This is a genomic window from Symplocastrum torsivum (genome assembly GCF_059505465.1).
In genome coordinates, this window is record NZ_JCACKQ010000129.1 from 1 (window position 1) to 56,748 (window position 56,748).

59 protein-coding genes and 1 pseudogene are annotated in these 56,748 nt (G+C 44.8%); 34 read left to right on the top strand and 26 right to left on the bottom strand.

What is annotated here, in order from left to right; translation table 11 throughout:
- Both AC5JL3_RS32180 and AC5JL3_RS32185 read left to right on the top strand, forming a co-directional pair.
- The coding region (locus tag AC5JL3_RS32180; RefSeq protein WP_496078331.1) for a hypothetical protein at positions 1-219 on the top strand (219 nt) is incomplete at its 5' end.
- A 195-nt stretch (positions 220-414) separates the two neighbouring features.
- The gene (locus tag AC5JL3_RS32185; protein ID WP_496078332.1) at positions 415-657 is read left to right on the top strand and encodes a type II toxin-antitoxin system HicB family antitoxin; all 243 of its coding nucleotides are present in this window, start codon (positions 415-417) and stop codon (positions 655-657) included.
- A 15-nt stretch (positions 658-672) separates the two neighbouring features.
- On the opposite strand, the gene AC5JL3_RS32190 is transcribed toward AC5JL3_RS32185, so the two are convergent.
- Complete coding sequence (locus tag AC5JL3_RS32190; protein WP_496078333.1) at positions 673-1,398, bottom strand: Uma2 family endonuclease; 726 nt, start codon at positions 1,396-1,398, stop codon at positions 673-675.
- Positions 1,399-1,475: 77 nt separating this feature from the next.
- The gene (gene prfC, locus AC5JL3_RS32195; RefSeq protein WP_496078334.1) at positions 1,476-3,104 is read right to left on the bottom strand and encodes a peptide chain release factor 3; all 1,629 of its coding nucleotides are present in this window, start codon (positions 3,102-3,104) and stop codon (positions 1,476-1,478) included.
- Between the two features lie 237 nt (positions 3,105-3,341).
- Here prfC and AC5JL3_RS32200 point away from each other — a divergent pair, with 237 nt between their 5' ends.
- From AC5JL3_RS32200 to AC5JL3_RS32220, 5 genes are all read left to right on the top strand, one after another.
- Positions 3,342-3,689, top strand: a complete 348-nt coding sequence (locus AC5JL3_RS32200; RefSeq protein ID WP_496078335.1) for a DUF4870 domain-containing protein — start codon at positions 3,342-3,344, stop codon at positions 3,687-3,689.
- 704 nt (positions 3,690-4,393) lie between these two features.
- Complete coding sequence (locus AC5JL3_RS32205; protein ID WP_496078336.1) at positions 4,394-4,537, top strand: hypothetical protein; 144 nt, start codon at positions 4,394-4,396, stop codon at positions 4,535-4,537.
- Between the two features lie 29 nt (positions 4,538-4,566).
- Complete coding sequence (locus AC5JL3_RS32210; RefSeq protein ID WP_496073779.1) at positions 4,567-4,755, top strand: hypothetical protein; 189 nt, start codon at positions 4,567-4,569, stop codon at positions 4,753-4,755.
- Positions 4,756-4,858: 103 nt separating this feature from the next.
- Positions 4,859-5,149: a transposase gene (locus AC5JL3_RS32215; RefSeq protein WP_496078337.1), complete on the top strand. Its 291-nt coding sequence runs from the start codon at positions 4,859-4,861 to the stop codon at positions 5,147-5,149.
- Positions 5,121-5,372, top strand: a complete 252-nt coding sequence (locus tag AC5JL3_RS32220; RefSeq protein ID WP_496073122.1) for a transposase — start codon at positions 5,121-5,123, stop codon at positions 5,370-5,372. The genes AC5JL3_RS32215 and AC5JL3_RS32220 overlap by 29 nt, the downstream gene beginning before the upstream one ends.
- Here the strand turns inward: AC5JL3_RS32220 and AC5JL3_RS32225 are convergent.
- From AC5JL3_RS32225 to AC5JL3_RS32235, 3 genes and pseudogenes are all read right to left on the bottom strand, one after another.
- The gene (locus AC5JL3_RS32225; RefSeq protein ID WP_496078338.1) at positions 5,369-6,040 is read right to left on the bottom strand and encodes a class I SAM-dependent methyltransferase; all 672 of its coding nucleotides are present in this window, start codon (positions 6,038-6,040) and stop codon (positions 5,369-5,371) included. The genes AC5JL3_RS32220 and AC5JL3_RS32225 overlap by 4 nt on opposite strands.
- Before the next feature lie 27 nt (positions 6,041-6,067).
- Entirely contained in the window at positions 6,068-7,399 is a 1,332-nt protein-coding gene (gene gntT / locus AC5JL3_RS32230; protein WP_496078339.1) for a guanitoxin biosynthesis MATE family efflux transporter GntT, read from the bottom strand.
- Between the two features lie 53 nt (positions 7,400-7,452).
- Positions 7,453-8,472: pseudogene (locus tag AC5JL3_RS32235) on the bottom strand (transposase).
- 255 nt (positions 8,473-8,727) lie between these two features.
- On the opposite strand from AC5JL3_RS32235, the gene hisC reads away from it, so the two are divergent.
- The 15 genes from hisC (at position 8,728) to AC5JL3_RS32310 (ending at position 29,149) form a co-directional block, all read left to right on the top strand.
- A complete protein-coding gene (hisC, locus tag AC5JL3_RS32240; RefSeq protein ID WP_496078340.1) occupies positions 8,728-9,804 on the top strand; it encodes a histidinol-phosphate transaminase in 1,077 nt (358 codons plus the stop codon).
- Between the two features lie 761 nt (positions 9,805-10,565).
- A complete protein-coding gene (locus AC5JL3_RS32245; protein WP_496078341.1) occupies positions 10,566-11,777 on the top strand; it encodes a glycosyltransferase in 1,212 nt (403 codons plus the stop codon).
- Between the two features lie 1,155 nt (positions 11,778-12,932).
- Positions 12,933-14,123: a glycosyltransferase family 4 protein gene (locus AC5JL3_RS32250; RefSeq protein WP_496078342.1), complete on the top strand. Its 1,191-nt coding sequence runs from the start codon at positions 12,933-12,935 to the stop codon at positions 14,121-14,123.
- A gap of 265 nt (positions 14,124-14,388) precedes the next feature.
- The gene (locus AC5JL3_RS32255) at positions 14,389-16,557 is read left to right on the top strand and encodes a GumC family protein (protein WP_496078343.1); all 2,169 of its coding nucleotides are present in this window, start codon (positions 14,389-14,391) and stop codon (positions 16,555-16,557) included.
- A gap of 29 nt (positions 16,558-16,586) precedes the next feature.
- The gene (locus AC5JL3_RS32260) at positions 16,587-18,041 is read left to right on the top strand and encodes an O-antigen ligase family protein (RefSeq protein ID WP_496078344.1); all 1,455 of its coding nucleotides are present in this window, start codon (positions 16,587-16,589) and stop codon (positions 18,039-18,041) included.
- 127 nt (positions 18,042-18,168) lie between these two features.
- Positions 18,169-18,768 carry a serine O-acetyltransferase gene (locus AC5JL3_RS32265; RefSeq protein ID WP_496078345.1) on the top strand — a complete coding sequence of 200 codons (600 nt, stop codon included), beginning with the start codon at positions 18,169-18,171 and terminating at the stop codon, positions 18,766-18,768.
- A gap of 72 nt (positions 18,769-18,840) precedes the next feature.
- On the top strand, positions 18,841-19,812 hold the full coding sequence (locus AC5JL3_RS32270; RefSeq protein WP_496078346.1) for a glycosyltransferase family 2 protein: 972 nt from the start codon (positions 18,841-18,843) through the stop codon (positions 19,810-19,812).
- 153 nt (positions 19,813-19,965) lie between these two features.
- Positions 19,966-21,369: a glycosyltransferase family 4 protein gene (locus AC5JL3_RS32275; protein ID WP_496078347.1), complete on the top strand. Its 1,404-nt coding sequence runs from the start codon at positions 19,966-19,968 to the stop codon at positions 21,367-21,369.
- A gap of 86 nt (positions 21,370-21,455) precedes the next feature.
- Positions 21,456-22,418: a glycosyltransferase family 2 protein gene (locus AC5JL3_RS32280; RefSeq protein ID WP_496078348.1), complete on the top strand. Its 963-nt coding sequence runs from the start codon at positions 21,456-21,458 to the stop codon at positions 22,416-22,418.
- 28 nt (positions 22,419-22,446) lie between these two features.
- The gene (locus tag AC5JL3_RS32285) at positions 22,447-23,694 is read left to right on the top strand and encodes a lipopolysaccharide biosynthesis protein (protein ID WP_496078349.1); all 1,248 of its coding nucleotides are present in this window, start codon (positions 22,447-22,449) and stop codon (positions 23,692-23,694) included.
- Positions 23,695-23,887: 193 nt separating this feature from the next.
- On the top strand, positions 23,888-25,003 hold the full coding sequence (locus AC5JL3_RS32290; RefSeq protein WP_496078350.1) for a polysaccharide pyruvyl transferase family protein: 1,116 nt from the start codon (positions 23,888-23,890) through the stop codon (positions 25,001-25,003).
- Between the two features lie 59 nt (positions 25,004-25,062).
- Positions 25,063-25,974, top strand: coding sequence for a glycosyltransferase family 2 protein (locus AC5JL3_RS32295; RefSeq protein WP_496078351.1), 912 nt, complete (start codon positions 25,063-25,065; stop codon positions 25,972-25,974).
- An 80-nt stretch (positions 25,975-26,054) separates the two neighbouring features.
- Entirely contained in the window at positions 26,055-26,975 is a 921-nt protein-coding gene (locus tag AC5JL3_RS32300) for a glycosyltransferase family 2 protein (RefSeq protein WP_496078352.1), read from the top strand.
- Positions 26,976-27,167: 192 nt separating this feature from the next.
- On the top strand, positions 27,168-28,247 hold the full coding sequence (locus AC5JL3_RS32305) for a hypothetical protein (protein ID WP_496078353.1): 1,080 nt from the start codon (positions 27,168-27,170) through the stop codon (positions 28,245-28,247).
- Positions 28,248-28,306: 59 nt separating this feature from the next.
- The gene (locus AC5JL3_RS32310) at positions 28,307-29,149 is read left to right on the top strand and encodes a YdcF family protein (protein WP_496078354.1); all 843 of its coding nucleotides are present in this window, start codon (positions 28,307-28,309) and stop codon (positions 29,147-29,149) included.
- Between the two features lie 229 nt (positions 29,150-29,378).
- Here AC5JL3_RS32310 and galE read toward each other — a convergent pair whose 3' ends face one another.
- The 5 genes from galE to AC5JL3_RS32335 form a co-directional block, all read right to left on the bottom strand.
- Positions 29,379-30,377, bottom strand: coding sequence for a UDP-glucose 4-epimerase GalE (galE, locus tag AC5JL3_RS32315; protein ID WP_496078355.1), 999 nt, complete (start codon positions 30,375-30,377; stop codon positions 29,379-29,381).
- 94 nt (positions 30,378-30,471) lie between these two features.
- Positions 30,472-31,248: a WecB/TagA/CpsF family glycosyltransferase gene (locus AC5JL3_RS32320; RefSeq protein WP_496078356.1), complete on the bottom strand. Its 777-nt coding sequence runs from the start codon at positions 31,246-31,248 to the stop codon at positions 30,472-30,474.
- 428 nt (positions 31,249-31,676) lie between these two features.
- Positions 31,677-32,789 carry an RNA-guided endonuclease InsQ/TnpB family protein gene (locus AC5JL3_RS32325; RefSeq protein ID WP_496078357.1) on the bottom strand — a complete coding sequence of 371 codons (1,113 nt, stop codon included), beginning with the start codon at positions 32,787-32,789 and terminating at the stop codon, positions 31,677-31,679.
- Positions 32,790-33,096: 307 nt separating this feature from the next.
- The gene (locus AC5JL3_RS32330) at positions 33,097-34,674 is read right to left on the bottom strand and encodes a beta-barrel domain-containing protein (RefSeq protein ID WP_496078358.1); all 1,578 of its coding nucleotides are present in this window, start codon (positions 34,672-34,674) and stop codon (positions 33,097-33,099) included.
- Between the two features lie 81 nt (positions 34,675-34,755).
- A complete protein-coding gene (locus tag AC5JL3_RS32335; RefSeq protein ID WP_496078359.1) occupies positions 34,756-37,710 on the bottom strand; it encodes a peptidase domain-containing ABC transporter in 2,955 nt (984 codons plus the stop codon).
- A gap of 290 nt (positions 37,711-38,000) precedes the next feature.
- On the opposite strand from AC5JL3_RS32335, the gene AC5JL3_RS32340 reads away from it, so the two are divergent.
- Positions 38,001-38,249, top strand: coding sequence for a hypothetical protein (locus AC5JL3_RS32340; RefSeq protein ID WP_496078360.1), 249 nt, complete (start codon positions 38,001-38,003; stop codon positions 38,247-38,249).
- A gap of 561 nt (positions 38,250-38,810) precedes the next feature.
- Here the strand turns inward: AC5JL3_RS32340 and AC5JL3_RS32345 are convergent.
- Together AC5JL3_RS32345 and AC5JL3_RS32350 are read right to left on the bottom strand one after the other, a co-directional pair.
- A complete protein-coding gene (locus tag AC5JL3_RS32345; protein ID WP_496078361.1) occupies positions 38,811-39,008 on the bottom strand; it encodes a hypothetical protein in 198 nt (65 codons plus the stop codon).
- A gap of 9 nt (positions 39,009-39,017) precedes the next feature.
- The gene (locus tag AC5JL3_RS32350) at positions 39,018-39,743 is read right to left on the bottom strand and encodes a peptidylprolyl isomerase (RefSeq protein WP_496078362.1); all 726 of its coding nucleotides are present in this window, start codon (positions 39,741-39,743) and stop codon (positions 39,018-39,020) included.
- Between AC5JL3_RS32350 and AC5JL3_RS32355 the strand changes: the two genes are divergently transcribed.
- Positions 39,736-40,098: a hypothetical protein gene (locus AC5JL3_RS32355; RefSeq protein ID WP_496078363.1), complete on the top strand. Its 363-nt coding sequence runs from the start codon at positions 39,736-39,738 to the stop codon at positions 40,096-40,098. The two genes, AC5JL3_RS32350 and AC5JL3_RS32355, sit on opposite strands and share 8 nt — an antisense overlap.
- A gap of 30 nt (positions 40,099-40,128) precedes the next feature.
- Here the strand turns inward: AC5JL3_RS32355 and AC5JL3_RS32360 are convergent, their stop codons facing one another.
- The 3 genes from AC5JL3_RS32360 to AC5JL3_RS32370 all read right to left on the bottom strand — a co-directional run bounded on the left by AC5JL3_RS32360 (position 40,129) and on the right by AC5JL3_RS32370 (position 42,305).
- Entirely contained in the window at positions 40,129-40,893 is a 765-nt protein-coding gene (locus tag AC5JL3_RS32360; protein ID WP_496078364.1) for a PEP-CTERM sorting domain-containing protein, read from the bottom strand.
- Between the two features lie 705 nt (positions 40,894-41,598).
- The gene (locus AC5JL3_RS32365; protein WP_496078365.1) at positions 41,599-42,015 is read right to left on the bottom strand and encodes a type I secretion C-terminal target domain-containing protein; all 417 of its coding nucleotides are present in this window, start codon (positions 42,013-42,015) and stop codon (positions 41,599-41,601) included.
- Positions 42,016-42,164: 149 nt separating this feature from the next.
- Positions 42,165-42,305, bottom strand: a complete 141-nt coding sequence (locus AC5JL3_RS32370) for a hypothetical protein (RefSeq protein WP_496078366.1) — start codon at positions 42,303-42,305, stop codon at positions 42,165-42,167.
- 104 nt (positions 42,306-42,409) lie between these two features.
- Between AC5JL3_RS32370 and AC5JL3_RS32375 the strand changes: the two genes are divergently transcribed.
- The 3 genes from AC5JL3_RS32375 to dndE all read left to right on the top strand — a co-directional run bounded on the left by AC5JL3_RS32375 (position 42,410) and on the right by dndE (position 43,416).
- Entirely contained in the window at positions 42,410-42,535 is a 126-nt protein-coding gene (locus tag AC5JL3_RS32375) for a hypothetical protein (RefSeq protein WP_496078367.1), read from the top strand.
- A gap of 301 nt (positions 42,536-42,836) precedes the next feature.
- Complete coding sequence (locus AC5JL3_RS32380; protein ID WP_496078368.1) at positions 42,837-43,043, top strand: hypothetical protein; 207 nt, start codon at positions 42,837-42,839, stop codon at positions 43,041-43,043.
- Positions 43,018-43,416 (top strand): DNA sulfur modification protein DndE, encoded by a 399-nt coding sequence (gene dndE / locus AC5JL3_RS32385; protein ID WP_496078369.1) that lies wholly within the window; start codon positions 43,018-43,020, stop codon positions 43,414-43,416. The genes AC5JL3_RS32380 and dndE overlap by 26 nt, the downstream gene beginning before the upstream one ends.
- 19 nt (positions 43,417-43,435) lie before the next feature.
- Here dndE and nudC read toward each other — a convergent pair whose 3' ends face one another.
- The 4 genes from nudC to AC5JL3_RS32405 form a co-directional block, all read right to left on the bottom strand.
- Complete coding sequence (nudC, locus tag AC5JL3_RS32390; protein WP_496078370.1) at positions 43,436-44,293, bottom strand: NAD(+) diphosphatase; 858 nt, start codon at positions 44,291-44,293, stop codon at positions 43,436-43,438.
- A gap of 227 nt (positions 44,294-44,520) precedes the next feature.
- Complete coding sequence (locus tag AC5JL3_RS32395; RefSeq protein ID WP_496078371.1) at positions 44,521-45,255, bottom strand: TVP38/TMEM64 family protein; 735 nt, start codon at positions 45,253-45,255, stop codon at positions 44,521-44,523.
- Between the two features lie 192 nt (positions 45,256-45,447).
- A complete protein-coding gene (locus AC5JL3_RS32400) occupies positions 45,448-46,089 on the bottom strand; it encodes a Uma2 family endonuclease (protein ID WP_496078372.1) in 642 nt (213 codons plus the stop codon).
- 68 nt (positions 46,090-46,157) lie between these two features.
- The gene (locus AC5JL3_RS32405) at positions 46,158-46,808 is read right to left on the bottom strand and encodes a Uma2 family endonuclease (protein WP_496078373.1); all 651 of its coding nucleotides are present in this window, start codon (positions 46,806-46,808) and stop codon (positions 46,158-46,160) included.
- A gap of 196 nt (positions 46,809-47,004) precedes the next feature.
- Here AC5JL3_RS32405 and AC5JL3_RS32410 point away from each other — a divergent pair, with 196 nt between their 5' ends.
- Entirely contained in the window at positions 47,005-47,352 is a 348-nt protein-coding gene (locus AC5JL3_RS32410) for a nucleotidyltransferase family protein (protein ID WP_496078374.1), read from the top strand.
- Entirely contained in the window at positions 47,339-47,575 is a 237-nt protein-coding gene (locus tag AC5JL3_RS32415) for a HepT-like ribonuclease domain-containing protein (RefSeq protein WP_496078375.1), read from the top strand. The genes AC5JL3_RS32410 and AC5JL3_RS32415 overlap by 14 nt, the downstream gene beginning before the upstream one ends.
- A gap of 21 nt (positions 47,576-47,596) precedes the next feature.
- Here AC5JL3_RS32415 and AC5JL3_RS32420 read toward each other — a convergent pair whose 3' ends face one another.
- The gene (locus tag AC5JL3_RS32420) at positions 47,597-47,893 is read right to left on the bottom strand and encodes a DUF433 domain-containing protein (protein WP_496078376.1); all 297 of its coding nucleotides are present in this window, start codon (positions 47,891-47,893) and stop codon (positions 47,597-47,599) included.
- A 141-nt stretch (positions 47,894-48,034) separates the two neighbouring features.
- Positions 48,035-48,307, bottom strand: coding sequence for a helix-turn-helix transcriptional regulator (locus AC5JL3_RS32425; protein ID WP_496078377.1), 273 nt, complete (start codon positions 48,305-48,307; stop codon positions 48,035-48,037).
- Between the two features lie 349 nt (positions 48,308-48,656).
- On the opposite strand from AC5JL3_RS32425, the gene AC5JL3_RS32430 reads away from it, so the two are divergent.
- On the top strand, positions 48,657-49,163 hold the full coding sequence (locus tag AC5JL3_RS32430; RefSeq protein WP_496078378.1) for a hypothetical protein: 507 nt from the start codon (positions 48,657-48,659) through the stop codon (positions 49,161-49,163).
- 22 nt (positions 49,164-49,185) lie between these two features.
- Here the strand turns inward: AC5JL3_RS32430 and AC5JL3_RS32435 are convergent, their stop codons facing one another.
- Positions 49,186-49,446, bottom strand: coding sequence for a hypothetical protein (locus tag AC5JL3_RS32435; RefSeq protein ID WP_496078379.1), 261 nt, complete (start codon positions 49,444-49,446; stop codon positions 49,186-49,188).
- A 12-nt stretch (positions 49,447-49,458) separates the two neighbouring features.
- On the opposite strand from AC5JL3_RS32435, the gene AC5JL3_RS32440 reads away from it, so the two are divergent.
- Entirely contained in the window at positions 49,459-50,667 is a 1,209-nt protein-coding gene (locus AC5JL3_RS32440; protein ID WP_496078380.1) for a family 10 glycosylhydrolase, read from the top strand.
- On the opposite strand, the gene AC5JL3_RS32445 is transcribed toward AC5JL3_RS32440, so the two are convergent.
- Genes AC5JL3_RS32445 through AC5JL3_RS32455 form a run of 3 tightly spaced genes read right to left on the bottom strand, consistent with a single transcriptional unit; the run spans position 50,664 to position 52,567 of the window.
- Complete coding sequence (locus AC5JL3_RS32445; protein WP_496078381.1) at positions 50,664-50,978, bottom strand: N-formylglutamate amidohydrolase; 315 nt, start codon at positions 50,976-50,978, stop codon at positions 50,664-50,666. The two genes, AC5JL3_RS32440 and AC5JL3_RS32445, sit on opposite strands and share 4 nt — an antisense overlap.
- Before the next feature lie 31 nt (positions 50,979-51,009).
- The gene (locus AC5JL3_RS32450; protein ID WP_496078382.1) at positions 51,010-51,612 is read right to left on the bottom strand and encodes a D-glycero-alpha-D-manno-heptose-1,7-bisphosphate 7-phosphatase; all 603 of its coding nucleotides are present in this window, start codon (positions 51,610-51,612) and stop codon (positions 51,010-51,012) included.
- Positions 51,605-52,567: a glycosyltransferase family 9 protein gene (locus tag AC5JL3_RS32455; protein ID WP_496078383.1), complete on the bottom strand. Its 963-nt coding sequence runs from the start codon at positions 52,565-52,567 to the stop codon at positions 51,605-51,607. Before AC5JL3_RS32455 ends, AC5JL3_RS32450 begins: the two co-directional genes overlap by 8 nt.
- A gap of 69 nt (positions 52,568-52,636) precedes the next feature.
- Between AC5JL3_RS32455 and ispD the strand changes: the two genes are divergently transcribed.
- Genes ispD through nfi form a run of 3 tightly spaced genes read left to right on the top strand, consistent with a single transcriptional unit; the run spans position 52,637 to position 54,881 of the window.
- Complete coding sequence (gene ispD / locus AC5JL3_RS32460) at positions 52,637-53,323, top strand: 2-C-methyl-D-erythritol 4-phosphate cytidylyltransferase (RefSeq protein ID WP_496078384.1); 687 nt, start codon at positions 52,637-52,639, stop codon at positions 53,321-53,323.
- Between the two features lie 35 nt (positions 53,324-53,358).
- On the top strand, positions 53,359-54,162 hold the full coding sequence (locus AC5JL3_RS32465; RefSeq protein ID WP_496078385.1) for an SGNH/GDSL hydrolase family protein: 804 nt from the start codon (positions 53,359-53,361) through the stop codon (positions 54,160-54,162).
- A gap of 53 nt (positions 54,163-54,215) precedes the next feature.
- Positions 54,216-54,881: a deoxyribonuclease V gene (nfi, locus tag AC5JL3_RS32470; protein ID WP_496078386.1), complete on the top strand. Its 666-nt coding sequence runs from the start codon at positions 54,216-54,218 to the stop codon at positions 54,879-54,881.
- Between the two features lie 286 nt (positions 54,882-55,167).
- On the opposite strand, the gene AC5JL3_RS32475 is transcribed toward nfi, so the two are convergent.
- Positions 55,168-56,517 carry a glycosyltransferase family 4 protein gene (locus AC5JL3_RS32475; protein ID WP_496078387.1) on the bottom strand — a complete coding sequence of 450 codons (1,350 nt, stop codon included), beginning with the start codon at positions 56,515-56,517 and terminating at the stop codon, positions 55,168-55,170.
- Between the last annotated feature and the right edge of the window lie 231 nt (positions 56,518-56,748).

Genomic DNA, 56,748 nt, shown 5'->3' on the forward strand with positions numbered 1-56,748 from the left:
TGGTACACGGCGCGGCGTAGCAGCGTCCGTGCTTGTGACAGTTGCGTAAGTCCTGTTTGCGATCACAAATTCGCCTATGTAGGCAGTCACAACGTCCTCAGTTCAAACACCAGTTATCTAGACTTAGCGAGTGACGAAGTGGGAACGCTGCATACATCTCCCCGCAACATCCAGAAATTGATTAACTGCTTTGAAACTCAACCTGACCTATCAAGCTAATAAAAAACTGACACCATTGGTGGCAGAAAAAAGATGAAGGAGTGCGCTCTCAGTTTAGTTTACTCCGGTAATTCACGGAAGCGAGCGCACTTCTTGGATAAGCTGTGATCGCCCTTGCTATCGTAAGTTAAAGGGTTTACACCCTAGACTAGAGAAACCCCAATTGATGCCGCCGATTAAAGGGAGTAGACGCAAATGGACTTTTACACAGTTGTTTTAAGACGAAGTGCGGGCTACTGGGTGGCGTTGTGCTTGGAGAACGGATTAGTAGGTCAAGGAAATACACAAGACGATGCGATCACGAAGCTCAAAGAGGCGATTGAATCGTTCCAAGATGTTTATGAATCACAAGAGAACATCTACAATGCTCCGGTTCCTGTCAAAGAGTTACATGAATTTTTGGCTGGAAACACCTGCGCGGATAGGTTAAGAAGATAATGATCGCACTTTCACTTACTCAGGTAATTCACCAAAGCGATCGCGATACTGCCTTAACAACTCTTCCATTGCTTCAGCACGTTGTCGTTCTGCCTCAGCGCGTTGTCGTTCTTGCTCTAGCTGTTCTTCTGCCTGTTGTACCCGTTGTCGTTCTTGCTCTAACTGCTGATTAATCTCCGTGTAAGATAAGAACCTCGTTCCATCTGGATGATAAATCTGTAACTCCTCTCCAGACAAATCAAAGCGAATTCCCAACTGTGGACTTATCCAGTCCGAGAGTGAGGCAATCGTATCTAACCCCTCTTCATCCTGTATCCAACCCCTTAGCTGGTTGTTGTCAGGATTATAAATGTAATACTCCTGGACTCCGTAGCGATCATAAAACAGTAGCTTTCTCTCCATTTCTTCTTGGGTATTGCCAGGAGAGAGAATTTCAAACACTACTTGCGGCGCGACATTGTCCTCATTCCACTGCTGATAGGAACCGCGATTGCCTTTAGGTCTCCCCAACACAACCATCACATCTGGGGCATTCACAATCTTTGGCTTTCCTTCTACTGGATACCAAAACAAATCCCCTGCAACAAACACATTTGGGTCATTTGCATACAGCCAATCCAAATTTTGCTGAATCACTACAATCCAGCGAAATTGCTTGGTATTATTTGCCATTGGCTTTCCATCGCTATCTGGGTAGATGACCTGTGCTTGTTCCGTTTGGGATTGTAATTGAGAAACCATAACCAGATGAAATATTAGTGGGGATGTTCACGAGCGATCGCATCTCATACAAAAACGCGATCGCTCTTCTTCACTCATCACAAAGACACAGGTTCTTGCCCTGCCGAAACAGGTGCTGAGGACTTTAACTTCAAATCTGGATGGTCAGATTCTACCTGCTGCAAATTCCACTCATTTTTAAACAGCAGCACAGGGCGTCCCCAGTTATCTTTCACCGTTACCGTGTTAAACAAACGCCCCACTTTTTGCAGTGCTTCCCAGCCACCCGCTACCCAACGGGCAACACTGTAAGGTAGCATCTCCAGCCGAGTTTCAACACCGTACTCATTCTGTAAGCGAAATTGCACCACCTCAAATTGCAACTGGCCAACAGCCGCAAGAATTGGGTCACGCTTCGCTTCATCCACGGAGTACATAATTTGCACTGCCCCTTCTTCCCGCAATTCAGTAACCCCTTTTTGGAATTGCTTGAACTTGGAAGGGTTGGGATTTCTCAGATAAGCAAATAGTTCTGGAGAAAAGCAGGGAATCCCTTCATACTCCAATTTCTTGCCGTTATAAATCGTGTCACCGATCGCAAAAACTCCAGGATTGTTCAATCCAATTACATCACCTGGATAGGCAACATCAATCGATTCCCGGTCTTGAGCAAAGAGTTTTTGAGGTCTTGACAGACGCACTATCTTACCAGTGCGGGCATGATTCACCGTCATGTCTTTCTCAAACTTACCCGTACAAACCCGAACAAAAGCGACTCTATCCCGGTGCTTCGGGTCCATGTTGGCTTGTAGCTTGAAGACAAACCCTGTGAACTCTGGATAAGTTGGGGGAATCTCACCTAATGAGGAAAGGCGACCTTCTGGTTTAAGCGCATAGTTCAGAAAGCCATCCAAAAACAGTTGGACACCAAAATTTGTCATCGCACTCCCAAAGAATACTGGTGTCATTTTGCCTTGATGAACCAGTTCTAAATCCAGTTCCGGACCAATACCTTCAATCAGTTCTAAATCTTCCTTTAGCTGATAATAGAGGTCTTGAGCCAAAAGCTCTTCAAGCCGAGGGTCACCTAAATCGATGACCGTATCTTTTGCCTCGCGGCTACCGTGGGCACTCCGCTCAAATAGGTGAATTTGTTGGCTGCGTCGGTCAAAAACACCCTTAAAGCGATCGCCTATCCCAATCGGCCAGTTTACCGCATACGTCTGCAACCCTAGTTCCTGCTCAATCTCATCTAGCAGTTCCAACGGTTCGCGTCCGGGACGATCAAGTTTATTCACGAACGTGAAAATCGGGAGACTCCGCAGCCGACAGACTTCAAACAACTTCCGCGTTTGTGTCTCCAGACCTTTAGCCGCATCAATCAGCATCACCGCATTATCGGCGGCAGCAAGTGTCCGATAGGTGTCTTCACTAAAATCTTGGTGACCAGGCGTGTCCAATAAATTGATCTGACAATCCTGATATTCAAACTGCAACACCGTCGAGGTAATTGAAATTCCCCGTTGTTGCTCCATTTCCATCCAGTCAGAAGTAGCCTTGCGCTGGGATTTACGTGCCTTGACGGCACCCGCTTCGTGAATCGCACCTCCATAGAGTAAGAGCTTTTCTGTTAGCGTTGTCTTACCCGCGTCCGGGTGGGAAATAATTGCAAAGTTGCGTCGATGTTCAACAGCAGTTTGCAGTTCAGCTTCAATTTCAGTGGACATCCAAAAAGCATCGTTAGGGAACTCTCAAGAATCATTATATTTGTGATTGAGATTCCCGTTCAGTAGCAAGACGCCTCGATCTCCCTTAGTTTAAAAAGTCTAATAAATTAGATTCTGACTCTTTCGCGTTAGCCTCCCCAATTCTGGACGGCATTTACGACCTATCTTTATAAGGGTGCGTGATACAGTCGTGGGTAGAGGCTAAGTAAGCTTTGATGGGATTAGGGAGTCATTTTTATGGAATACGACCAAGACAAGCGAAAGCTATTATCAGCGCTAAGTCATGGGTCAATCTTTTTTAGTTCTTTGGTTTTGTCTATTGCGATACCAATAGGAATACTGTTCACATCAGATGACCCAGTTGTCAAAGAAAGCGCTAAAGAAGCTATCAATTTCCACCTCAATGTGTGGGTATATGAAGTGATTGTTGGCGTGTTAGTTTTCCTGACCTTAGGATTGCTGGGGATAATCTTAATACCAATATTTTTCCTTTTCCATTGGGTACCGCCAATTCTGGCAATCCTCCAGTCTTTAGGCAATCCTAACCAGTCTTATCGCTACCCGTTTATCTTTCGTGTAGTGTAGGGTTGTCACGTTGTAGCGGTCAGCCATCGGCATTCAGCTAGTAGCTGAGGCATTGCATTATAGAGGTTCTCGGTTAGATGCGGTACACTTTGACCTCTCTCCTACAAGGAGAAAGGCTTTGATTCTTACTCCCCTTCCCTTGCAGGGAAGGGGTTGGGGGTTAGGTTTCTCTGCTGTACAAGCGCGTAACAGAGAAATGCTATATATTCAGGTGCAGTGTTTGAATGCAACTTGATATCAGCCTTGCCTCAGCGTAAACATCACTCAAAAAAACATGTGTAAGCTTTAGCCTTAATCGTATAGATTAGGGCATTTTTTATAATTAGAAACAAATTTATCTTGTGGCTTGCTGTTGGTTTAACCCTATCCTCAATAGCTAATGTCTGCTTTGTTCGCATTTGAATACTGGATACTGTAACAAGGTTACGTTAATCCTCACAGCTAATTTCATGCTCATAAAAAGCCCTTAGAGATTTGGGGAAAGAAAGCTGGAAGCGGGTATGTTTAACGTCTACAGTTTCTTGGAAGCGATTGTGGATTGTTTCGGATCGCTTATGCAATCTCTTGTAAATTGTCAGACTAGGGCAGATGACTACTAGACCAGCTCGGCAGAAGTAACCCACCAGCCTAGACAGGGGTGAAAATTGAGGTAAACTGCCAATAACCAAATGCTCAAAAGACAAGCAAGTTGACAACTAGAGTCCATGCCCAACCCCCAAGCGGAAAAAATTATCCTCTCCTCAAGACAACAAACCCTACTCAAACAGATAGTGCGTCGCTCTCGCGTTCCCTTATCGCCTGGTGAGGCGATCGCAGTTGCTCTTGTTGGCTGCCACTGGAGCGAGTAACAACCAGCTCGCTCAAGAGTTGCTTTTTCGTGTGGGGTCAAGTGCGCTTATGGCGAGAAAGATGGCTAGCGGCGACTCCTCAACTGGCAACTGTAGAAGCAGAAAATGGCAGTGACCGAGAGTTGATGGCGTTAATTAGCAGAGTTTTAAGCGATCGCGACCGGACTGGGACTACTAACTACTTCAGTACAGAGCAGGTCGTTCAAATTGTAGCTTAGAAAAGTGAAAGTCCTCAAGCATCGGGCTATCCTGTCAGTCATTGGACTCCAACTGAGTTAGCCGCTGAAGCAATAAAGCGTATAGAGTTCGAGTACATTCGACATGGCACTCAAACTCTGTTGGCTAATTGGCATATCGCTCTCATGTCAGCTAATTAACCCAACTATCGGTGCTACTCGTACAGAAGAAGATTTCAAAAACCATATTGCTCGAACTCTCGACACTGACCCGGAAGCTGGCTGGATTTTCATTGTTGACCAACTCAACATTCATCAATCCGAATCCTTGGTACGTCTGGTAGCAGAACGCTGCCGTATTGTGACTGATTTGGGAGTCAAGCAAAAAACAGGTATCCTCTTGTTCGTTGAAAACTCGAAAAGCTTTCTTATCTGACTCCAAGCATCGAATTCACTTTGTTTATATTCCCAAACATACATCTTGGCTCAATCAGATTGAATGTTGGTTTAGCATTTTGATGCGGCGCTTGCTTAAGCGAGGTAACTTTACCTCAACCCAAGACCTCAAGCAAAAAATTATTAACTTTATTGCTTATTACAATCACACATTTGCTAAACCCTTTCAATGGAAGTTTGAGGGTTTCCCAGATGCGGGCTAGGCTGGTGGGTTATTTCTGCCGAGCTGGTCTAGTGTCCAGTGGCGATCTGAAGATTGATAAAGCTTAGCACCCTCCAAACCCGCATCTGAAACAAGCTGGTTCACTTCATCTAAGGTAAAAGCGGCGTGGAGAGAATCGCGAAACAGCATTTTTTGATGCTCATCGTACTCAGTCCCGATACTATCCACTAAGCCATTCATAATGTCCTCATTCATTGGTCGAAGTAAATCACGAATGAGGATTCCCCCGTTGGGTTTCAAAACACGCTTCAGTTCTTTTAAGAAGGGTAATGGATCGGGTAGGTGATGAATCAAGCTATTGGAAATCACCATATCAAAGTGAGCATCGGCATAAGGCAACTGCTTGGCATCAACGGATTCTAGGGTAATTTGTTGTTGTAAGCCAGCTTGCTCAACATTCTTTCTACCTACTTGCAGCATAGATTCAGCAAGATCGATGCCGATAATTTGCCATTGTGGACGCTCTTGACAAATAAGGATAGGAATGCGTGCAGTCCCAGTCCCAGCATCAAGCATTAAGCCTGATAGTGAACCGAGTTCAATCGCCCGTTTAGCAAAGGCAGTATTAACCTCAGTGAAGTCCATCGCATCATAGGCGATCGCTTCTTCCTGAGTATCCATAACTTCCGGTTCAGTAACTCGCTGCATTGATGCCTCCTGATCTAATTCCTGAACCTAATTATTGAACGTCCTCGGTACTTTCACCGCAAGGGTAACGACTCTTCCTACCATGAACAACGATAGAGCCAACCACAACAACTGACTACTGTGGAACCACCAAGCCAGCAGTGCGACTGGAGCAAACCCGACTAAAGCTGCTATGACTGTTGAAGTTCGGAGGATACGCCCTTCCATTAAGCCCAAGAAGTACCCATCTAACATATATGCGATCGATCCGAAGCCGAGAATAGGAACTAACCACCCGACATAATTGCGAATCGGCTCAATTACCTCTTTATGGTTCGTCAAAAGCCCAAATAGAGAAATTGGAAACAGGTTAAAGACAAGGGCGAAGAGGAGTCCCATGATTAAACTACTTCCCCCAGAGATTCGTACTAAAGGAACTAGTTGCTCACTCGCACCTTTGCCGCGAAAGATTCCGGCAAAACTTTCAGTCGCAAAAGCTAGTCCATCAATAAAGTAAGCAGCTAAAGTCACTACCTGTAAAAGTAACGTGTTAGTGGCTAGCACAACAGTTCCGAAACCCGAACTGAGATTGGTGAACAACGCAAAGGTCGAAACAAGGACAAAAGTACGCACTAAGATATCACCATTGAGAGCAAAGCCAGCTTTCAGAGCAGATGGATCGAGAATTTGTCCAACTACTGCCTTTACCTTCCCAAACCAGTGTTCCCGATAGATAAGAATTACCCCAACAATCAACATCAAGTACTGACTCGCCGCTGTACCAATAGCTGCGCCTGCACTTTCCCACCCCAACCGGACAATAAACAGGTAGTCCAGCACAATATTTGTGCCATTCCCGACTACCGACAACAGCAAAACCCTACCACCTTGTTCACGCCCCAAAAACCAACCAATCAAGACAAAGTTGAGCAATGTTGCAGGTGCGCCCCAAATCAAAGCATTGTAGTAGGCAATTCCCGAAGCCTTGACTTCTGGTGTTGCACTCAACAAGGCAAAGCCAAGTTCTCGTAACGGGTACTGCAAGACTAGGATGATGAACCCTAAGCCCAACGCAAGTACACCGTTACGCAAAAGAGCCAGTAACACTGCATCTTCATCAGAACGTCCCACCGCTTGCGCTGTCGTCCCAGTGGTAGCCATGCGTAGGAAACCAAACGTCCAGTAGATGTAGTTGAACAGAACAGTGGCTAAGGCAACTCCAGCCAAGTGACGAATTTCTGCCAAGTGTCCCAGAAACGCCACATCCACTAAACCCGCGATGGGAACCATGAGATTGGAGAGGACATTGACACTCGCTAGCCGGAAGAAGCGACGGCGAAAATCATCACGGTGTTGTTTAGAGATTAAGTGTAAAGCCATGGGTCTTTTTGTCGTTTGTTGTTTGTTGTTTGTTATCGGGACTTAAACAAATTTCAAGACCAAACAAAGCCTAAAGAAGCGATGTTCGCGGCGAATACGTCACGATTGTGGTTCAACCACTCAACAAAACGGAAAGACATGGCTGTGCGAAACGCCTAAACATGCATCAACAAAAGTGTTTAAAGGTTTGGATGCCCACCTTCGTCTTAATCCTCCTGTTAAGGTGTGCCATACAATGAAAGTGTAAGCACAAAATACAAGAATAAAATGTCTTAGCAGACTGCGGAGAGTCTCTAATTTGATATTCGGATAGCCCCAACCAGCACGAGAGCTTCCCGATAGAAACCGTCTACCCAGTTTCTTTGAGAATAGGTGGTTACTATCGATTCGGCTGTCGCCGTTGAGCCATCAACATTCGTAATAAAATAATCAAGATCACTGGCTTGTTGGAAGGAGCAAGCATTCATGACGATAGCAATTGTTCTCGTTCCTTCTAGCTGTGAGAGTTCAACTTCAACAGGAGCCACCCAAACGGTTTTGGGTTTATCTAGATTGAGTTGAATCGGAGTGAAAGCTTCCATATGTAATGATTCAGCTAAATCATCTAATCGGATCTCTTCTCGCTTATTTGCCTGTATTTCAATTATCACGTTGCGGTTTTTGGCTAATCCCCCTAAATATTTTAGTCTCCTCTTTTCTAGTTCGCTCAGAAACGTTGTGTTATTGCCATAGCCTGCATCAATCAGCACAATGCCAGGTCGATATCCTCTTCATCACCTCTAAACGGCGCTCATTTACCTCTTGAGCCTTCCAGGGCGCTTCCGTCAAAAAGCGGATGCGCCGCCTCGGAGGTTTCCTCCGAAATCAGGCGCACCAAGGGTGCAATCGGTGGTACGTCACTCCCACCGCGTTATCCGCCATTTGAGATAGGTTTTTTCGTTCGCTTTCCCCTAATAATCCCCCAATATAGTTTCTAAACTCCCGTTTTTGCGCTTGATGCGTCAACAAATCATCAAAGCGTTTACACCATCTGTCAAAGCATGGGGCATGGCGGCAGGAGTTGTCTCTTTCATTGGGAGAAACCTCAGCGTGAAGTGCTTGCTTCGTAAACATTATAACTTGCTTTAATCTTTATTTTTGTTTAAGTCCCGCTAATCAAGATGGGGTAAAGTAAAGTCCGCTAACCTGTCAGTAAACTGAGAGCTTGCACCGTTCGCATCATCCGCCAGGGAAGTTCCGGGCGGGATTGGTAGCTTACCGAGAATGGTGTAAGTTCTGAGGTAAAACCAAGATCTGAGTAAAAACCTCAACCATTAGCTTGTCATCTCATGACTTACTTTCGCCCAAATATTAATGATATGTCCGGTTACGCGCCTGGTGAGCAGCCACCACCAGAGGCAAAAGTCATCAAGTTAAACACGAATGAGAATCCCTATCCCCCCTCTCCTGAGGCATTGAAGGTACTACAGGAATTGCCGGGAGAGCTTCTGCGGCGCTACCCTGATCCCATGGCAAAAGCGTTTTGCCAAGCTGCGAGTCAAGTCTTGGGAGTACCTGCTGATTGGATTCTTGTCGGTAATGGTAGTGATGACCTTTTGACGATGATTGTTCGTGCTTGCACTGAGCCACGGCGACAAGTGGTTTATCCGATGCCCACTTACGTCTTATACCGCACCTTGTCACAAATTCAAGGAGCAGAATTTGTGGAAGTCCCCTATCACGAGGACTACAGCTTACCAGTTGAGCAATTAATTGCCGCTCAAGGAGCCGTAACGTTTATCGCTTCTCCGAATAGTCCATCTGGAACTATTGTGCCAGTAGAACTGCTGGATAAGCTAGCTAGACAGTTATCTGGTGTGTTGGTTGTGGACGAAGCCTATGTAGATTTCGCCGAGTCAGATGCACTGGAATTGGTAAAACAGCACGACAATGTGATCATTTTGAGAACCTTGTCTAAGGGCTACTCAATGGCTGGGTTGAGGTTAGGTTTCGGTGTGGCAAACCCATTGCTGCTGGAAGGATTGATTAAGGTTAAAGATAGCTATAACGTGGATGCTGTTGCTTCTGCTGTTGGAGCAGCTGCGATCGCAGATCAAAGTCACAAAAATGCTAATGCTGAGAAGATTAAGGCTTCCAGAAGCCAGATGGCTAGAGAGCTTGAGAAATTGGGCTTTTATGTCTTACCATCACAAGCTAACTTTCTCTTAGCGCAGTCACCATCAGGCAACGCTCAACACCTCTACGAAACCCTTAAGCAACGTGGAATCTTAGTCCGATACTTCAACCAACCTCGGTTAGACGATAAGTTACGCATCACGATTGGCACTCCTGAGCAGAATGAAACATTAATCAAGGTACTTGGTAACGTGCTGACATCTGCCATGAGCCAACCCAACAGTCACTAGAGCGAAAATTTATCAGAGGTGGGGGTTCATCCACTAGGTTACATAAATTCTGGAGCAGACTTTATTAGAGGTATTTATCAAATCTTTATCATCATTCAGTACTAAGGACGTTATAGTTAAATGAAGAAAAACTACATTTGCAGAAAGTAAAGGATTTTTTTACTGAAGCAAGCTAGTAGGGGTGCAGGTAGAGGGTGCATGGTATCGTTTTTGACGCAGCATGTATTTGATTCATATGTCCTAGCCTGACACTTTCAAAGATGGAAAAAATCTCAAAGGTCTTTTCTTCGCTCTTGAGTCGTAAAACACCTTGAAACTTTATCTAAGATATTTCGTCGTCTACTAACTGGGTGCTACCGTTCTGCTAGCGATCGCATGAGACTCCTTCTCTTTGGGTAAAACGTCTACCTAAAGCTGAACGTCTTAGCGCTACTCACGAAGTTAGTTTTGATAAGCTGACCATCATCTAATTGCATACTTCAAGAAAAGATATTTCTTGAGGGATAGGCACTATGCCCGTTTGATTTATGCAATTTAAATGAACGACAGCTTAATTCTCTTGTGTCAATACCACCAGAGAATATTCGTAGGTATTGATGAAAGTAAACGTGAAGCATTCTTAGCAAAAAACGTGGGAAAGCTCATAAAAGCTATCTACACGACTGATATGCTTCGCCTTACTCTGAATTGTTTCTTTATTAGCTGCATCTTAGGGAACTTTATATAGGTAGTTACACAAAATTTGCCCCGAATCATTGTTTATGCGTAAACCTGTTCTAACTATTTTCTACCAGTTCAATCCTTGGCACAGTACTATAGGCGGAATTCAGACAATCATCAGCCTTTTTATCAAGTACGCTCCTAGTGAGTTTGAGGTGCGGCTTGTAGGAACAGGAAAAGATTCAACCCAACCTATAGGTAAGTGGCAAGAAGCAGAATTAGCGGGGAGAGCCGTTCAATTTCTTCCTGTATTGACCTTGCAAGACGATAACGTCAGGAGCTTGGTTCCGACCACAATAAAGTATACGGCTGCCCTACTAGGGCGTTCCTTTGCCTCCGACTTCATGCACTTTCATAGACTAGAGCCAACCGTAGCAGCCCTTCATTGGCAGGGAGATAAAACTCTTTTTATCCACAATGATATTCAGACGCAGATGAAATCTGTGGGTAATAAAAATGCGATCCTTTGGCGACGATTTCCAGCCGCCTATTTTGCCCTCGAAGGTATGCTAGTTAATCAGTTTACTCAAGTCTTCTCGTGCAATACTGAGTCGCTAGAACTTTATCGGCAGCGTTATCCAACGATTGCTGAGCGTGTTGCCTACGTCAAAAACACTGTTGACAACGAGATTTTTTACCCATTTGCTTTGGAGGAGCGTGAGGAGGGGAGGTATAAACTTATACAGCGGCTAGGTTTAGCGAAGGATACACATTTCGTCCTGTTTGCTGGTCGCCTACATCCCCAGAAAGATCCCATTTTACTAGTCCGCTCTATTGCTGCTTTGAATGAGCCGAATATTCACCTCCTCATAGCAGGCGAGGGAGAGTTGGCTGATGAAATACGTTCTGAGATTAATCAACTTGGGTTGTCTAAACGGGTAACAATGCTCGGAGGAGTCAAGCAAGCGGAACTTGCAGACTTGCATCGCATCTGCAATGCCTTTGTTCTGACTAGCGCCTACGAAGGCTTACCCTTGGTTGTCCTTGAGGCTCTCGCCTGCGGGACACCTGTCGTGACTACGCGATGTGGTGAAACCCCGAAACTGCTTTCTGCTGACAGTGGGATTGTCTGTGAAGAACGTACTCCAGATGCGATCGCAGACGCCTTACGCAAGGTACTGCTACATCCAGAGGATTATCCAATTGAATCCTGTGTACAGGCTGCTCAGCCGTATAATGCCCGCACTGTCGTGAGAGATGTCTACAGCGAAATGTGGCTCCGTTGGGAGCAGCGCTCCCTCGCATCTGTATAAGCTGTAAGCTGTCACAGATTTAACTTACATATTTCCAGGAAGTAGCTGGAGAGCAAAGAACACTTAGTACTCAGTCATGAGCAATCAGTGGTCAGTCCTCTATAAAGCTAGTACCGCTGCCTTGGAATTCTCGCATTCAAAATGCTTACATTGCAAGTGTTTCATTGATGCGTAAATAGTAGCTTTATTTCCACCGCGCTGTACTAGTTGCTTTGGGTGCATCCCAATGGTTGATTGCTAAAACGGAGTAATTTATATTGAAAGTTAAACCTTACTGCTGTTTAACTATTGCGGTAAGCAGTTAATAAAATAACTGCTGCCTTCGCAGCTTTTAGAGTCTAAATTTATAGTTAATATATTTATTTGTTCAGAGATTAAATTGATAATCATTGAGGATAAAACTTTTTACAATCAATCCAGAGATGAAGTGAAAATTCTCTCAATAAAAAGATATCACTTAAAAATGAAGACAATGTAAACTTAGTTATTTTTAAGTGACATTAAGAAAGAAGAGTGTTAGTAATAATAAGAGGAAATCACGTAATATGGAGCGTAGAGGAATGTCCCCAAACGCTTGTAAATCTGTCAGAATATAAACCCTGAATTTGGAGGAAAGAAAACACGGTTTTTAACTGTCATGAGAAACTTTTACTTTATCTCTTAGCTAGTTGACTGCCGTGAAGCCAATTCGATTTAGCGGTGAACTCGTATTAACAACCCCCAAGGGACAACAATGGCACTTTTATCTCCACCTGGGTAGCATCATCTATGTCATTGGGTATCTACACAACTTGTTTGATTGATGTGGGGCAAGCAAGTGTAGGATTTTAGGAGTTTTAGCAAGATTGACAAAATCTTCTGCTTGCCAAAAATTCTTTTAACACTCTTCTCTCATCAAATAACCAGAGCAACTCAAAAAAGCAGGACACAAAAGGGTTACTGAACTTTGACCAAACTCCTAAACGAGCAATACACTGCGCGAGGTTGCTGTGCAGACGAATCACGATGTTGTGGAAGTAGCTCGTTTACTCCTACTCCCTATCAATTGGGGTGGGTGGAACTGATTAGCATCTGTGAGCTAACAGTTCTGGTTAACGTGCCTGATTCTGAGATACCACTTAGTACTTGACCTTCTAGAAGATATCCCCTAGGAATATGAAAATAGCCGTAATTGGTGTAAAAGGTTTACCCCCTAAACAGGGAGGCATCGAGCATTACTGTGCAGAAGTTTATCCCCGCATGGTTGCACAGGGTCACTCGGTGGATCTGTTCGCCCGCTCCTCTTACACGGACTGTTCCTGGCTTGACCGTCATGACTTTCAAGGTGTCCGAGTTATCTCCCTACCCTCTTTGCCTTTAAGAGGGTTGGATGCCTTTTTTAGCTCGGCATTCGGAGCGATCGCTTCTAGTGGAACACGTTACGATATCGTTCATTTCCATGCCTTGGGTCCATCTCTATTTACCTGGTTGCCCAAAATTGCCTCCTCCGCAAAAGTTGTTGTTACCTGCCAAGGTTTAGACTGGCAACGTGCTAAATGGGGATCTACTTCTACTCGCATGATTCGTCTGGGGGAGAAAGCTGCAGTGCGATTTGCCGACGGGATAACTGTAGTATCAAAAGACCTCCAATCCTACTTTTCAAACACTTATGGCAGGGAGACGCTGTACATTCCTAACGCTCCAGCAAGCTATGCTGAGTCAGATCCAACTTTTTCTTACGGCACCTCGCTAGGTTTGCAACAGGGACGCTACATGCTCTTCCTGGGCAGACTTGTACCTGAAAAGCGTCCCGACTTGCTTATCGAAGCCTTTGAAGCTCTTAAACCAGATGGATGGAAACTTGTCTTTGCTGGTGGCGTTAGCGATACCAAGGTGTACGTCTCAAAGCTATTAGACAAGGTTGCAAAGAATCCAGACGTGGTATTTGCAGGTGAACTGCGGGGATCTCGTCTGGCAGAGATTGTCCGAGGGGCAGGATTATTTACCCTCCCTTCTGATTTGGAGGGACTACCTCTGGCAATGCTGGAGGCGATGCAGGAAGGTGTCCCAGTGCTTGCCAGCGATATTCCTCCGCATCAGCAATTGCTCAATGAACAACGGGGGATTCTCTTCAAAGCTGGAGACGTAGACTCTTGTGTCCATTCCTTGGACTGGGCGATCAATAACCCTCAAGAGGTTGCGCTAATGGCCCAGAGTGCCCAAAAGTATGTCAAGACTTACTACAACTGGGATCATATTACTGCTGAAAACTTGAAACTCTATACAACACTCACCAACTCGTCTACTTCGCTCAGTACGTCGAACAATATTTCAAGCAGACCTACTGAAATTTTTGGAAGAAAATAGACTTCAAGTGCAGGTACTGTGCAGACCACTGTAGCAGTTGGTAAGCAACTGAAACTTGGCGATGCGGTCTGAAGGATGTCACTCATGTTTATCCTCAATCAAGAGTAAGTAGAGGAGGGAACCTTCTAGATTAAAGGGGCGTTGTTGAATAAAGGGATGATTTAGTCCAGATGCTAAGACAGGTATCTTGCCTGTACCTTAACTATTCATTCCATGTTTCAGTAAAGCCTCTATGTTGCCTCCCTAAGCAAGAGAAGTATATCCAATGGGCAAAAGCATTTCATCCTTACCATCAGTCTTGAAGCGGCATCGTTGGCCCGCCCTAGCTACCTTTGCTTCCGTAATTGGGGCATCAATTGCCTATCTGTCCGTCGCCCCACCTGTGTACCAAGTGACAGCACGGCTAATGCTTGACGATAAAAAGGTGAGTGTTTCCGAATTGGGTCGTGACCTCAGCCAAGTGTCTTCTGGGACACCAGGGGGTCCCAGTCCAATCGCTAATCAAGCAGAACTCGTGCGATCGCAACGTGTTCTCAAGGGAGCTGTTAACAAAGTTTTTCCACAAGGCGCAGAGAGTCCACAGGGCAAACAAGCAATGGAAGAGCTTGGTGAGGGTTTGAAAGTAAAAATTGTTCCTGCTACGAATATTCTTGAACTGAGCTATCAAGGTAAAGACCCTGTATTGGCAACAAAGTTACTTAATGCCGTTTCAGAAGTGATGGTTGACGAGAGTACTCAAGCAATCCGTTCTGAGGCTAAAGCCGTGCGGGAATTTTTGGAGAGTGAGGTACCTAAAAAGCGTACAGAGGTTGAAGCGGCTGAAGCTACTGAAAATAGATACAGGCAAGCCAGTGGCATTATCTCTTTTGAGGAGCAAACGGTAAGCTTAGTGGAGAGTTTAGCCACGCTAGAAGACCAAGAGCGTGTTCTGTCTGCCCAACTTCAAGAGACAAAAGCACGGGTCAATGAACTTCAGCGAGTAACAGACAATAGTACGGCGCAGAATGCTTATGTTGCTGGACGCATTGGTCAAGATGAAGAACTTAAGGAGTTACGGGCTAAGCTCTCAGAGTTGGATGCAAAGTTGAGCAACACTCGTTCACGCTTTACAGAGAATAATCCAGCCGTCATATCGCTACTTAACGAGCGAGATTCTCTGCGGACTCTATACAATGACAAAGTTTCTCGTGTGTTGCCCAGCAATCAAACCGTCCCTCCCGCGAATATAGCGTCTGATGAGTTGAGCCAGACTCTCACCTCTCAATATATTGCTGCTGAAACTGAACGCTCGGCACTTGAAGAAAAGCTAGGAGTTTTGCGAGCTGATCGAACCCAGCTCCAGCAACGCCTTGCTCAATTACCACTCAAGCAACAACCGCTTAGTGCATTAGTCCGTCAACGAGAAGAAACTGCCGCCTCTTTGAAGTTGCTACAAAGCAAACTGGAGGAAGCGCGGATTGCTGAAGCCCAACTGGTTAGTAATGTCCGAGTTATTGAGCAGGCTCAACCCCCCTCGTCACCTGCTGGACCAAATAGTAAAGTCGTGCTGGTGGTTGCGATCGCATTTGGAAGCATCTTAGCCGTTGGTATTATCCTGCTTCTAGAGGTGATGGATAACAAGTTGCGTGATGACTCCGAAGTGGAGGAACTGCTGAAACTGCCAAAGCTGGGAGTATTGCCTGACATCCCTGCAACTGCGCTCAACCTTGAGCAACCTGAACAATTTCTGGATAATGTTGGGTTGGTTGAACCGTACCGCCGACTCCTCAAGACGCTGAATTTTCGCACTCAAGATAAGTTGCGGCTTATTGTTGTCAGCAGTACTGTCTCTGGAGAAGGTAAGTCACTGGTCGTTTCGCACTTAGCTGCCGTGTCAGCCATGTTGTCTCGGCGGACGTTAATTATTGATGCAGACTTGCATCGACCTAGGCAGCACAGCTTGTTGGGCTTACCCAAAGAACCCGGTCTTACAGATGTAATTGACAAAGAAATAACTCTTCTTCATGCCGTGCAACCGACAGGCATCGACAATCTTTCGATATTGACCTGTGGTGAACTGTGCGATCGCCCTGCATCATTGTTGGAGTCACCGTCCATGAAGTCTCTTCTGGAAGAAGCAGCAAATCATTACGATCTGGTCATCGTAGACACTCCACCAGTTAGCAGTTGTGCAGATGCAAATACGTTAAGTCACTATAGCGACAGTTTAGTGATGATTATACGTCCCAACTTCACGCCAAAAGAGACGCTGCTTCAGACAGTATCAGAATTGACAGGGAATGGCGTACCTATACTGGGGGTCGTTGTTAATGGGATGACGAATCGTTTCCAAAAGCACTACCGCGATCCCGTTAAAGGTTACCAACCCGTATCCAAGCCCCTGAAGTATTTTACCCATCTGGGAAGTCCTGTTAACAATTCTGCAAGACGTTAGATGTCTGTTTTATTGAAGGCTTTAAGACAATGCTAACTAATGACCCCAAAAGTCGTTCCTCTCGTTTGTCGCTTTGGGTTGGAGTGGCAGGTGTGGGGGTTGGTCTAGTTGTCGGGTTACTCGCCGGTAGTAAGCCCTTGTTACCCGTCTTAGCTGTAGTCGCGGTAGCGGCGGTTGTCTATTTCTTTACCAGCTTTGAACAAGCCGTACTGGGACTATTAATCCTGCGTAGCTCTCTGGATATTTTCTCCGCTCAACAGCTACCAGCTGCGTTCGCCCTTGGACTGGATGCTCTGACTTTGCTTTATGTAACTGTTATGTTACTGACAGGTCATAGAGTACGTACTGATGGATTCTGGTGGTTCTTTGCTGGCTGGGTATTACTACAAGGCTTATGGGTAATACTCTTGCCTCTGGGAGGTTTGGGGCTGGATGGTTCGGTTTTGCCAGACAGCATCCGTGAATGGGTTCGTATTTTTTCGTGGCTAATGAGCTACTTGCTGGTGATGCAGCTCAAAGGTCGAATCTCACCTAAGAACGTTGTTTATACGCTGTTCTGGGCTCTCGTCTTACCAATTGCATTAGCGTTGTTGCAGATGGTCGTGCCTTCGCTCTTACCTCCCATGTTCGCCCCTGCTGCAGGAGATTTCTCCGGCTCAGGAGCTGAAGGATCATCTCGAATCAGAGGGACACTCGGTCACCCTAATACCTTTGTTACTTTTCTATTGATGTTTATGGGCTTGACCTATTGGAGGCTAAACCAGTCAAAGCAACGCTGGCTCTGGCTCATTTTGCTAGGCTTACTTGCATTTTTATATGTGAGTACCAAATCTCTATTTGGTTTGATGATGCTTGCCACCTTTATTGTGGTTTTAATAGCTCCAACATTGAGTCCGATCAATTTGATTGGTGGAATACTTCTGTTTGCCATAGTTATATTCCTGTTTGGCAGTACGGAGTTTGGTCAGGAACGCCTAGGCTCGATTGCTGAAACACCACTTGGTAACCCGGACATCGATATATGGCGTGCCATTTTGCTTTCAAAAGGAGATGGCAACAGTTTCAACTGGCGGATTGCTCAGTGGACTGACCTACTACAACAATGGCAACACTTTCCCATCCTCGGTTACGGTCTGGGGATAAGCGCCCAGGTAAGTGCCAATGGACTTTATGCCCATAATGATTACGTCCGTGCTTTGGTAGAAGGAGGAATTGTGGGGCTAGTAACTTTTTTGCTCTTTCTCGGTGCTCAGGCTGTACACCTTATCCGATTATTTCGGCAGGCACCTCCCGGCAGTGGACAGCGCGAGCTGTGTTTGGTTCTGTTGGCGATTCTTCTGGCTATTCCTGTGGGGATGATTACCGAAAACATCTGGAGTCATACCACTCTCTTTTTCTACTGGTGGACTCTGTTTTCGGTAGCTGGTTGGAACTGGAACGAGCCGCAAACGGTGGAAAATTCTGTGCTCAACAACCCACGATGAGAGCCGTGACGGAGCGTTCCATGAGTTGCCGCTTCGGTCATGAATAAGTAGTCGATGTTGAGAACTAACCTTTCCCAATGAATGTATTGGGCTGAGTAAGTATTGAAATCAGAGAGGAAGTATAAAAATGATTAACTTTATCAATTACATTTTGCAAGATTGGCAAATTAATAAAGATACTAGCTTTAAGTCTCGCTTGATATTATTGATGTTTCGTTTTGCACAATCTCTCAAAACTTTACCAAGTATTTTTATTTGGATTTTCATTCTTTATCGTTTCTTCTATCAAATAGTAGTAGAGTGGGTATTAGGTATCGAATTGCCTTGGGATACCCAAGCTGGACCCAATTTAAAGCTTCAACATGGTCAGGGTTTGGTTGTTAATCATGAAACCATAATTGGCGGTAATTGCATTTTGAGAAATTCCACAACTATTGGCAACAAAAGACTACAAGACGGTTCATACAGCGCTTCACCAAAAATTGGGGATAATGTAGATATTGGGGCAAACGTTGTGATTATTGGTTCAATTACAGTTGGTAACAATGCTGTTATTGGAGCTGGTTCTGTTGTTGTTAAAGATGTTCCTGAAGGGGCTGTAGTTGTTGGAAATCCAGCACGAGTCATTCGTACAGCAAGCATGGATTCATCTTCTATCTATAAGGAAGAATTAAAGATCTTGGGTCTAGCTTCAGTATCAAGTAAATCAAAAGTAGATAATCTTTAACACTAAGTTGCAGCCATTGCGTACCTATCAGTCAGAAATTGCTATTAGCCCAAGTATTAGGTAAGACTAAAAATGCCGAAGGTTTCTGTTGTTATTCCAGCCTATAATGCCATGACCTATCTCCCAGAAACAGTGGAGAGCGCTCTAAGGCAAACCTTTACTGACTTTGAAGTGCTAATCGTTGATGATGGTAGCTCGGATCATATTAAGCAATGGGCTTCTGGGCTAGTTGATCCGCGTGTTAAATTGATTTCGCAAGAAAACCAGGGGTTGCCTGGGGCACGCAATACAGGCATCGCTCAAGCTCAAGGGGAATATATAGCATTCTTGGACGCGGACGATCTCTGGGAGGCGACCAAATTAGAAAAACAAGTACGCTGTCTGGAAGATAATCCGGAAGTAGGCTTAGTCCATACTTGGATGCTTTTGGTGGATGAGCAAAGCCAGTCTACAGGCAGAGTGATGACTTCTGATGCAGCAGGCAAGGTGTGGACGCAACTGGTTGAGCGCAATGTTATTGCTTGTCCCTCGGTAATGGTGCGTCGCTGTTGTTTCGAGCGGGTCGGTGAATTCGATCGTACCTTGCGCTCAATTGAAGACTGGGATATGTGGCTTAGAATCGCAGTCTATTATCCCTTTGCGGTCATTAGAGAACCGCTTGCTTATTATCGGCAGTTACCTAATAGCATGTCGAAGAATTGTCAGGTAATGGAGCAGGCTTTTCAAATAGTGATTGAAAAAGCATTCTGCTCGGCACCACCGGAATTTCTGCACCTAAAGCAGCGCAGCTACGGCTATGCCTATCTTTGTCTTGCCTGGAAAGCTCTACAGAGTCGAGATCGGAACTCTCAACAAGCGATTCATTTTTGCCAGCAAGCCATGGCTCACTACCCTAAACTGCGCTTCTCCCGCGACTATCTATCTCTGAGTGCGGCGATTGTTCTGGTGCAATGCTTTGGAACTGAGGGTTATGGAAAAGCACTAGCAGTCATTCACGCTCTACGCCGCCAGATGTTGAAATTTGCCAAATTATCTTCTGCCTAGATAAGTTTGAGGCTGCTCAACCAACTTATTTAGAGGTTGGAGGAATTTAGTACCGATGCGTCAATTACAAATTCTCATAGATCTATTCGCTTACATCGACTTCTTCTCAACAACTTAGCGACTAATAATTGTTCAATTGTAAGAACTCAATTCATGCTGGACTATCAACTTACCGAACAGCGCAATTCAAATAAGCAGGAACATCAGCTCCAACCTCCCCAGGCTGAGCCAACAGTTGCACTCCTGCATTGTATGGACCTGATTGATGATTTTTTGGATCACATCAATTGGTCTTTAGAAACTTTTTGTAATGAATTTACTGCCAATTGGATGTATGGCTACACCCAAGCTCTACAGCGAGTGGGTGTTCGCACAGTCATCTTCTGCATTTCAGCGAGAGTGAGTGAACCCTCACGGTTCAAACATGTACCAACTGGTTCCACAATCTGTGTAATACCTGCCTCCAAAAGTTATTTGGCTTACCGTGCTTTACGGCGTAGAGCACTCAGTTTGTATGGTGGCAGCAAAGACCAGTCATTTAAAGATATTTCCGACGCCAGTCCTACTCGCCGTTCCCTGCTCACAGGATTGAAAAATTTGGCTCAAAGTGTAGGCTCTTATCAAGCTACACCCTTAGGACTGCTTGCTCAAGAGCTAAAGCGTGAAGGCTGTAGCGCTATACTATGTCAGGAATATGAGTATCCTCGCTTTGATACTTCTGTGCTTTTGGGACGGCTTACAGGTTTGCCAGTCTTTGCAACGTTTCAGGGAGGGGATGAAATCCATAGCTGGCTTGAATATCCGTTTCGACGACTGGCATTTTGGGGTTGTACTGGTCTAATTATTGGACCCCAGACTGAGATTGGGCGGGTACAGAGTTGTTATGGAGTGCCTGACAACAAAATCGCCCGCATTTTCAACCCATTGGATGTGGCAGATTGGCCTACTTTTGAGCGAAACCAAGCTAGAGCAGCTCTTGGCATTCCCCAAGATGCCCAAGTCGTGGTTTATCACGGGCGGATCGATATGCATCGCAAGGGATTAGATATTCTGCTGGATGCTTGGGATCAGATTTGCCGCGATCGCCCCGATACTGACTTACGACTTCTACTTTTGGGAAGTGGTCCCGATGCAGATACGTTGAGCCAGCGTATCGCAGATATGCAGCTACGGGGAGTTATGTGGCGCAATCAGTTTGTTAGCGATCGCACTATTATTCAACAGCATCTCTCTGCGGCTGATGTTTATACGCTCCCTTCGCGTCAGGAAGGTTTTCCAATTGCGCCGATTGAGGCAATGGCTAGTGGTTTACCAGTTGTCGCAGCAGATGCACCTGGTGTACCTGACATTCTGGAGAATGGTGAATTTTCTGGCGGACTAGTTGTACCACGGGAAGATAGCACTGCGTTGGCATTAGCGCTGAAGCGTGTACTGGACGATGAACCTTGGCGTCAGGAACTGAGCAAACGCGCTCGCCGCCGAATAGAGGAATACTTTTCTCCTGAAGCTGTTGGTTCTCAGCTACGTGACTTTCTTCTAAGACAGCAAAATAGTTGATGAGCCTTGCTCATCCTCCTTCCATAACAGATGGCTTTTGTGTAATAAATTTTGGAACTGATTGTTGGTGTTAAAGGAGTTTCAGTATGCCAAAAGTTTCTGTCATCATCCCGGCTTACAATGCCATGGCTTACCTGCCAGAGACAGTGGAGAGTGTTCTTAAGCAAACATTCACAGATTTTGAAGTACTCATCATTAATGACGGCAGCAAAGATCACATCGAGCAATGGGCAACTCAAGTAACAGATCCACGAGTCAAACTGATTTCACAGCCCAATCAGGGGGTTTGTGTAGCTCGCAATACTGGCATTGCTCAAGCACAAGGTGAATATGTGGCATTTCTAGATGCCGACGATCTTTGGGATTCAACCAAGCTAGAAAAGCAAGTTTGCCGCCTGGAGGAAAAACCTGAAGTCGGTCTAGTTTACACTTGGACAATCTTAGTTACTGAAAAGGGTGAGCCTACAGAGGTGTTAGTTGCTTCCCATGCTGAAGGCAATGTTTGGGAGCAGCTTCTTGTGCAAGACATGATGTCCAACTGTAGTTCAGCAATGGTTCGCCGTAGTTGCTTTGAGACAGTTGGAGGATTTGATCAAAATTTAAGCTATTGTGCAGACCGAGATATGTGGGTTCGCATTGCTGCTCGCTATCCTTTTGCAGCAGTTAAAGAACCTCTAACACTCTATCGGCGTCATTCTAGTAGCATGAGCAAAAATCAGAACAAGACGCTTCAGGAGTTACGCCAGGTTATCGAGAAAACTTTTCAATCCGTTCCTCTAGAACTTTTGTATCTAAGGAATCAAACTTACGGCTGGATGAATCTTTTTGCTGCTTGGGGTTCTCTAGAGAGTGACATGAACTATAGAGAAGCGATGGATTACCGTCATCAAGCGGTTTTACACTATCCTCAAATACGCTATACACCCATCTATTTACGCCTCAGTTTAGCAATAGCAATAACTCGCTGGTTTGGACCTGGCGGCTACGCCAATCTACGGGAATTAACTCGTACTCTACGCCGCCAACTAAGGCTAGCTACTGGCATCTAGTACTCTATACTCTATAACTTTAATTTCAATGCTAGTTAGCAAGTTAAAATCATTACTGTCCAACCCCTTTATTCGTAATGTTGGTTGGTTAGGCGGAGCGGAGTTAGCCAATCGTGTCTTTCGCTTGGCAACAACGGTTACGCTTGCTCGTATGTTCAGCAGCGAAGACTACGGGCTAATGGCTGTTATTTATATCACCTTTGAATTTGCCAATGTTTTCACCCTTAGAGGTGGAATTGGGGCAAAAATTGTTCAGGCTGACGAAGAGAATGTCAAAGCTATTGCTAACACAGCTTATTGGCTGAATTGGATTCTATGTGTAGCAATTTTTATTATTCAGTGTATTGCTGCCTTTCCTATCGCTCATTTCTATAAGAACACACAACTTATTTTGCCTCTTTGTACTGCTGCTTTAACGTACTTAATGATTCCGCTTTTCCTAGTTAACACTGCCTTATTAGAGCGGGAAAATCGACTAAAAGTTACGGCTATTTGCAATGCAACACAGTCATTTTTCAGCAATACTATCATTATAATTCTGGCAGTTCTAGACATGGGCGTTTGGGCAATAGTTTTTGCTATGGTTTTCACAACTCCCGTTTGGATTGTAATCAGTTGGATGAATCATTCTTGGCGACCTCCTAAAACTTTCAGTCTTGATATGTGGCAAGAAGTTACTACATTTGGAGGCAATTTACTCGCTATTGAGCTAGTAGGAAAGTTAAGAGCGAACATAGATTACTTAATAGTTGGAAAGTTCCTAGGAATTGATGCACTAGGAGTATACTATTTCGCTTTTAATGCTGGATTAGGAATCAGTCTGAATGTTATAAATACATTTACTTCAGCTTTATTTCCTTATCTTTGTGAAGTACGTAGTAATACCAACCAGCTTAGGGAACGATTTTTTAGTACTCTTAAAAAGACTTCCCTGATTGCAATCCCACTTATTCTGCTACAGGCAAGTTTAGCACCGTTCTATGTACCAATTGTTTTCGGGCAAAAGTGGGTGACAGCAATTCCAATCCTTGTAGTGATCTGTCTCTCTGCTCTGCCGCTTCCCGTTGGTAATGCTACTTACGTACTGCTGAACGCTGTGGGTAAAACCCATATCAATCTTTACTGGATTTTAACTTACACTATGATCTTCGGGCTTTTCGTATTAGCTAGTGTGAAGTGGGGAATCTTTTGGGTAGCGGTATCAGTCCTCATTTGTCAAGGACTGACACCTATTTATCATATCTGGGCTATTAAATATGCCTTAGCAAAAAAATAATGTCTCTTTCGTTCATAGGATGCAGGGAAGACGGACAGAGTGGGAGCGGGAGACTAAAAGATTTCTCTTGGCAGTTGTGGGGCTTATGATTCCCTATGAGGATAGGGGGAAGAGAGTAGAAAAATGTTCTTTAAGAACATTTGCATAAAAGGGGCAATAGACGGTTTTTGTATTCAACCAAGGAAGGTAAATTATGTCAGATAAAGAAATAAAAATGATGAACCAATCAGAGCCAGAAAAAATAAAAGCAACTTTACACAAATCTTTAGAAGTGCTGAATAACTTGGAACAGTGTGCCCTATTGGATCATCCAGATCATCCCAATATTGGCGATCATCTTATCTGGTTAGGTGAAGTCTTTTACTTAACTGATGTTCTAAAAACACAAATCAACTATGCTTCAAGTGTTGAAAATTTCTCTGCATCAGAAATGGAGAAACAAGTCGGTAAAAGTCCTATTTTACTGCATGGTGGTGGTAATTTGGGCGATCTTTGGCCTAAATTTCAAAACTTCCGAGAACAGATTATTTCTAAGTACAAAGATCGTCCAATTATTATTTTACCACAGAGTATTTATTTCGCTAATCAAGCTAATTTGCTGGAAACGGCAAATATTTTTAACTCCCATCCTAATTTGACTATATTTGTTCGCGATAACTACAGCTATGAAATTGCTCAAGACCACTTTCATAACTGCCAAGTAATCAAAGCGCCAGATATGGCTTTTCAGTTAGTAAATATTCCTGGATTGTCATTCAAGCAGGACAGAGGAAAGTCTGTCCTCTACCACTGTAGAGAAGACGCAGAGTTAAATCAAGCCTTCTCTCGTGATTCTATTAATTTGTCTGATTTAGTTATAGAAGACTGGAGTTCTTCTAAATACCAAAGTCATTACTATAAAAATGCCGTAAAAATGTGGCGTCTAGCTAGGATTTTGGAAGGCTTGAGACAAGGGAAAGTTATTCCTAGAGAATGGATCTCCCGACAGATTTGGAAAAATTCCCATTCATATTCCACTAAATTTAATACAATTTACAACCCTTCTATACATCGGGAATCATGGAGTTATATGCATAATGGCGTTTATCAATTTAAGCCACATCGTCTAATAATCACCAATCGATTACATGGACATATTCTCTGTACTCTCATGAATATTCCTCATGTATTTTTACCTAATTCTTACTATAAGAATGAGGGCTTTTATCAAACTTGGACTTACTCAATTCCATTTTGTAGATTTGTTAAAGATCCTTTGCAAGTTCCATCTGCTGCACAAGAACTCTTGAAGTCTTTTTCAGCTCAGTAGCCGATATTCTCTGATTTTTCACGGAATCATTAGCACACATAAAATAAGTAAGGTTTCTTATGCCAGCTATATCCGTTGTAATTCCTGCATACAATGCTGAAGGCACTATTTTAGAGACAATCGCCTCAGTTCAGCAACAAACCTTTTCCGATTTTGAGCTGATTGTCATTAACGATGGTTCGACAGACGGAACATTAGAGTTACTTCAGGGTATCAAAGATAAGCGGCTGAGGATTTTTTCCTATGAGAATGGAGGGCTTCCGGTAGCTCGTAATCGCGGTATCACTCATGCCACCGGAGAGTTTATTGCATTTCTTGATGCTGATGATCTATGGACACTAGATAAATTAGAACTACAATTAGCGGCTTTACAGCAACATCCAGAGGCAGGAGTTGCCTATAGCTGGACTTCGGATTTTGTGGATGAACAGAAAGAAACTTTATATTCTTATGAACCAATATTTTTTGAAGGTAATGTTCTCCCACACTTATTAGTTAAAAATTTTTTAGCTAGCGGCTCCAATCCTTTAATTCGTAAAGAAGCTATTGAGTCTGTAGGAGAGTTTGATCCCACACTTAAGTCATGTGAAGATTGGGACTTCTATTTACGGTTAGCAGCCAAATGGCAGTTTGTTGTAGTTCCTAAATGGCAAATTTTGTATCGCCGCTCCTCAACTTCCATGTCATCGAAGGTTGAGATTATGGAAACAGCGGCTTTGACAGTCCTTGAGAGAGCATTTCAAGCAATTTCAATGGAATATCAGTATCTCAAACCTCAGAGCTTTGCCTGGGCTTTCCATTATTGTGCACAACAATATCTACGTTATGCTACCAATTTAAGTGAAGTTAATCAGGCTGGCAAGAGGATATGGAAAGCAATTCGTTTGTATCCAAAAATCTTATTTCGGAGAGGCGCTCAAGCATTGATTTTGTGGTTTATTAAGAGGTGGATAATGGTACAAATAACGTAAGATTGAGCCTAGTTATCTAGTTAAACAATGAACATTTTGCAAAAAGTTCTTCCTAGTCTATTTAACATAAACTTACTACTATGCCTGTTATATCTGTTGTAATCCCTGCTTACAATGCCGAGCGTACTATCCTAGAAACCATTGAATCAGTTCAGAAGCAAACATTTTCAGATTTTGAAATCATTGTCATTGATGACGGTTCAACTGATCGAACTTGTGAATTAGCTGAAGGTATTGCAGACGAAAGAATAAAAGTATTTTCTTATCCAAATGGCGGGATGTGTGTTGCTCGGAATCGCGGCATCTCTCATGCCACTGGGGAGTTTATTGCACTCCTTGATTCTGATGACCTGTGGACACCTGACAAGCTAGAACTGCAATTAGCTGCCTTGCAGAAACATCCCGCTGCAGGAGTTGCTTATAGCTGGACTTCAGATTTTCTAGATGGGCAGGAAGAGATTTCTTGCGCCTATGACCCAGTGTTATTTGAAGGCAATGTTCTTCCAGAATTGTTGATAAGAAACTTCTTAAATAGTGGTTCAAACCCTTTGATTCATAGAAAAGCTCTTGAGTCTGTAGGAGAGTTCGATCCTGCCTGTACGCTTTGTGCAGACTGGGACTTCTACTTGCGGTTAGCGCTTCACTGGCCCTTTGTTGTCGTTCCTAAATACCAAATTCGTTATCGTCTATCTCCCTATTCAAGCTCGGCTAAAGTGCAGGCTATCGAAAAGGATGGTTTATTTACTATTGAGAAAGTGTACAGCTTGGTTCCACCAGAACTTCAATCCCTTAAAGGTCAAACTCTAGGAGATTTTTACCAGTATTGTGCCCAGCAATACTTGCGTTATGGCAAAAATGTGAGCGAAGTTAATCAAGCTGCTCCGAGGATATGGAAAGCAATTCACCTGCATCCACTGAATTTATTTAGCAAACATACTCAAGGCTTAATTCGGTGGTTCATTAAGAGATGGGTACTAGTGCAGCTTGGCACAAATACTTAGACAGCCAGAACTATTAACCAACCGCTAACCTCCTTCAGGAGTTTGGTTGTATTGCAAATACTGCCCGAAAACAGTTGAGTTCTTTCTATCGGCTCAAGTTATGCAGTCACTCTGAAAATGCTGAATTAGCTAGAATATATGTTTTTAAAATCTTCTAAGTTCAGACCGTATTTAGTAGTATTCCTGCTGCTCTTGACGATAACTCTAAGTATCGGTTTAGCTAACTATTTACAACCAAACAGTTTAATTACTGTTAACGCAAGCACTCCTACTATTCGTGATAAATGGCTCTGGCCTTTTTCTCAAGACTCAATCTGGAACTTGCCAATCGGAAGTGATGCTCAGTATGTTCCAGCTAATCTACCTAAAGCAACCTATGCTTCTGTAGATAACGATCTATTATTTATTATTCCAGCCAATAGTCCTCTACGGCCCTTGTACAATCCTGGAAGCTGGACAAATCGATGTAGCGGTACTACAACCTACGAATCTATCCCAATTCCAGATGATTTGATTGTTCCTGATGCTATTAACACTGAAACTAAATATTATACTCCTAATAATGCTGCCGCATTGCTTCAGCCTGACGGTCGAACCGTAATGCAGTTAGAACCTATGGCTCGCTGTGTCAAAGGCGGTTCTGTATATGGCTATCATCATCCGAAACCAGACATAGATATATACGGTCAAGGTATTTACGGAAGTCATCTTGGTTCCGGATTGTCTGCTATAGGCGGAACGATACGCAAGGGAGAGTTGACAGGTTCCGACCCTATTCGTCACGTTCTAAAAATAGAACTTTGGGAAAAATATTTAAACTACAAGCCTACCAGTCCTACACCTGGATATCGCTGGCCTGCTGATAGAGCAGATAGCCACGCTTCATCTATCTATAAGGGCAAAAATCCTCAACTAGTAATGGGGTCACTGCTGGCTATCCCGCCTAATGTAACTGAAGATAGCCTTGGTTTGACTACGCCAGCCGGGAAAAAGCTTTTTCATGCGCTCCAAGACTATGGTGGTTATCAAGTGGATGCCACAGGCGCAGACAATTATGCAATAGCAGTGGAACAGGGAGTTGAAGACGAATTTAAAGCCGCCTATGGTTATGATTTCTCTGCTAGTGCCAATAGTAATAACCCATTTTACGAAGACTTTATGAAGCTCTTTCAAACTTTAAACATTATTACTAATAATAGTCCCAACAGTGTAGGTGGAGGTGGTAGGCATCGAGCGCCTTTGGCTCCTCTATTTGCTGATGGAATAAAATGACAATTTCAAGCAGGAATTAATCTATTATTGTTTCTCTAAAATAATAGATAATGACCTAAATGTTTGATTCAAAACTGTGCGATCGCTGGCTTCCAAACACATTTACAAGATTGCCTCTCGTCACAGATGGGTTGCAGTTTGGATGGCGCAAGCAACTCCTGCTAGTAGTAATAGTTATTTTAACTTTTCTTGGACTTCGCTGGATTAGGCAGTATAAACGAGGCAAAGGTTGGTTAAGTAGCCCAAGAATACTTTTTTTGCTATTTAGTATCATTGCCACTGTATCGATAGTGTTTGCTTTGGCAGCTAAAGGGCTGGTTATTTTTCTTCCAAGTGATTCTGGTGCAGTAGCAGAGGCTATTGTAGTGCTGGGTCGAAGCGAAGAATTTAGGAGACAGCGGGTCGATGTTGCTCGTGAGCTTTTGGAAGCTAGACAAGCGTCGAGGATTTTTACTAGTGGTAGGGGTGATGCCGCCAGCATGATTGAGCAACTGAAGGCAAAAGGCATTCCTATTCAAGTGCTAGATGGTGAAAACTGTTCTTTAACTACATGGCAAAATGCCGTTTTCACAGCAGCCGTACTACACCCACAGGGGATTCGTCGGATTCTGCTGGTTACTGATAAACTGCACATGTTGCGCTCACTACTTGTGTTCCGCGCTCATGGTTTTACAGTCATTCCTCATACAACCCCATTACCCCCTAACTTTGGCTTTAAGGCAACAGCTTTTCTGACATTTAGAGAATACCTGGGGCTAGTCGCCTATGGTTTACAAGGGCGGTTTCATCCGCAGCGCTCACCTGAATCGAACAGTCGCGATATCGAGAATATAAGACAGAACGCTGAACAATACGGTCAGCAGCGGCATCTTCAAGAGGAGGGTGTTTATCAAGAAAAATAAAATCGACGAAGAGGCTTTTTCGTCTCTCCTCGCTTCAAGCTAACTAATTGGAAAACACACCTATGGTTTAAGGGACGGTCTGTACAAGTCCCAAACCGTCCTTTGATAGCAATCCCTCTCAACTTCAAGAAGGCATGATGCTTCTTATTGAGAGGGTACCTATGTCTGTGTCAAAAGACACTTTGAGTTGCAAGTTTCTAATTCCTAAAAATGCTTACATAGAGTCACCTCAAACACTCTCATGTCGCTTCTGATGCCATTGCCAAGCGTGTTTTAGGATAGTTTCCAAGTCTGCGTACTGAGGTTGCCAACCCAAAATACGCTGTGCCTTCTCACCACTGCCTACTAGACTCGGTGGATCTCCAGGGCGACGGTCAGCTAGGGTCACGGGGATAGGACGACCCGTAACAACGCGAGCGGCTTCAATCACCTGCTGAATTGAGAACCCCTTTCCATTTCCCAAATTGAAGACTTCTGTACTTCCCCCTTTAAGCAAGTGTTCCAAGCCCAGAATGTGAGCTTGTGCTAAGTCAGTGACATGGATGTAGTCCCGAATACAGGTGCCATCTGGGGTGTCATAATCAGTGCCAAAAACCGAAATACTTTCCCGCTTGCCCATCGCTGTCAACAGCACTAGAGGGATAAGATGGGTTTCGGGTTCATGATCTTCTCCTAAACGACCTTGGGGGTCAGCACCAGCAGCGTTGAAGTATCGAAAACGCACGGAGCGCAAGCCATAGGCATGGTCAAAATCGCTGAGTATTTGCTCCACCATCAGTTTAGTCATGCCGTAGGGATTGATTGGCTGCTGAGGCTGGTTTTCGGAAATAGGAATCTGTTGGGGTACCCCATAGGTGGCACAGGTCGAAGAAAAAACAAAGTTCTTGATTCCCGCCTCACACATTGCCTCCAGCAGCGTGAGTGTGCCTACCACATTGTTGCGGTAGTACTTGGCTGGGTGGCTTACCGACTCGCCCACATACGCATAGGCAGCAAAGTGCATGACAGCAGCAAATTCCCGTGTTTTAAAGAGCTGGTCTAGCAGTACCCGGTCTCCTATATCTCCCTGAATAATTTCTACTTTGAGGGCTGTCTCTACTAGATCTCGATGACCATAGACCAAATTGTCTAAGATTACCACCTCATAGCCTGCATCTCGCAGCGCCAGAACGGCATGGGAACCGATATAGCCTGCGCCGCCTGTTACCAAAATTGTAGGGTTTTCCATTAGAAGACTTTTGACGAAGTTGGTTACCGTTTAATCATTTTTCCTGTTAAGGAAACAGAGAGAAGAGTGAAGCCTGGAGGAAAGACCCAAGACTCTAGAGGTCAGGGAGCGACTTCAGCAAGCGAACACTGATAAAGCTTGGAACTTTAAGCTTCTGTTTGACAATTAACCAGCAGAAAAGTGGGCCCCCAATCAGATACCTTTTCCATAACCTGCGAGGTTCTGATATCAAACGATGCAACCATTCCAGCCCCAGCTCAGTTATCCATTTCGGGGCGCGTTTTTTATTGCCTGCTTCAAAGTCAATTGTTGCCCCGATCGCTAAAAATATCTTGATATTGGGTAACTGGTCTTTGTACTTTTGTATCCACTTTTCTTGCTTTGGCGCACCGACTCCTACGGCTAGGACTGTTGCGCCTGAGTTCTTGATTATTTCAATGATTTTCAAGCATTCTGCTTCATTCTTTTCAAACCCAAATGAAGGCGAGTGCGAACCAACAACAATCGCTCGACCAATTTTCGCATTTACCTTTTCCTGAGCTTGTGCTGCCACTCCCTCTTTTGCCCCTAAGAGGAAGATTTTAATATCCTCATTGTTTTTGTGATGTTCACAAAAAGCTGGGAAAAAGTCAGAACCAGAAATTTTTTCCTTTATGGGTGAACCCAAAAATCTAGAGACAAAGTAAAGAATTTTGCTGTCACATAATTTATAGTCAGCATCTGCATAAATATTAGCAAAGTCTGGGTCGTTGTGCAGCAAGATAATATGATCGACGTTGGGAGTAAAAACTACACCATGTTCTAGCCGATTCAGAACCTCGGACTCTGACAGATTGTCAATGTCTACATTCAATATTTTGACTTTGCTCATTAGTCATCTACCTTGCTTAGCAAAAATTTAACTTCTTTAGTAAACCTTACTTCGAGCCGTTATATAGGGTATCCGCGATAATGCGGAAGTTACGAAGCTTTCAGTAAATTTACCTCAGTGAAATTCTCTAGAAAGAGAGTAGATGCATGGCTACTATTTATTCACTCATCCTTAGATTCACAGGCTAATCACTCAATTCCGCAAAGCTGAATAAATATTGTCAATAGTATTTTTACTCATTGTTAAGCCACTCGATTCAGGCTGAGACAAATTATCCTCTTGTGAAAAGCGATCGCTTTTCTGACTTATAGGTTTTTCAAATCAATGAAGTACAAATTGATTATAGGATTGCACAGCAGTGCGCCCTTGAGTGTATTGCTGCTACAGATAGGTCAACTGCTGCGGGGACAAGCCCACGCAGCTTGTAACTAACCAGAAAAACTGGTCGAAACATACGGCGAATTGACCGTCGCCTGCTCTACCGACTCACTCGGAGCAGTAGAGAGAATGTAATCATCTTTGATGTTCGTCGCAGCATTAATATCGGCATGAGCCTTGAATCCACACGTTTTACAGTGGAATCGAGATTTGTGCCGATTCGTGCTGTGACGCTGTTTGCAACGGCTGCACTTCTGGGAAGTGTACCGAGCATCCACGTAACCAACTTGCTTGCCTTTAGCTTCAGCTTTATAGGTCAAAAATTGCTCAAGCTGATAGAAACTCCAAGAAGATATCCACTTGTTTACCTTCTTGTTTCTGCGTTGATTACGGATGCCTGACAAGTCTTCTAGAACGTAAGTTTTTACGTCATTAAGTGCAGCCAGTTTTTTACTTATACAGTGGTTGCAATCCCGCATGAACCGCTTCTCGCGTCCCGACATCGCTTTTAATCGACGTTTAGCGCTTCGAGTGCCTTTTTGCTGGAGTTTTTTGCGATTGTATAAGTAGCGTCGTTGGTTAGCTCTCACATTTGAGCCAGAGAAGAATTGACCATTTGAGGTTGAGACGATGTGATATAAGCCTCGGTCAATTCCTAAAACTTTCCCTTCCTCTTGTTTGGGTGGGTCGTCGGTTTCAAATACCAACCTCACCCAAAATTGTTTTGAGGGCTTGGAATAAGTAAGAGTTGCTGCACAGAAATCCCAAGTCTCAAATATTTCCTTGAAATAATCAGGAACATTGAGAATAATTGCAACTCGCTTACCGATGCAACTAAGCGTTAGCTGCTGTCCCCTGAGCGTCATTGTTCGCTTGTCGTATCTCAGGGCTGAGGTTGGCTTCTTTCTAGGAATGCGCTTGAACTTGGTAGCTTTGATAGCCTCAAGTGCATTATCCCGGATGGTCTGTACCAAAGCAGAAGGCACACAAGGATGCTGCAACCTTAATAGGTGATACAACTCCTTGTGTGCCTTGTTTTTGTTGTATGTCCTGTTAGCTAATGCCCAGTCAATGTGTGCATTGAATATTTCTGAACACTCGTTCATGAGTGGCAGGAAACGTTCACTTGGGAGATTGACTGGGATGCTAACAGTTCGCTTCATCAGGAAGTCCGTAATAGGCTTTCTGATGAAGTTCCTCCAAGCATAAGAATGACGCATTCATCGTCACTCCATCCGCTTTGTTTGAGAGACAACCAATGTTCTTGAACGATCTGAATATAATCGACAGCATTTCCAAATCTCCGTAGCTCCGATTGCCCCGCCTTTCATCTGCGACCACAAGGGTACGCAGTCTTCTCGGCGGGTTTAATAAAAAAAATCAAGGGGAAAGATAATTGATTCCTCTTCCCCTAAACTCAGCTAACTGCTTAGACAATGCCACAGACGCAACAGCTTAAAGCGAAATGATTTACCGCACATTTTTCAAACTATCAGTTTTATCAGCAAATAGGTCGGTAAAAATACTCAACACAGTGCGATCGCGTACTCGAATATTCGTGCTAACAGACATCCCCGATTGTAGGGCAATCTTACGGTTATTAATGAGTAGTGACTGCTGGTTTAACCGAACTTTGGCAGGAAAAGTATAGTACGGACGAATTTGATCAGGTGGTAACGCATCAGAACCAATCCAAACTAATTCTCCTTTTACATCCCCAAATTCACTAAAAGGAAATGAATCAATCCTGATATCGGTTGGCATACCTTCTCTCACAAAACCAATATCTTTATTAGTAAGATAAACTTTAGCAACTAGAGCATCTTCAGGAACAATTTTGAGAATCGGCTCAGTTGTATTCGTAACAAAACCAGGAGCGGAAGGTTTCATATCAAAGACTTTTCCGGAGACTGGAGAACGTAGCTCCTGATAGCCCAAATTCACCTTAGCTTGACTCAACTGGCTATCAATTTCCGTAATCTTCTGCTGATTGCCAACAATGAATTTATTGATCTGGCTGTCAATTTCAGCAAGTTGTTTTTCATTTGTGGCAATTTGAGTTGTTAAGTCTTTCTGAGAAAGAGCAACGGTATTTTCTAGCTGTTGCTTAGCTTGGGAAATATCTAAGTCCAGCCGTGCTTGTTCCTGAAGAAGCTGATCTACCTCGGCTTGACGGGTTTTTACCTCTTGTTCCTGCTTGAGAAACTGGATTCGGGGAACGGCCCCTTGCTCTGCTAAGGGCGTAATCTCATTCAGGATGCCCCGCTCAACCTCATAGCGACTTCTTGAATTGGCTAGCTGAACTTGATTCTGGTTGAGTTGTCTTTCTAGTTGTCCAATTTCTAATCGACTGGCAGCGACACGGGAATTGAGTTCTGCTGAAGAAAATCGCAAACGCTCCCGTTGTCCTGGAGTGAGATTAGCCCCCCTAGTATCACCATTAAGTTCGATGCGATACAGTTCGTTCTCAGCAATTATTGCTTTGCGACTCTTCGTAAGAGAAGCGAGTTCTGGTGGAATTTGTAGTTCTGATAGCTCTTGCTCTGTAATTGTGGGAGCAGCGGAATCATTCAGTTGACTGCGATAGAACTGATTTTCTTTAATTAAAGATGCCCGAATTTTGCTCAGAGACGTGACTTGAGCTTGAGTAGCTGTAGGGTCAAGGCTGAGGAGCAAATCGCCTTTCTCAACGTGCTGTCCCTCCTCGACATGAATTTCTGTAACGACTCCACCAACTGGGGCTTGAATTTCCTTCACCGTACCTTGTGGCTCTAGCTTACCTTGGGCAGGAACGGCTTGCTCAATTTTGGCAATGCTTGCCCAAATAATCCCGAAGGTTGTGACACCAACAATTGTCCAAAGAATTGCCCGTGACCAGTTTTTGGACTGTCGTAAAATTACAGATTGGTCAAATTTGCCGTTCCCATTGGTGTGGCTTTGGGGACGAACATTTTGTTCTGCTGTACTGACTTGAACACTGGGATTAGAAACAGATGGTGTTCCTAAAGCAAGTTTTTGGTTGAGTTTTAACCCATTTTGCTGGTTCATAGCGGTCAAGATAGTGTGAGGTAGTAGGGGAGTGTGGAGTAGGGGAGGCAGGGGGGAGGATAATAGGCAAAGTTTCTTCCCTTAAACGGCAGCTTCTTGTTGCCGATAGAGGCAATAGTAGCGACCTTTTTGAGCCATTAAGTCTTCATGAGTACCTTGCTCAACGATTGCTCCTTTATCCATCAGTAAAATCAGGTCAGAGTTGCGAATGGTGCTGAGGCGATGGGTGATGAAAAAGACGGTGCGTCCTTGATAGGCTTGAGCCAGATTGAGACACACTTGTCGTTCCGAGTCGTAATCCAGCGCACTGGTGGCTTCGTCTAAAATCAAGAGCTGGGGTGAGTGCAGAACGGTTCGAGCGATCGCAATTCGTTGTCGTTGTCCCCCAGATAGTGAGGAACCCCGCTCCCCAACACGAGTGTTGTAACCGTTAGGCAAGCTCATAATAAATTCATGCGCCACCGCTATCCTAGCCGCTTCGATGATTTCCTCGGAACTCGCATCGGGATTTGTCAGGGCAATATTCTCCTGCACTGTGCCATCAAATAGGAGTGTTTCTTGAGGAACAATCCCAATCTGACGCCGCAGTGAATACAGTTCTACCTTACCAATGTCATAACCATCAACGAGGATTCGCCCTGAATCCGCGTCATAAAGCCGGGGTAACAGCTTTGTGAGAGTACTCTTACCAGATCCACTCTGACCAACAATACCCACAAATTTACCGGCTGGGATTTCTAGGTTGATATTGTTCAACTGTAAAGGGCCAGTAGTCGCGAAACGAAATGAGACATTTTCGTACTTCACTGCACCCTGAACAGCGGGTAAGGGAATATTGTTACGGTCTTCTTCATCTGCTTCTTGCTGCGAATCAACGATATCACTGAGGCGTTCTAAGGATAGGGCTGTACTCTGGAAGTTTTGCCAGATTTGAGCTAAGCGTAGCAAGGGTCCCGTTACATAGCCTGCAATGATACGAAAAGCAATCAACTGTCCTAAGGTTAATTCCCCTGCAAGTACCAGATAGGCTCCGACCCACAGAACCAGCAAGCCAGAGAGTTTATTCAGAAAGTTGCTGGCTGAACTTGCGGCTGTAGAGGTTAAAACATTTTGGAAGCCTTCGCTGACATAACGAGCATAGCGCTCTTGCCACTTCCAACGCGATCGCAATTCAATATTTTGTGCCTTAACCGTGGAAATCCCCGATAAAACCTCTACTAAATAGGATTGCGTTTCTGCCTGACGTTCCGCTTTGGTGCGTAGCTGTTGCCGCACAATTGGCGAAACAACAAAGGTAAGAAACACAAATAAGGGAATCACTGCCAATGTCACCAACGTCAGCACCCAACTGTAGATGAACATGACGACGATGTAGACAATCGAAAAGACAGCATCTAACACAACGGTTAAGGCTGTCCCGGTGAGAAACTGGCGGATATTTTCTAACTCATTAATACGAGTTGCTAATTCTCCAACCGGACGGCTTTCAAAATACCGCAAAGGCAAGCGCAACAAGTGATCTATAATTTCTGAACCCAACGCGAGGTCAATCCGGTTTGTCGTATCAACAAACAAGTAGGTGCGTAGACTCGTTAAAACTGCCTCAAAAATCGCGACGACAACCAGGAAAACTCCCAAGACATGCAGGGTATCGATGCTGTTTTGAACAATAACCTTATCGATGATGACCTGAATCATCAACGGATTCGCTAGACCAAACAGTTGCACAAAAATGGAAGCAATCAACACTTCCCCTAAGACTTTGCGGTAACGAATCAGGGAAGGGATAAACCAGTTCAGTCCAAACCGCTGCTTCGGTGTGTCTTTAGTGGGTTTGAGTAGTAGAACTTGCCCTTCATCACCCCAATTGCTGATGAACTTGCCGGGTTTGATGCGCTTAATCCCACTGGTGGGATCAGCTAACACTATTTCCCGTTCGCTACTTTCATAAAGAACAGCAAAGCTATCTTGCCAGTAGATCAAGGCTGGCGTAGGTAGGCGACTGACTGCAACCCCAGGTACGTTTACCAGTTGGGCACTCAATCCCATCATGTCAGAGATCGCACCACAGTGCTGGAGGGAAAGTTTGCCGTGGCGTGACTGCTGGTTGGCAATGACGCGGCGGATTGTATCGCGCCGGAAGGGCATCCCAAAATGCTGACAGAGCATTTGGAAGCAAGCTAAGGTTGAATCAACTGGGCCTCTACCGCGAAAAACAGGATAGTTTCGCTTCCCTTGCGGCTCATCATCAACAAAGTTCTGACCAGTGGATGCCTCGGCGTAAGGGATTTCTTCGAGAGTGAGGCTAGTTGCCAGCGATTCAGGTAAGGATGTTTCGGTGTTTGGGGAAAGCAGGTTAGCTGGAATGCCGACTAGACGAGTGTTTCCTGACCCTTTCACTTCTAGCGCAGCAACGGCTTCAGCATTGAGACAGGAACCAACGGGTAAATTGGTTGACCCCCCACCACTAACGAACCATAGCCGATTGCGATCGAGTTGGTCATACCTCCTACCGCGTGACAAATTGCAGATTACTGCCTCTGACCAAGCTTCGAGGGTTAATTCTTTGAGATTGGCATCACCAGTGGCTCGTCGCTCTAGTTCTGCACTTAAGAGGTCGAATAGTTCTATTAGGGCGCAATGTGATCGGAAGGCGTTGGCAAATTCGGCTTCTGAGTCCAGTAGGGCAAAGAAGTCAGTCGCATTGATGGTGAGACATATGACTTCTGTAGAAGCGATCGCTGTTTCGCAAGGGACTCCCCGAAGCAAACTCACCCAGCCAAGGATTTCTCCAGGTTGCAGCAACTTCAGCGTGATTGGGGCAGGACGACGGGGTTCGTAAGCCAACAAACGAGCTTGCCCTTCATAGAGAATGGCGACCTGATTGGGCATTTTTTCCTTCATCACAATCGCCTGACCCATGCGGTAGCGAAGCAACTGGCATTGTGTTGACAGTTTTGCTCGTGCTGCCGATGACAAGCAATCAAACGGAGGCAGGCTAGCTAAAAATTCTTGAATGGTTGTCGTATAGGTCATTGGTCAGATAGCATTTAGCCCTTAGCTTTAAGATTAGGATATATAGGATTCAGACGTTCTTCGATCTCTATTAACTTTAAATAAAGCTTTCCTCCGTGTACTTCTTAACAAAAAGTTTAAATCGAGGATTGGGAAAAATCCTTCGTCTGCTAACTATCTACTGGTAAGCAGATGATAGGTATTACAGTTCTTGCAAACGTCAACTTTTGGGATGTAGCTGTAATATTTATCACTCTTTTCTTTGCTATTTATGCAAGAGACTTCATGAACTGTCATACAGAACTGTCAATATGAAAGTCTCTTTTCCCCAATTACCCGTCGCCAGTTCCCACGTTCAAGACGATCTATTGTTTTCCTCGGAAGGGAATCGCTACTGGAGATTCTGTCTCCTGCTTTGCGATCACAAGGCATTAGCAAATTCGGGTTCTGAATCCAGTAGGGCAAAGAAGTCAGTCGCACTGAAGGTAATGCACAAGGCTTGTGTAGATGCGATCGCTGTTCACAAGGTACTACCCGCACCAAGCTCATCTAGCCAATGATTTTCTCCAGGTTGCAGTAATTTCAGCGTGTTCGGGGTAGAACGACGGAGTTTATGAGCCAATAAACGAGCGTACTCTTACCTAGAGAATAGCAACTCGATTGGGTATTTCTCCCTAATCACAATTACTTATCCCATGCCCTAGCCAAGCAACTGGCATTGTGTTAACAGTTTTGTTCGTGCTGCCGATGACAAGCAATCAAATGTAGGCTAGCTAAAAATTCTTAAATAGTTGTCGTATAGGTCATTGGGCCAGAGCAGGATTAGCACGTCACCTTTAACCCTAGGATAACAAGTGTGACGCTTGTTGAAGCTCTGTTTAATTATTTTGTTATGTATACAGAGCGCTTCCACAACTTTAAAGGTTAAAAGCCAGTAGTTTCACGGAAGAAGTGGTTTCATTCAATGCTAAAGGCAAGTCGTTTCACAGAAGGATTGATGTCATTTCTTGAATATTTTGAAGAAAAGATTAGTCAAAAGGCATGAATTTCAATGAAGGCTTTTTTGCCACAAGGGTATTAAAGTTGTATTGTTTTTGGAGCTTTGTCAATAATTTTATTTCTTAAAAAATTATCCCCGTTGGAGACAACCACCAACTGGCACAAGAAAATGCTTCAACTACTACAGCGTTTTTGTGATCGCCTCTGGCACAGGTTCCGGTATTGTTGGTAGCAACATTAATACTGTAAGCGATCGCAAATTCTGCTGTTGAAGGGATTTTGCTGGAGAATGTGATGGGACAAGTAGCGGTTACTCGCAACTAAATCAATTAATGACCTACAGCTAATTGTTGATTTAGTTGTTCAGAAAGCCAGGTATTGAAGCACTCATTCAGCAGTCGTTGACACATTGGTGCATCAAGCTGAGCAGGTATAAATTTTTCTAGGCGGACAATAACAAGCCATTCCCCTAACCGTGTTGGAGGGCATAGTTGACCGGGTTTGGTTATCCGCAGCATTTGGGCAAGTGTGGGGTGAGGTGTACTCAGCTCAACGGGACCAATTAACCCACCAGTTTGCGCTTCTGGTCCTTGGGAATACTCTCGTGCCAAATCAGCAAACGAGTGTTCTCCTTCCTCAATTCGGAAGTAGAGTTCCTGGGCAATTCCTGGGTCTTGAGTGCGAAGCAGGGAGTAGATAACTCGGTCTAACTGAGCTTTGCGGCTCAGAAAATAGGATTCTAATTTATGCCCCCAAGTGGCTTGTTTAAATTTTTCAATTCTCAGCCCGCGTGTCGCTAGGGCTTCAAGCTGTACTAAAGTCATTCCCTGCCGTGCTGCCCACGCTTGTTGAGCGGCTTCATCAGTAATTTGATTTTGCTCAAAGAACTGCCCAGAGGCTTTTGTCTTTTCTTCAGGTGTACACTCTACTGATGCGATCGCTTGATCAATAATAATTTCCCGTAGTAAGGGCGGTAGTAGCTGGTAGCCAGCTAATAAGGGAATAATTTCTTCTACTGTAATTGTGCGATCGCCAACTCGTAAAACTGTGGTCATTCCAGAACAATTATCTTCCTTTATGAATCGTTTGTGGAACCCAGGAAGTACCACTTCATTATTTTATAGCAGGAAGCCGTCAGCTATCAGCTTTGGTGTTTTCCTTGCTCTGCCTAGGTTTCACACACCTGAGCTGTATCTAGAAAGAAAGGAAAACCGCTATATTGTGTCAACTCCACGAGAAGTTCACCGCCTTGTTAAGAATTTAGGCGAAAACTTAACTACAGATGAAGCGTTCTTAAGCAATATAGCTACCAAATTAAAGTGGGACAATCAGGGTGATGAGGAGGTAGGGAAAATGTACATAGAGACTCCCCCCATCACCCCATCGCCCTATCAAGCTGTCCCGTCTTAAGTGGATAGCCGCTATACTTATCTCGTTTGCCTAATGGCTACGCTCATCCTTGCTATATTGCTGCCATCGCCGCGAAGCAAAGCCCAAAACACCAAGTGCTAGTACACCCAGGACAGAAGTCGGTTCAGGAACATCGGTAGCAGGAGGCGTGCTAGCTATCACCACATCATCGACTAATAATCCTGCTTCGTCCAACCCATCACCCAACTCAGCGACGCCAATGCCTAGGGTGTATGTTCCCGCTGTCGTGAAGGTATAGCTGAAAGTTTGATATCCCGTTTGGTAGCGAAACTTGGTTAGGTCTATTAGAGACTCTGGAAATGTTGAGTATGTATCGGCAAGGACTGTCGCCGAGAGTGTGACAAAGGCGAAGTCGTTATATTCTTCTTCTGCCTCCTTGAACTCCGTGAAGAAATTCCAATCAAATGTCAAAGTATCTCCAGATTCTACCGTCAAGGTGGTTTTTATCGCTGAACCTTCAAATACTTCCCCTTGTCCGATCTCATCTAAGTCAGTCATTTCTAGACCAAGAAAGGCTGCTAGTCCAGCGGCATTGTCCTGACAGCTTTCTTCAGAACCTGGGCAGAAGGTATCTAACAGAGCTTGCTGAGTTCCTTCCGTTGGGCTAGTACCAAATTCAACCGTTTCTATAGAAGTTTGACCAAACGTTTGCCAACCGCTAAAGTCGCCCGTCTCAAAACTACCATTGAGAACTGCAGCTGAGGATGAACCAGCACTAAATAGACTTGCCAGACTCAGGAGGCTAACGATACCAGCTTTTATAGAGAAATGCATGGAGGATGTGGAGAAAAACATAGATTTCTTTCATGCTTAGAGCTGGAGATTGACAATAAGAAGATTTCCGATTGCGATCGTAATATCCCAATGCAAGAAAATTTCTCCTAGTAGAGGCTGCCAATCTCTCGTAACATCCCTGCTTTCAAAAATCCTGTGCTTTGTTTATAAGTAAATACTGACCTACTTGAGATTGCTCTGCTAGTGAAACTACGTAATCTTCACCAATTCAATATAATTAGGGGTTCGAGTACGGGTAATCATTTCATGGTTGTTAGCAAACATACTAAATTTTTGTTAGACTTTAATCCTAAACATTCAGGGAATTGCATCTATTAGATTGTGATAAAAATTTTGAAGGATTTCATAAAGTTCTCATGAATATTTTGTGAGTTTTTTATAAAGCTATTTATGAAATCCTTATAAAGCCCAAACAATTCTCTTCATCATTCCTTTACATAGCACTTCTCGTATCAGTGAGGTACATCTAAGTTTCTTGCCTATTCCCCATTCCCAATTCCCGAAAACCTAGAAATTTGTACCTCATCCACTACATACGCTTAGCGCATAAAGAAGCAAAAAAACGCCTCTCCTCCACTCCCTACTACCCACTCCTCATGTCTTAGATAGAGCGAAGAGGGTAGACAGAACTAGGAAGGAGGAGAGGCGGTTTTGAAGAACGCTCCGAACTCTAATTGTTAAAGCCTAGACAATCACGTTGCTACCAACAGATAAAGACTCTATTGTCACATTTTCTAAGATAGCCATTGTTCTGAATGCGTGGAAACCATCGACTCCATCAGGATCGATTTGCACTCTGGCATCTGAGCCAGTCTGCACAAATTGCAGATAGCCGTCGGCAATGGGGTCAATCCCCTGATAGCCAATCTCTGCAAACACATCCGTCAAGACAACCATATCTTGGTTGGGGTTAAAGTCAGTGATTTTGTCAGTCCGGTCACTAAAGCTTTCGTAAACGAACTGGTCAAAACCCGCCCCACCTGTCAAGGTGTCACCGCCAAGACCACCGATGATAATATCGTGACCACTAGTACCTATGAGCGTATCTCGACCATTAGACCCTATGAGGGTGAGGATAGTGCTATTCGTACTAACCGTCATCTTGTCACCTCAGCTATGCTGATAACTACATTTTGTACAACCACGTTTAAATCTGTTGCTATTAGCTTTTCTGGAATAGCCATCGTTCTAAGGCAAAAGCATCATTCAATACCATTGGAATCAATTTGAACACTAATATCCGAGCTATCCTACAGTAATTGCAGATAGCTATTGACAATTTGATCAGCACCCTGATGGCAAATTTCATAAACACCTGTGAGGATACTGCCATTCGCCGTAATACTCGACTCATTATCCCCGGCTGTGCCGATGATTTCAGCAAGTGACATAGGCATCTATAGGAAGAATGGAGAGCGAGTTAATCTGCCCCCTACAAATCCACTAGTGGTTAAAGCAAGGCTTGTGCTTTCACTAGCCTGAGTTTTCTTCTTTTTTGATACGTTCATCGACAACAGTGGTACGCTTTGGTTTTTTTGAGTGTAGTTACCCCAGTTGCACCCTAATTGTGCTGCGTCTTGATAGCGATCGCAGCACTCTAGGCAAAGCCTTGCTGAATTAACAGGTTGTTTGTTCCGTACTATCACGGAAAACTCAATCACAATCTAGATTTGCCAGCCTGTAATTCCATACTCTCACGAGAGAGACACCTAAGATTTTACTGAAGAAGCGTCAACAGAATGAGGAAAAGCTTTCTTTTACGCCAAAAAACAGGCATCTTTACTGAAATTTCATAATTACCTGGGTAATTATATGAGAATTGTGAAGTCAGCCCTCGTTTTAGCAAATTTTCAAAGTTTGATTGTTTTTGCTCCTGTGCTTCCATTGCCGCTTGTTCATCTCCAAAACAGTTGGAGGCAAGTTTGCAGAGTTTCACGATCGCTCGTTGTACCAACTTGGTCAACTCTGTGGTACTGATTCATATTGGTAAAGTCGAAGTGGGAAGGTTATGGAAGCAAGATGCGATCGCACAGGGATATATCCTAAAATACGACTCACGCCACAGCCAAAGTGGCTCGTTATTTCTCGTACTTCAAAATTTAAGTGGAACCCCCAATCGATCGCATTAAGCTTTCTCAAAGCGCTAAAGACCAACTCACCAAACTCAAACGCAACACCAAAATTGACCAATGGAACATCCTCTGCCGTTGGGCATTCTGTCGTTCCCTCGCTGAACCCAGCATCCCCTCACCTGTCCCCATTCCTCAAGACAGCAATGTAGAAATGAGTTGGCGTGTCTTCGGAGGAGACATCGCCGATATTCTACTCATTGCCCTTAAACAACGCTGTCATAATGATGGCTTGCCTCTTGATAAAGATACCCTGGCTACCCAATTTCGCCTCCACCTGCATCGAGGTATTGGCTATTTGGCAGGCGATTCAAATCTTAAAAAGATTGAAGACTTGATTGCTGTAGCTATGCCGCCTCAGAGAGTGTTGTAAAAAACTATGGCAAATCACTTTAGTGCGTCGAGACAAACCAGTCGATGAGTTTTCGGGCAATGCTCAGTTTAGGAGGAATCTGCGGCAAGTTGTGCTTGCTAAACCAAGCGGCATCTGCCAGTTCTTCTGGTTCAATCACAATATCACCACTGGCATAGGTGGCTGTGAATCCAATCATCAGCGAGTTCGGAAACGGCCAGGGTTGTGAACCAAAATAGCGAATGTCTTTGACCTCGATCCCGACTTCCTCGCGAACTTCCCGCACCACTGTCTCTTCCAAGGATTCTCCCGGTTCCACGAATCCAGCGAGTACACTGTACATTCCGGCTGGAAATCGAGGGGCACGAGCTAATAATAGTTCTTCACCACGAGAGATGAGCATAATGACCGCAGGCGAGAGACGAGGATAATTAACTAATCCGCATTTAGGACAACGCTTGGTACGTTCATGGGGTAATTGCGTTGTTGGAGTTGCACAGTGTCCGCAGTACTGATGAGTACGATCCCATTCCACAATCTGAATAGCCCGACCACTCAGCACAAACAAGTCTTCGTCTAACATTCCATACAATTCTCGCAGTCCCCGGAAGGTCAAGCCATCAGGTGCGATCGCATCCTTGGGTAATTCCGCCGAATAACAAGGCTGATTATCCAGGGTACCGAGAAATTGAGTCCGCACGGGCACCAAGCCAATCTCTGACAAGCTGATTAGGTTGGGAATCGTGCTGAGTGTTCCTTCAGGGCGAACTAGCAACTTATTGCCGACAAACGCGAACCACCAAGCAGGTTCAGACTGTAGTGCCGGGTGAGTAATGCCAGGGATGAAGGTTCTATGCATATCCACTCTTAGTGCGATCGCGTAACGTACCGCAGACAATCGCCTTCATCGTATCACTGCAATTAAGCCCTGAGTTGTTCTTCTGATGGTTCACCATCTTTGTGCTGCTTTGTTTCATTCAACTCGCTGGAGTTCTTGCTAACTCCGGCACTTGAAGGTTCAATTATCTTGGTTTCGTGTGCTGTGGTGTTCAATAATTTGGCGGAAGATCGCAGTTATCCTCAACACTGGTTTTAAGTTTGTTACTCTTGAATCCTGATTGCTGGTCATTGATTTGGCTTGCGTTGGACAACGGCTGTCACTATGCCGATGCCGAAGGCTCCGAGTAGGGCAAAGCCTAAGAATAACTGGCTGCCTTCAAATATTCCTGCTCCTGCTGCGACCCAAAGTGGCTTGGCAATAAGAATGCTGGCAATTAGGGCTATCAAATAGCTTTGCCAACGGGTTTGGGTGAGTCCTACGGCATAAGCTGCAAAATCAAATAGTCCTGTCATTAAAAAGCCCGTCATTAGGAAAAAGTTGCCTTCCAAATGTCGTTGAGCGAGGCGATCGACTTTTTCCATAAATTGCTGACCGACAAACCGTTCAACTAAACTACGTCCGTAGCGACGAGCAATGTAGAAGTTGAATGTACAGGACAATAAATCGGCTAGAGCAACCACCAGTAATCCCTGAACAAACCCAAACAAACCGCCTGCTAAAATTGCATAAGCTGTTCCTGGAAGGACTGGCAAAATGATGCTGGTAAACCGCAGTCCGAACACGATCACAGGTGCCCAGATGCCAAAGCGCTCAACCTGTTCTCGAACTTGCTCAATGCCATATTTGTTGAGCAGCCAAATCGCTAAAGCAATGAGAACCCCAATCAGAACCCATCGAAGAATTTTCATCCATTTGTACTTCATGCGGCTCAACCACTCGAATCTATCTGGTATGGTGGCATGAAATTGATGCACCGTGAGGAAAGCGCGATCGCTCTGTTCATTTTTGCTTGCGATCAACTTTACTGGTACTGGAGGCGATCGAATAGCGTACCATAAGCTAGTTATTCGGCTTATGACCCACTAAGTCATGCCTGTTGCAGACACAACCTTTGACGGGATTTTCAGCGAACCGATTGGTGAAATCTGACGGGGAAGTTTGAAAACACGCCCTAGGGCTGGATAATTCTGCGACGGTCTCGATTCTGGATCTCAAACGCGAAATTGAGTCAGTAACCAGGCTCCCACCTGAGATTGATCCGTTTCTCGACTACGGCGGAGGGCTTCTTCTAAAATGGCGATTGTTAGTCCTGGTAATTCCTGAGATACCTGAATGCGTTTACTTCCCTGATCGGCAACCGCATAGGCGAGAATTTGGGTATTTTGCACATCTACCACCCAATATTCAGCCACACCTAACTCTTCATACAGTGCCCGTTTCGTTCCCACATCATCTAACAATGAAGTTTTGGCAACCTCAATCACTAAATTTGGTGCCGGATACTCATCAAGATTAACAATCCCCGTACCTGATGGAATAGCCTGAGCGCTATTACCAATGTAATAAGACACATCCGGCTGACATTCCCGGACACCTGGTTTACGAAAAGTAGTGGTGTCTAAACCTCTTAACGGAATACCTTTAATTGTTGCAAACAGATTAACTGCCAGGATAATTACAACATGATCCTGTCCATGATCAAAACTGACTGCTGACATCTCAATCCTCATGTGACCCTTGTAGTAGTAGCCCTTCGCCTTCTCGTAAATCGGGTCTTCAATGGTGCGGGCATACTCCTCCCATGAGGCTGCTACCCATGTATCTGTGCGTGGTCTGGTTTGTAACTCACTCATGGTCTAACCCTCCCGCCAAAACGAAAACTTCTAAGTTCCCTGCCTATTCGTATTAACGATAGGAACGCTCAAGATTGAAACTGCGACAACAACCAAGCACTCACTTTGCCATGATTCATTTGCCGACTACGCCGGAAGGCTTCTTCCAATAGCGCAATATCCAAACCTGGAAGCACCTGGGACTGGTCAATTCTGCGACTGCCTCGATTATGGATCTCAAATGCAAGTACCTGAACATTTTGAACATCAATAATCCAATACTCACGGACTCCGAGTGATTCGTAGAGTAGACGTTTCTCACCTTTATCATCTGCCAGGGAAGAATAGGCAACTTCAATTACGAGGTCAGGGGGTGGGTAGGTATCGAGATCGATGATGGTTGCATCCCAAGGCACCGTTTCCGCGTTAGCACCTAGATAAAACGAGACATCCGGTTGCGCTTCCTCATAGCCTGTCTTGCGGTAAGTGCAGTTGTCGTGACCGTCCAAATCAATGTTTCGAGTACTTGCAAAGAGTGCGATCGCAGCAATAACAATAAAATGGTCGCGAGAATGGGGGTTACCAAGCGCCGACATCTCCAACCTCATGCGTCCGTTATAGTAGTAGCCTCTGGCTTTTTCAAAGGCTGGATCGCCAATCGCCTTTATGTACTCGTCCCAGGTAGCATTCACCCAGGTATCGGTTGGTAGTTTCGCTTGTAGTTGGCTCATAACAACCATGATTGGCTACCGCTCACTGACATCTTAACGTAGGGGCGATCGCACACTCTGGATGTAGAGAATGAACAGTCAGAGCGATCGCTTCTCGTCTACGACAGACGATACTATCGAATTAGAGATTAGCATCCCAATGTTGATGGTATGGGGTTATTGAACGAAGCCTCACCCCATTGAAAGCTAGCGAGGACGGATAAAATTGGAACAACAACTACAGAGCCAACTACCTCAGCAAGCGATGGACGCGATAGTGTCCCGCTTCGCGATCGCAGAGTTTTGCCAACGGTGGCAAATCAAGGAATTTTACTTATTTGGTTCGGTATTACGAGAAGATTTTCGCCCTAACAGCGACATTGATATCATGGTGAATTTTGAGGCAGATGCTCCTTGGGGTTTGCTAGAGTTCGTTCGGATGAAACGCGAACTAGAAACCCTTTTACGGCGTGAGGTTGACTTAGTTACAAAGAAGTCGATTGAGCAAAGCCACAATTGGATTCGTCGCCAAGAAATTTTAGGCACAGCTCAGGTTGTCTATGTCTCGCGATAGTGCATCCCTACTTGATATTGTCAGAGCTGGGCAATTAGTATTGCAGTTTGCTCAAGGACTCAATCGAGAACAGTTAGCATCAGATGTACTGAGGCAATCAGCAATTCTCTACCAAATCTCGATTATGGGAGAGGCAACGAAACGGTTATCTCGCGAGTTTCGAGAGCAACATCTAGAAGTGCCTTGGGATGATGTTGCGGGTATGCGAGACATCATTAGTTGATTAACCATCTCTTCGGATGAATTATCGGCAGCTAATTTCAGCAAGATATTCTGCTTCGAGGCGATCGCATTCCTCTTCATAAGCGGCAAATTCCGCATCTAGCAATTCTTTATTGGCGTAGTAGTAAGCTATAGCTGCATAGATTCCACCAAGAGTTAGGTGTGGTTTATTTTCCAGAATTTCTTCGGGAGTCACACCTGCCCTAATCTCATTTACTATGTACTGAATCGTGATACGAGTACCAGCAATCCGGGGACGCCCCCCACAGGTTCCCGGTGTACGAAGAATCAGCGTACCAATGTCAGTCAGGGTTTGCATAATCTGCTTGCTGAATCTTGGTCTGATCGTAACTCGTTGAGCTATCATCAAGTGCGATCGCACAACCTTTTCCCAAATCTCCTCTAATTAGCTGTGCTAAAGGCTTTACAACTATGGCAAAGTTTGACGCTTAATGACTTTTCAGTCGATGTCATCAGGTAAGTCGTCAATCGACATTCCAGCTTGTTCGAGAAGTTCTTTCAATCGTTTGATTTGCCCTAGAGAAAGCTTCAGTTGGTGTGCGCCTCTTTCATGATTGCCAAGCGTCTTGCGGGTTATTCCCAAGTCGCTAGCGAATTCTTCTTGAGTCATCCCTAAACGCTCACGCACTTGCTTGAGACTGGGTAAATTGGGGTTGCTATTTGAGTTTCTATCGTCTACCATCTTACCTAGCGATGGGTAAAGTTTACCCATTGGAACATAAAAATAATGGGGAAACGCCTAGAGGAAGTTTCCCTGTTTCTCTATCGGTAGTTTCTCATACCAGGCAAGTCCGCCAAGAGTTTTAACTCTTGGCTCATAGCTCAAGTCCACTCAAGTGGGCTGAAATTCTGGTGGATGTGTGGAGTAAGGAGGTGATGCCTAGACGATTATCAGGAAATTACTAGCTCGTACTGTTTCAAGTCTTCCATGAATAAAGGGCGATCTGCGCTTTCGCAGCAGCGCTTCGCTATCGCGCCTTTGGCAAAGTGTAGGCGGTAAGCAAAGCCATGCCCTTAGGCTTATCGCCCCTCTGTAATTAGTAATTACAAGAATCATAGCAATGAAACATTCACAATGGCTTCGCCTCAAAGCTGATGCGGACAGGATTGTTGCGGCTTTAAGAGCTGACGGTTTCCAGTGCCGTAAGCACACACACGGCTTGTCTTGGCATTTTCGCAAAGATACAGTTTCCTATACCCTGGCTTGGCTACCAGCGCCAGTGGGTGAATGGAGTTTATTACCCAGCGATGGCACACCAGAGCGATCGCAACTTCTATCACAGATTCACTCTATATTGGAGCATCGGGGCTGTGGTCGGAGTGTAGAGACGCACCCTGGCACACCTCTAGAAGATTTTCCGGCTAAAGGCGTTCAGCTTTGCTGTGCCGAAGGCAATCGCATTTGGAATCAGCAGAATTACCCTTGGACACTCGTGAGGCTCTTGCCAAACGCTCAACACTATACAGTAGCTCGCTTCTATAGCCGCGCCGAGGCTGAAAATCATAAGCGCTTTCTGGCAAAGTGGATGCCAGCGGCAGAGTTCGAGATCATGTTCGATGACAACTGAGACGGCTGATAATTGAGTCAGATCACCCCTTGCCGTAACGATAGGGAACTTGCCGCTCATCCACCACCTCAAACGCTAGATTACCCCGCTTCGCCCAACTCGTAGCACGACAATGGGGGTTGCCTGTTTCAGAAAATGCGATCGCACCAATTACTCTAACCCTCACCCCTTTGCAATCGACAGTGCAGCCGCAAGAAGCGGAAACAATGATTTTCCCGTTGAAGTTCAAAGAGAAGCTTTCTACTCCTGCGAGGAGTGGTTGCTGTCCGAGTTGAACAATCACGCGAGAGTTGCCATGCCACCTAAAAAAGAAAACAAGGGATGTGGATGTGCGAGTATTCCACTTTCATTAGTCCTAGTTTTGTTAGGTGTTGGTTATTGGGGCTTTAGGCATCTAGATAATCTAGGTAATCTAGGTAATTTAGGTATCAGCCAATTTTTACCAAATAATCAACAACCAACCACTCCCAATTTGACTCCGGTGCCGACACCGCGTGTACCTGTTGCCAATTCTCCCCTGTCACCAGTTATTCCAACTGGGACACCAACAACCAAACCACAAGTTCCATCATTAGCCGTAACCCCGAAGAAATCACCATCACCTCAAACTCCTTGGGAGAAAAAGGAAATCAGGGGAATTTATTTAAGTCGGTATCAAGCAACTAATAATGCTAGCCAACAAATGATTCGCGAACGAGTTCGTTATTATCGCCGTCAAGGAATAAATACAATTATTCATGGAGTGTGGGGCAATGGTTGCACGATGTATAACAGTGATGTTATGCAGCAAACATTTGGATACAAAAGCTGTCCCAACCAATTCCAAGAACAATGGTTAGATTGGTTGATTGATGAGGCGCACAAGCAGGGAATGCAAGTTCACGCCTATTTCGAGAAGGGGATTAAAATCGATAAAAATAGCCCAATCTTTGACGAAGCAATTTCTAAACGATGGCTTGTGCCTGGGGTCGATAAAACCTACGCTGGCATTGAGCATTATGTACTGGATGTGGAGAACCCAGAGGTTGCTAATTTATTCAAAAAAATCTCAGTAGAGTTCGTCAAAAAGTATCCAACTATCGATGCGGTTCAGTGGGATGATTACTTAGGTTATCATGCTGATTTACCCGGCAAAGTTGCTCGCACGACCCATTTGACTAATTTTGTGCGGCAAATGAGAGCTGATATAAAGAAAGCTAATCCAAGGGTAAGTTTCGACCTTTGCCATCATAATCCTTATTGGGGTAAACGTTATTTTGCGGCGGATTGGCAAAATTGGGATGCTGATCGAGTTTTCATCCAAATTTATAACGATGCTAACTTTAACCAAGAGCTAGGTTATGCCGAAAACTATGCAGGAGTAGCCATTTCAGAACAGCAATTGTATCGCTTAAAAGAACTGGTTAATAATCCCAAAATCAAGAGTATTTTAGTGTTTCCCACATCGGGAAAACCCGAAGAGACTGCTGCTTCGATCCAAAAGTTTACTCCAATGAGTAACTAGTGCAAGAAGTCGCGCCAAACGGATAGACCCCAAGAATCTTCGAGACTCAGGTAGACAGCTTGCTCTCTCGGTCGATTGAGGTCAAACTCAAAACGCGATCGCTTAACAACAATCTGCGTATCAACAACCGTTGTCCACATTGCCGTAAAGGGGTCTTCTTCACGAGTGCGATCGCTTTCACTCACAGCTAGGAGTGGAGCCACTTCCGCTCGGATATCATGACCATCATGAAGTGCTACAGCAACAAGAGGGCTATTCCCCTCCCTCAAAATCCAACTGGGTTGTATCACTTGTGTTTCAACAACTAACACTAATAATCCTCAATACTCCTCCTTTGCAGCTCTAGGCGAAAGCTTGTTGTGTTTCCATTTGTTGACAAATCCATTCCACAGCGGCTGGTAAGTCAGCGGCAATATAATCCGGACGAGTATGGTGCTGGTACTTGCCACTGAGTACATCTTCACCAAAACCAGTTTGCACTAGGATTCCGGTACAACCAGCATTGTGCGCCATATCGACATCAGTCGCCTTATCCCCAACCATAAAACTCCGGCTTAAGTCCAAATCATGCTCCCAAGCCGCAGCAACGAGCATCCCAGTGTTGGGCTTGCGCCAGGTACTCCAGCGCGTAAAGTCTGGGTTAGTACCTCCTGCCTGGGGACTCAGGTAGGGACAGTAGTAGAGCGCGTCTAAGTGAGCGTCCGCTTCCACTTTTAGGAGTTGGCAAAGGCGGTGGTGGAGGGCATCGACATGCTCAACGGCATAATACCCTCTCGCTGGTCCCGATTGATTGGAGACCAGCGTACAAAACACCTGCCGCTCATTCAGTTGCCGCACAGCCTGGGCAGCACCGGGAATTAACTGTAAGTCCTCAACTCGGTACAGATAACCTGCTTCAATGTTCAGGACACCATCTCGATCAAGGAATACTGCTGGTTTAGCCACGCCAAATTTGCTCTAAGACAGCTTCGGGTTTGATATCTTTGATCGCTCCGGTTGGGGATTGCACGGCAACACATTTATCACTTTCTGGGAGGAGTTTTTTCGCATCTGTTGGACCAAATAGGGCAATTGTGTAAGTTCCAACAGCAACGGCTAGATGCATAGGCGCACTATCTGTACACAGCATCAAATTCGCCCCAGCAATCATTGCTGCCAATTTACCAATATCTGCTGGTGAGGTAACTTTCAAATCGGAGCGGGATTGCATCATGGCGGCAATCAATTTGGCATCTTCGGGACCTTTAAGCAGCACGATGGGTAGTTCTGGTTGTTTTTGTTGAATGTCGTCAATGATTCGTTGCCATTGCTGCACTGGGTAAATCTTGTCGATGCCTTTCGACTGAGCGAGTTGGCTCGAACCGCCATGAATGAGAATGTAACCCGTTTCTGTAAAACCTAAACGTTTCTGTTCCCCCTCTGCCCAGTCAATGTCTGACTTAGGAAGCGAGAGGGATAGTTCTGGGCAGGGGGAGTCGAGTCCAAAACCTCGGATGAGGTCATGGTACATACAGGCGGCATATTGCTGAGTTTTTAGCGGCACCGTGCTGGTAAAAAACCACTTCCCAGCATTGGCACTGTAGCCAATACGGGTAGGAATGCCACTCATCCAGAGCAACAGTCCGGTTGACCTGCGGCGTCCTAGGGTTAGTGCCGCATCGTATTCGCGATCGCGGATGATCCCCAGCAAGTTACCAAAGTCCGCAGGGCCGTTGCGGTCTTTAAAATCAAACGTCAGAACTTCATTAACAGAGCCTGAAACCCGATACGCCCCTTTAGCTCGCGGTTCCACAATGACATCGATGTCGGATTCGGGGTAGTACCGTTTTAGGTCATCGAGGGTAGGAAAGAACAGAATTTGGTCGCCAATTCCACCGGGGACAAGGGCTAGTATTCGCATCTCAATTGATTGAGCGTATTTATCAGCTTAATTTTAAGGGAACATATACTAGCTAAACAGAGGAATATTGTGCATTTATTAATTCCAGCGGCAGGAATGGGGCGACGAATGGGAAGCGATCGCAATAAGCTTCTCCTTACACTATTAGGTAAACCCCTACTTACGTGGACTCTTCAAGCCGCTGAGACAGCCAAAACTATTAACTGGATTGGCATTATCGGACAACCTACAGACTATCCAGATTTTAAAAAGATTCTTGCTGACGTATCGCTAACCAAGCCAGTGGAGCTAATTGTGGGTGGGGAAACACGCCAAGAATCAGTCTATAACGGCTTGCAAGCCTTGCCAGCCACAGCCGAACGAGTGTTAATTCACGATGGGGCAAGATGTTTAGCGACACCTCAGCTATTTGACCGATGTGCCACTGTCCTTTTAGATTGTCCGGGTTTAATTGCTGCTGTGCCTGTAAAGGACACAATTAAAGTGGTGAATGAGGCAGGAATTATACAAGATACACCTGACCGAAGGCAGTTATGGGCAGCCCAAACTCCGCAGGGGTTTGAGGTGAAACAATTAAAGCAGTGTCATGAGCAAGGACGTAACGGGGGTTGGGAAGTTACGGATGATGCCGCGTTGTTTGAACGATGTGGGCTACCTGTGCGAATTGTGGAGGGAGAGGAGACGAATCTCAAGGTAACGACACCCGTGGATTTAGCGATCGCAGAATTCATCCTCCGCCAACGCCTCGGCTTGTAACTACTTTGAAAATCTACCCTGTCAACCCGTCGCAAATGGTACTAAATCCTGTCCAGAGTACGATTAAGCTACAGACTCGTCGTGATCTCACTATGATATGGCTCAAGTCGAACTTGAACCTCTTCATTCGCAGATTCATCCTGCCAACTTGTTTTGCCGGAATGCTCTTGAGTATCGGGTGTGCTCCCACTCGGACACCACAAGCCGCGCAATCTCAAAATCTAACCCGCATCATGCCAATTGGTGATTCAATTACGCAAGCGGACAGCAATCATAACAGCTATCGCCGTCCGCTCTGGATACAGTTGCGTCAAGCTGGTTACAACGTTGATTTTGTTGGGTCAAACCGAGAGCATTTTCAGGGTTCTGCTCCTCTGTCAGACTTTGACCAAGATCACGAGGGACACTGGGGTTGGCGGGTAGATGAGATATTAAAGCAAATTGATGCCTGGGTTCGCACCAGCCAACCAGACATTGTACTGATTCATCTTGGGTCTAACGATATTGTTCAAGGGCAAAGCCTGGAGAGTACAATCGAGGAGCTTCGACAACTGATTCAAACACTGCGTAAGGTTAATCCACGCTTAAAGATGCTAATCGCCGAAACTATCCCTTGTGGGGAAGAAGCGCAAGTTCGGCAGCTTAACAGGCTGATCGTGAATCTGGCACAGGAAACTAACACCCAGGAGTCACCTGTCATTGCGGTGAATCAGTTCAGCGGTTTCAATCCAGCGATGGGTAAGGACACTCACGATGGTTGTCATCCCAATGAATCTGGTGAGAAGAAGATTGCCAATCGTTGGTTTGCTGCTCTCAAAACGGTGCTTCCATCTCCGTGAACTACTTTGAGATGCATGATTCCTCGCCTCAGCAACTGACTACTAACAAACAGATGAAAATTCACCAACGTCACGAATGGCCCTTAAACGTTGAGGAAGCGATCGCAATCCAAAACCAACTGCGTTCTCAGGTGATTACTGAAGACCAGTTGGGAGATGTGCAGTATGTTGCGGGTGTTGATCTGGGTTTTGAGGAAGATGGTGCGATTTCACGGGCAGCGGTGGCTGTGTTAAGTTTTCCTGACTTGCAGCTACAGGAAAAAGCGATCGCCAAACGCCCAACTACTTTTCCTTACATTCCCGGATTCCTCTCGTTTCGAGAAATTCCGGCTATACTCGATGCTCTGGAAATGGTCAGCATAACACCTGACCTAATCGTCTGTGATGGTCAGGGTATTGCTCATCCTCGCCGCTTAGGGATTGCTTGCCATCTGGGAGTATTGATAGACATTCCAACGATTGGTGCGGCGAAGTCTCTACTTGTGGGTAAGCATGACGAGGTGCCAGTGGAGAAAGGGAGTTGGCAACCACTGCGCTATCGAGGAGAAGTTGTTGGGGCAGTTTTGCGATCGCGTACTGGTGTCAAGCCTCTTTATGTCTCCCCAGGTCATCGCATCAGTTTACCGACAGCGATTGATTATGTGCTGCGATGCACTACTAAGTATCGCTTACCAGAAACAACCCGTTGGGCAGACAAGCTGGCGTCAAACAGAAAGTAGACGTTCGCAGTGAAAGTTTCCTAGCAGTTCTGACAAGGGAAGTAGGGGAGAGTTTTTGCTGGTGGGTTATATCAATTACCTCAATGTTTGCTACAGATATTCGATCCCCCTAGACCAGCTTGGCACAAACAATACCAAATAGAAAAAAGAATACTACAAATGGAAGATCCCCCTAAATCCCCCTTAACAAGGGGGACTTTGAGTGAATTCTCCCCCCTTGTTAAGGGGGGCTGGGGGGGATCTGATTTAACAGGGAAGGTAAGAAAACACGCCCTAGTGTGACTTCTCACAAATTAGATGGAGAAGGCATAGTGGAAGAGTTATCAACTCTTGTAGAATACAAAGTTTCTAGATATTGCTTAGCAATAATTTTAGGGGTGAAGTTTGCTGAAAGGTAGTGACGTCCGGCATTACCTAGAGTCTGGGCTACTTGAGAGTTGGTAGCCAAGCGACGAATAAATGCGGCTAAACCTACTCCGTCGCCATTATCAAAGGCTTCACCACACTTGGCTTCAGTCACTAACTGACGTAAATAGGAATTTGTGTTACAGATTACTGCAACTGGGCGCCCAGATGCCAAAATGCCGTAGAGTTTGCTAGGAGCGACCAATCCTTCCATTCCATTACTAACGCTGACTAAGGATAAGTCACAAGCGGTGAGAGAGTAGGGAAGGAGTGACTTCTTTTGATAGGGTAAAAAATGGCAGTTCTCTAGCTTCAAGCTATTAACTTTGTCGATACAAGCTTGACGCTTTGCACCATTACCAATGAAAACAAACTGAATGGGTTCATCTTTTAGTTGTTCAGCGGCGGCTAGGATTGTGTCCATATCATGACAGCGACCCATGTTGCCTGAATAGAGGACGGTGAATTTGTCTACCAGGTTAAATTTATGGGCAAACCAATTATCCTGCTTATCCATGGGTTTGACCCAATTGGGGTCAGCCCAACTGTGGATTACGACAATTTTTTCTTCAAGCTCTGGGCATTTGCTGGTGAGGTTCTCTTTCATCGTTGAGCTGAGGACAATCACCTTAGAAGCGTTTTTCCAAATCAAGAGATTGAGCCAATTCCAGAAACGCACAATCCAGTGATGCGCGGGGACGACATTTAACTGTACGGCGATATCGGGGTAGAGATCGTAGAGGAGACAAACATAGGGAACGCGGAAGCATAAGTGGGCGAGGTATCCCACAATCAGTAAGTAGGGAGGCTCGGTTGTGAGCAGCAGAACCTCACCGCGACTGGCGCTTTTGAGTAAATGCAGTGCCGCCCGTAGGCAAAAAAATAAGCCATTTAAAGCTCTGCCACGTATCCGTCGAGACCAAATTCGGGAAGTACGCGATCGCTGAATTGAAATTCCTTCTGAAGTCTCCTTTGCTGGGGCAGCCGTTTCTTGAAACGCATATCCAGGTTGCCCTGTAAAGATATGAATCTGCATTCCTAAGGCTGCAAGTTGAGTGGCTAGTTCCTCAATTAATTGACCTGTTGCAGCATAGTCAGGGGGATAAAACTGAGTAATGATGGATAGTTTTTTGGGGAGGTTTGTTGTTGCCTGACTGCTACTCTTTTCTCCTATGAATCTAAAACTTTTTTGGCTGAAGTTTGGGAGTTGAATTTTGAACAGCCAGAACATTTCTTACCTCTGTTAGTAACTTTTCTGTGTTTTCCTATACAGCTTTACAGAGGTTCTGCTAAGAATCAGGAATAGGTTAGAAACTTAAAAGTTTATTTTTGTCAAGCCATAATTTAATACTTTTAAATTATCTAGTAATAGGACACTTATTTCACAACTACATAAAGTTTTTATGAATTAATTTGGTTGTATATGAAGTATTAGCGTGTTTTTAAGTTGCGTTCCTGTTGA

What these genes read in the sequence shown, in the direction of transcription:
- AC5JL3_RS32190 (WP_496078333.1), bottom strand. Translation starts at nt 1,398, where the DNA reads ATGGTTTCTCAATTACAATCCCAAACGGAACAAGCACAGGTCATCTAC.
- AC5JL3_RS32270 (WP_496078346.1), top strand. Translation starts at nt 18,841, where the DNA reads ATGCCGAAGGTTTCTGTTGTTATTCCAGCCTATAATGCCATGACCTAT.
- AC5JL3_RS32350 (WP_496078362.1), bottom strand. Translation starts at nt 39,743, where the DNA reads ATGACCACAGTTTTACGAGTTGGCGATCGCACAATTACAGTAGAAGAA.
- AC5JL3_RS32455 (WP_496078383.1), bottom strand. Translation starts at nt 52,567, where the DNA reads ATGCGAATACTAGCCCTTGTCCCCGGTGGAATTGGCGACCAAATTCTG.
- AC5JL3_RS32325 (WP_496078357.1), bottom strand. Translation starts at nt 32,789, where the DNA reads ATGAAGCGAACTGTTAGCATCCCAGTCAATCTCCCAAGTGAACGTTTC.
- AC5JL3_RS32295 (WP_496078351.1), top strand. Translation starts at nt 25,063, where the DNA reads ATGCCAGCTATATCCGTTGTAATTCCTGCATACAATGCTGAAGGCACT.
- AC5JL3_RS32425 (WP_496078377.1), bottom strand. Translation starts at nt 48,307, where the DNA reads ATGGGTAAACTTTACCCATCGCTAGGTAAGATGGTAGACGATAGAAAC.
- AC5JL3_RS32430 (WP_496078378.1), top strand. Translation starts at nt 48,657, where the DNA reads ATGAAACATTCACAATGGCTTCGCCTCAAAGCTGATGCGGACAGGATT.
- AC5JL3_RS32310 (WP_496078354.1), top strand. Translation starts at nt 28,307, where the DNA reads ATGTTTGATTCAAAACTGTGCGATCGCTGGCTTCCAAACACATTTACA.
- hisC (WP_496078340.1), top strand. Translation starts at nt 8,728, where the DNA reads ATGACTTACTTTCGCCCAAATATTAATGATATGTCCGGTTACGCGCCT.
- prfC (WP_496078334.1), bottom strand. Translation starts at nt 3,104, where the DNA reads ATGTCCACTGAAATTGAAGCTGAACTGCAAACTGCTGTTGAACATCGA.
- AC5JL3_RS32275 (WP_496078347.1), top strand. Translation starts at nt 19,966, where the DNA reads ATGCTGGACTATCAACTTACCGAACAGCGCAATTCAAATAAGCAGGAA.
- AC5JL3_RS32225 (WP_496078338.1), bottom strand. Translation starts at nt 6,040, where the DNA reads ATGCAGCGAGTTACTGAACCGGAAGTTATGGATACTCAGGAAGAAGCG.
- AC5JL3_RS32365 (WP_496078365.1), bottom strand. Translation starts at nt 42,015, where the DNA reads ATGACGGTTAGTACGAATAGCACTATCCTCACCCTCATAGGGTCTAAT.
- AC5JL3_RS32335 (WP_496078359.1), bottom strand. Translation starts at nt 37,710, where the DNA reads ATGACCTATACGACAACCATTCAAGAATTTTTAGCTAGCCTGCCTCCG.
- galE (WP_496078355.1), bottom strand. Translation starts at nt 30,377, where the DNA reads ATGGAAAACCCTACAATTTTGGTAACAGGCGGCGCAGGCTATATCGGT.
- AC5JL3_RS32330 (WP_496078358.1), bottom strand. Translation starts at nt 34,674, where the DNA reads ATGAACCAGCAAAATGGGTTAAAACTCAACCAAAAACTTGCTTTAGGA.
- AC5JL3_RS32260 (WP_496078344.1), top strand. Translation starts at nt 16,587, where the DNA reads ATGCTAACTAATGACCCCAAAAGTCGTTCCTCTCGTTTGTCGCTTTGG.
- AC5JL3_RS32185 (WP_496078332.1), top strand. Translation starts at nt 415, where the DNA reads ATGGACTTTTACACAGTTGTTTTAAGACGAAGTGCGGGCTACTGGGTG.
- gntT (WP_496078339.1), bottom strand. Translation starts at nt 7,399, where the DNA reads ATGGCTTTACACTTAATCTCTAAACAACACCGTGATGATTTTCGCCGT.
- AC5JL3_RS32255 (WP_496078343.1), top strand. Translation starts at nt 14,389, where the DNA reads ATGGGCAAAAGCATTTCATCCTTACCATCAGTCTTGAAGCGGCATCGT.
- AC5JL3_RS32415 (WP_496078375.1), top strand. Translation starts at nt 47,339, where the DNA reads ATGTCTCGCGATAGTGCATCCCTACTTGATATTGTCAGAGCTGGGCAA.
- AC5JL3_RS32440 (WP_496078380.1), top strand. Translation starts at nt 49,459, where the DNA reads ATGCCACCTAAAAAAGAAAACAAGGGATGTGGATGTGCGAGTATTCCA.
- AC5JL3_RS32320 (WP_496078356.1), bottom strand. Translation starts at nt 31,248, where the DNA reads ATGAGCAAAGTCAAAATATTGAATGTAGACATTGACAATCTGTCAGAG.
- AC5JL3_RS32370 (WP_496078366.1), bottom strand. Translation starts at nt 42,305, where the DNA reads ATGTCACTTGCTGAAATCATCGGCACAGCCGGGGATAATGAGTCGAGT.
- AC5JL3_RS32265 (WP_496078345.1), top strand. Translation starts at nt 18,169, where the DNA reads ATGATTAACTTTATCAATTACATTTTGCAAGATTGGCAAATTAATAAA.
- nfi (WP_496078386.1), top strand. Translation starts at nt 54,216, where the DNA reads ATGAAAATTCACCAACGTCACGAATGGCCCTTAAACGTTGAGGAAGCG.
- AC5JL3_RS32340 (WP_496078360.1), top strand. Translation starts at nt 38,001, where the DNA reads ATGAAAGTCTCTTTTCCCCAATTACCCGTCGCCAGTTCCCACGTTCAA.
- AC5JL3_RS32465 (WP_496078385.1), top strand. Translation starts at nt 53,359, where the DNA reads ATGGTACTAAATCCTGTCCAGAGTACGATTAAGCTACAGACTCGTCGT.
- AC5JL3_RS32290 (WP_496078350.1), top strand. Translation starts at nt 23,888, where the DNA reads ATGTCAGATAAAGAAATAAAAATGATGAACCAATCAGAGCCAGAAAAA.
- AC5JL3_RS32285 (WP_496078349.1), top strand. Translation starts at nt 22,447, where the DNA reads ATGCTAGTTAGCAAGTTAAAATCATTACTGTCCAACCCCTTTATTCGT.
- AC5JL3_RS32420 (WP_496078376.1), bottom strand. Translation starts at nt 47,893, where the DNA reads ATGCAAACCCTGACTGACATTGGTACGCTGATTCTTCGTACACCGGGA.
- AC5JL3_RS32405 (WP_496078373.1), bottom strand. Translation starts at nt 46,808, where the DNA reads ATGGTTGTTATGAGCCAACTACAAGCGAAACTACCAACCGATACCTGG.
- AC5JL3_RS32300 (WP_496078352.1), top strand. Translation starts at nt 26,055, where the DNA reads ATGCCTGTTATATCTGTTGTAATCCCTGCTTACAATGCCGAGCGTACT.
- AC5JL3_RS32200 (WP_496078335.1), top strand. Translation starts at nt 3,342, where the DNA reads ATGGAATACGACCAAGACAAGCGAAAGCTATTATCAGCGCTAAGTCAT.
- AC5JL3_RS32250 (WP_496078342.1), top strand. Translation starts at nt 12,933, where the DNA reads ATGAAAATAGCCGTAATTGGTGTAAAAGGTTTACCCCCTAAACAGGGA.
- AC5JL3_RS32280 (WP_496078348.1), top strand. Translation starts at nt 21,456, where the DNA reads ATGCCAAAAGTTTCTGTCATCATCCCGGCTTACAATGCCATGGCTTAC.
- AC5JL3_RS32205 (WP_496078336.1), top strand. Translation starts at nt 4,394, where the DNA reads ATGCCCAACCCCCAAGCGGAAAAAATTATCCTCTCCTCAAGACAACAA.
- AC5JL3_RS32400 (WP_496078372.1), bottom strand. Translation starts at nt 46,089, where the DNA reads ATGAGTGAGTTACAAACCAGACCACGCACAGATACATGGGTAGCAGCC.
- AC5JL3_RS32245 (WP_496078341.1), top strand. Translation starts at nt 10,566, where the DNA reads ATGCGTAAACCTGTTCTAACTATTTTCTACCAGTTCAATCCTTGGCAC.
- AC5JL3_RS32475 (WP_496078387.1), bottom strand. Translation starts at nt 56,517, where the DNA reads ATGTTCTGGCTGTTCAAAATTCAACTCCCAAACTTCAGCCAAAAAAGT.
- AC5JL3_RS32360 (WP_496078364.1), bottom strand. Translation starts at nt 40,893, where the DNA reads ATGCATTTCTCTATAAAAGCTGGTATCGTTAGCCTCCTGAGTCTGGCA.
- AC5JL3_RS32215 (WP_496078337.1), top strand. Translation starts at nt 4,859, where the DNA reads ATGGCACTCAAACTCTGTTGGCTAATTGGCATATCGCTCTCATGTCAG.